This is a genomic window from Pseudomonas sp. SMSB3 (genome assembly GCF_052041965.1).
Lineage (GTDB): Bacteria > Pseudomonadota > Gammaproteobacteria > Pseudomonadales > Pseudomonadaceae > Aquipseudomonas.
In genome coordinates, this window is record NZ_JBKGGV010000001.1 from 564472 (window position 1) to 620431 (window position 55960).

At 62.1% G+C, this 55960-nt stretch carries 54 protein-coding genes, 5 tRNA genes and 1 pseudogene (2 of these 60 running past the window's edge); 35 read left to right on the plus strand and 25 right to left on the minus strand.

Annotation, left to right across the window (positions count from 1 at the left end):
• The 4 genes from tsaA to rimO form a co-directional block, all read right to left on the minus strand.
• On the minus strand, positions 1-477 hold the 5' portion of the coding sequence (gene tsaA / locus ACLEJW_RS02600) for a tRNA (N6-threonylcarbamoyladenosine(37)-N6)-methyltransferase TrmO (protein WP_145185882.1). It extends 219 nt beyond the left edge of the window; only the first 477 of its 696 coding nucleotides appear in the window; it begins with the start codon at positions 475-477; its stop codon lies off the left edge, out of view.
• Positions 478-483: 6 nt separating this feature from the next.
• On the minus strand, positions 484-945 hold the full coding sequence (locus ACLEJW_RS02605; RefSeq protein ID WP_145185885.1) for a DUF1456 family protein: 462 nt from the start codon (positions 943-945) through the stop codon (positions 484-486).
• Positions 946-993: 48 nt separating this feature from the next.
• Positions 994-1704 carry an rRNA pseudouridine synthase gene (locus tag ACLEJW_RS02610; protein ID WP_313301003.1) on the minus strand — a complete coding sequence of 237 codons (711 nt, stop codon included), beginning with the start codon at positions 1702-1704 and terminating at the stop codon, positions 994-996.
• Between the two features lie 214 nt (positions 1705-1918).
• Positions 1919-3250: a 30S ribosomal protein S12 methylthiotransferase RimO gene (gene rimO, locus ACLEJW_RS02615; RefSeq protein WP_145185892.1), complete on the minus strand. Its 1332-nt coding sequence runs from the start codon at positions 3248-3250 to the stop codon at positions 1919-1921.
• A 234-nt stretch (positions 3251-3484) separates the two neighbouring features.
• Here rimO and ACLEJW_RS02620 point away from each other — a divergent pair, with 234 nt between their 5' ends.
• On the plus strand, positions 3485-5395 hold the full coding sequence (locus ACLEJW_RS02620) for a potassium transporter Kup (RefSeq protein ID WP_313301001.1): 1911 nt from the start codon (positions 3485-3487) through the stop codon (positions 5393-5395).
• 42 nt (positions 5396-5437) lie between these two features.
• On the opposite strand, the gene ACLEJW_RS02625 is transcribed toward ACLEJW_RS02620, so the two are convergent.
• The 5 genes from ACLEJW_RS02625 to ACLEJW_RS02645 form a co-directional block, all read right to left on the minus strand.
• A complete protein-coding gene (locus ACLEJW_RS02625; protein WP_313300999.1) occupies positions 5438-6730 on the minus strand; it encodes a virulence factor family protein in 1293 nt (430 codons plus the stop codon).
• Complete coding sequence (gene mprF, locus ACLEJW_RS02630) at positions 6730-9372, minus strand: bifunctional lysylphosphatidylglycerol flippase/synthetase MprF (RefSeq protein WP_440776944.1); 2643 nt, start codon at positions 9370-9372, stop codon at positions 6730-6732. Before mprF ends, ACLEJW_RS02625 begins: the two co-directional genes overlap by 1 nt.
• 236 nt (positions 9373-9608) lie before the next feature.
• Positions 9609-9685, minus strand: a tRNA-Met gene (locus ACLEJW_RS02635).
• Positions 9686-9830: 145 nt separating this feature from the next.
• Positions 9831-9907, minus strand: a tRNA-Met gene (locus tag ACLEJW_RS02640).
• Between the two features lie 137 nt (positions 9908-10044).
• Positions 10045-10121, minus strand: a tRNA-Met gene (locus tag ACLEJW_RS02645).
• Between the two features lie 210 nt (positions 10122-10331).
• On the opposite strand from ACLEJW_RS02645, the gene dinB reads away from it, so the two are divergent.
• Positions 10332-11390, plus strand: coding sequence for a DNA polymerase IV (dinB, locus tag ACLEJW_RS02650; protein ID WP_178108311.1), 1059 nt, complete (start codon positions 10332-10334; stop codon positions 11388-11390).
• A 45-nt stretch (positions 11391-11435) separates the two neighbouring features.
• Here the strand turns inward: dinB and ACLEJW_RS02655 are convergent, their stop codons facing one another.
• The 3 genes from ACLEJW_RS02655 to ACLEJW_RS02665 form a co-directional block, all read right to left on the minus strand.
• Complete coding sequence (locus ACLEJW_RS02655) at positions 11436-12389, minus strand: hypothetical protein (protein ID WP_440776945.1); 954 nt, start codon at positions 12387-12389, stop codon at positions 11436-11438.
• Between the two features lie 20 nt (positions 12390-12409).
• Positions 12410-14125: a proline--tRNA ligase gene (locus ACLEJW_RS02660; protein WP_145185910.1), complete on the minus strand. Its 1716-nt coding sequence runs from the start codon at positions 14123-14125 to the stop codon at positions 12410-12412.
• A gap of 160 nt (positions 14126-14285) precedes the next feature.
• Positions 14286-15569, minus strand: a complete 1284-nt coding sequence (locus ACLEJW_RS02665) for an OprD family porin (RefSeq protein WP_145185913.1) — start codon at positions 15567-15569, stop codon at positions 14286-14288.
• A 738-nt stretch (positions 15570-16307) separates the two neighbouring features.
• Here ACLEJW_RS02665 and ACLEJW_RS02670 point away from each other — a divergent pair.
• On the plus strand, positions 16308-16727 hold the full coding sequence (locus ACLEJW_RS02670; protein WP_145185916.1) for an HIT domain-containing protein: 420 nt from the start codon (positions 16308-16310) through the stop codon (positions 16725-16727).
• 1 nt (position 16728) lies between these two features.
• Positions 16729-16935 (plus strand): SlyX family protein, encoded by a 207-nt coding sequence (locus ACLEJW_RS02675; RefSeq protein ID WP_313301858.1) that lies wholly within the window; start codon positions 16729-16731, stop codon positions 16933-16935.
• Between the two features lie 38 nt (positions 16936-16973).
• On the opposite strand, the gene ACLEJW_RS02680 is transcribed toward ACLEJW_RS02675, so the two are convergent.
• On the minus strand, positions 16974-17567 hold the full coding sequence (locus ACLEJW_RS02680) for a cold-shock protein (protein WP_145185921.1): 594 nt from the start codon (positions 17565-17567) through the stop codon (positions 16974-16976).
• A gap of 279 nt (positions 17568-17846) precedes the next feature.
• Between ACLEJW_RS02680 and ACLEJW_RS02685 the strand changes: the two genes are divergently transcribed.
• The 18 genes from ACLEJW_RS02685 (at position 17847) to ACLEJW_RS02770 (ending at position 31290) form a co-directional block, all read left to right on the plus strand.
• Positions 17847-18320: a Dps family protein gene (locus ACLEJW_RS02685; protein ID WP_145185924.1), complete on the plus strand. Its 474-nt coding sequence runs from the start codon at positions 17847-17849 to the stop codon at positions 18318-18320.
• 146 nt (positions 18321-18466) lie between these two features.
• Positions 18467-18793: a ribbon-helix-helix domain-containing protein gene (locus ACLEJW_RS02690; protein ID WP_145185927.1), complete on the plus strand. Its 327-nt coding sequence runs from the start codon at positions 18467-18469 to the stop codon at positions 18791-18793.
• A gap of 92 nt (positions 18794-18885) precedes the next feature.
• Entirely contained in the window at positions 18886-19107 is a 222-nt protein-coding gene (locus ACLEJW_RS02695; RefSeq protein ID WP_145185930.1) for an FmdB family zinc ribbon protein, read from the plus strand.
• 94 nt (positions 19108-19201) lie between these two features.
• Positions 19202-20977, plus strand: a complete 1776-nt coding sequence (aspS, locus tag ACLEJW_RS02700; RefSeq protein WP_440776946.1) for an aspartate--tRNA ligase — start codon at positions 19202-19204, stop codon at positions 20975-20977.
• Between the two features lie 108 nt (positions 20978-21085).
• A complete protein-coding gene (locus ACLEJW_RS02705) occupies positions 21086-21832 on the plus strand; it encodes a YebC/PmpR family DNA-binding transcriptional regulator (RefSeq protein WP_145185936.1) in 747 nt (248 codons plus the stop codon).
• Positions 21833-21871: 39 nt separating this feature from the next.
• Complete coding sequence (ruvC, locus tag ACLEJW_RS02710) at positions 21872-22396, plus strand: crossover junction endodeoxyribonuclease RuvC (protein WP_145185939.1); 525 nt, start codon at positions 21872-21874, stop codon at positions 22394-22396.
• Positions 22397-22505: 109 nt separating this feature from the next.
• The gene (ruvA, locus tag ACLEJW_RS02715; RefSeq protein WP_145185942.1) at positions 22506-23123 is read left to right on the plus strand and encodes a Holliday junction branch migration protein RuvA; all 618 of its coding nucleotides are present in this window, start codon (positions 22506-22508) and stop codon (positions 23121-23123) included.
• Positions 23120-24166, plus strand: coding sequence for a Holliday junction branch migration DNA helicase RuvB (gene ruvB / locus ACLEJW_RS02720; RefSeq protein WP_145185945.1), 1047 nt, complete (start codon positions 23120-23122; stop codon positions 24164-24166). Before ruvA ends, ruvB begins: the two co-directional genes overlap by 4 nt.
• Positions 24167-24291: 125 nt before the next feature.
• Complete coding sequence (gene ybgC / locus ACLEJW_RS02725) at positions 24292-24744, plus strand: tol-pal system-associated acyl-CoA thioesterase (RefSeq protein WP_145185948.1); 453 nt, start codon at positions 24292-24294, stop codon at positions 24742-24744.
• A 2-nt stretch (positions 24745-24746) separates the two neighbouring features.
• Positions 24747-25442, plus strand: a complete 696-nt coding sequence (tolQ, locus tag ACLEJW_RS02730) for a protein TolQ (RefSeq protein WP_010952367.1) — start codon at positions 24747-24749, stop codon at positions 25440-25442.
• Between the two features lie 14 nt (positions 25443-25456).
• A complete protein-coding gene (gene tolR / locus ACLEJW_RS02735) occupies positions 25457-25909 on the plus strand; it encodes a protein TolR (protein WP_008090221.1) in 453 nt (150 codons plus the stop codon).
• Positions 25909-26985, plus strand: coding sequence for a cell envelope integrity protein TolA (gene tolA / locus ACLEJW_RS02740; protein WP_313301839.1), 1077 nt, complete (start codon positions 25909-25911; stop codon positions 26983-26985). The genes tolR and tolA overlap by 1 nt, the downstream gene beginning before the upstream one ends.
• A 26-nt stretch (positions 26986-27011) precedes the next feature.
• On the plus strand, positions 27012-28283 hold the full coding sequence (gene tolB / locus ACLEJW_RS02745) for a Tol-Pal system beta propeller repeat protein TolB (RefSeq protein ID WP_371921239.1): 1272 nt from the start codon (positions 27012-27014) through the stop codon (positions 28281-28283).
• Between the two features lie 54 nt (positions 28284-28337).
• Positions 28338-28841 (plus strand): peptidoglycan-associated lipoprotein Pal, encoded by a 504-nt coding sequence (gene pal / locus ACLEJW_RS02750; protein WP_145185957.1) that lies wholly within the window; start codon positions 28338-28340, stop codon positions 28839-28841.
• A 6-nt stretch (positions 28842-28847) separates the two neighbouring features.
• A complete protein-coding gene (gene ybgF, locus ACLEJW_RS02755; protein ID WP_313455846.1) occupies positions 28848-29663 on the plus strand; it encodes a tol-pal system protein YbgF in 816 nt (271 codons plus the stop codon).
• Positions 29664-29819: 156 nt separating this feature from the next.
• Positions 29820-30467, plus strand: coding sequence for a 7-carboxy-7-deazaguanine synthase QueE (gene queE, locus ACLEJW_RS02760; protein WP_440776947.1), 648 nt, complete (start codon positions 29820-29822; stop codon positions 30465-30467).
• Positions 30468-30479: 12 nt separating this feature from the next.
• Positions 30480-31154, plus strand: a complete 675-nt coding sequence (gene queC, locus ACLEJW_RS02765; RefSeq protein ID WP_313301830.1) for a 7-cyano-7-deazaguanine synthase QueC — start codon at positions 30480-30482, stop codon at positions 31152-31154.
• 60 nt (positions 31155-31214) lie between these two features.
• A tRNA-Lys gene (locus ACLEJW_RS02770) sits at positions 31215-31290 on the plus strand.
• 97 nt (positions 31291-31387) lie between these two features.
• Here ACLEJW_RS02770 and ACLEJW_RS02775 read toward each other — a convergent pair.
• The 5 genes and pseudogenes from ACLEJW_RS02775 to ACLEJW_RS02795 form a co-directional block, all read right to left on the minus strand.
• The gene (locus ACLEJW_RS02775) at positions 31388-32104 is read right to left on the minus strand and encodes a CatB-related O-acetyltransferase (protein ID WP_313455842.1); all 717 of its coding nucleotides are present in this window, start codon (positions 32102-32104) and stop codon (positions 31388-31390) included.
• A gap of 53 nt (positions 32105-32157) precedes the next feature.
• Positions 32158-33117 carry a cation diffusion facilitator family transporter gene (locus ACLEJW_RS02780; RefSeq protein ID WP_145185969.1) on the minus strand — a complete coding sequence of 320 codons (960 nt, stop codon included), beginning with the start codon at positions 33115-33117 and terminating at the stop codon, positions 32158-32160.
• Positions 33118-33164: 47 nt separating this feature from the next.
• The gene (locus tag ACLEJW_RS02785) at positions 33165-33920 is read right to left on the minus strand and encodes a methyl-accepting chemotaxis protein (RefSeq protein ID WP_409520648.1); all 756 of its coding nucleotides are present in this window, start codon (positions 33918-33920) and stop codon (positions 33165-33167) included.
• A 102-nt stretch (positions 33921-34022) separates the two neighbouring features.
• A pseudogene (locus tag ACLEJW_RS02790) lies at positions 34023-35231 on the minus strand (PDC sensor domain-containing protein); the annotation flags it as partial.
• Between the two features lie 64 nt (positions 35232-35295).
• The gene (locus ACLEJW_RS02795; protein WP_440776948.1) at positions 35296-36648 is read right to left on the minus strand and encodes an APC family permease; all 1353 of its coding nucleotides are present in this window, start codon (positions 36646-36648) and stop codon (positions 35296-35298) included.
• A gap of 484 nt (positions 36649-37132) precedes the next feature.
• Between ACLEJW_RS02795 and ACLEJW_RS02800 the strand changes: the two genes are divergently transcribed.
• Together ACLEJW_RS02800 and nadA are read left to right on the plus strand one after the other, a co-directional pair.
• A complete protein-coding gene (locus tag ACLEJW_RS02800; RefSeq protein WP_440776949.1) occupies positions 37133-38641 on the plus strand; it encodes a YdgA family protein in 1509 nt (502 codons plus the stop codon).
• A 232-nt stretch (positions 38642-38873) separates the two neighbouring features.
• The gene (nadA, locus tag ACLEJW_RS02805; RefSeq protein WP_313296782.1) at positions 38874-39932 is read left to right on the plus strand and encodes a quinolinate synthase NadA; all 1059 of its coding nucleotides are present in this window, start codon (positions 38874-38876) and stop codon (positions 39930-39932) included.
• Between the two features lie 34 nt (positions 39933-39966).
• On the opposite strand, the gene ACLEJW_RS02810 is transcribed toward nadA, so the two are convergent.
• On the minus strand, positions 39967-41403 hold the full coding sequence (locus ACLEJW_RS02810; RefSeq protein ID WP_145185987.1) for a M48 family metalloprotease: 1437 nt from the start codon (positions 41401-41403) through the stop codon (positions 39967-39969).
• Between the two features lie 116 nt (positions 41404-41519).
• Between ACLEJW_RS02810 and ACLEJW_RS02815 the strand changes: the two genes are divergently transcribed.
• Both ACLEJW_RS02815 and ACLEJW_RS02820 read left to right on the plus strand, forming a co-directional pair.
• On the plus strand, positions 41520-41759 hold the full coding sequence (locus tag ACLEJW_RS02815; protein WP_145185990.1) for a sulfurtransferase TusA family protein: 240 nt from the start codon (positions 41520-41522) through the stop codon (positions 41757-41759).
• Between the two features lie 19 nt (positions 41760-41778).
• Positions 41779-42849, plus strand: coding sequence for an AI-2E family transporter (locus tag ACLEJW_RS02820; RefSeq protein WP_145185993.1), 1071 nt, complete (start codon positions 41779-41781; stop codon positions 42847-42849).
• A gap of 28 nt (positions 42850-42877) precedes the next feature.
• Here the strand turns inward: ACLEJW_RS02820 and ACLEJW_RS02825 are convergent, their stop codons facing one another.
• Both ACLEJW_RS02825 and ACLEJW_RS02830 read right to left on the minus strand, forming a co-directional pair.
• On the minus strand, positions 42878-43351 hold the full coding sequence (locus ACLEJW_RS02825; protein ID WP_145185996.1) for a peroxiredoxin: 474 nt from the start codon (positions 43349-43351) through the stop codon (positions 42878-42880).
• A gap of 10 nt (positions 43352-43361) precedes the next feature.
• Complete coding sequence (locus ACLEJW_RS02830) at positions 43362-43922, minus strand: glycine cleavage system protein R (protein WP_145185999.1); 561 nt, start codon at positions 43920-43922, stop codon at positions 43362-43364.
• Positions 43923-44182: 260 nt separating this feature from the next.
• Between ACLEJW_RS02830 and dapA the strand changes: the two genes are divergently transcribed.
• The 6 genes from dapA to mqo all read left to right on the plus strand — a co-directional run bounded on the left by dapA (position 44183) and on the right by mqo (position 49890).
• Complete coding sequence (gene dapA / locus ACLEJW_RS02835; protein ID WP_145186002.1) at positions 44183-45070, plus strand: 4-hydroxy-tetrahydrodipicolinate synthase; 888 nt, start codon at positions 44183-44185, stop codon at positions 45068-45070.
• 15 nt (positions 45071-45085) lie between these two features.
• Positions 45086-46204: an outer membrane protein assembly factor BamC gene (bamC, locus tag ACLEJW_RS02840; RefSeq protein WP_145186005.1), complete on the plus strand. Its 1119-nt coding sequence runs from the start codon at positions 45086-45088 to the stop codon at positions 46202-46204.
• Positions 46205-46963, plus strand: a complete 759-nt coding sequence (locus ACLEJW_RS02845) for an MBL fold metallo-hydrolase (protein ID WP_145186008.1) — start codon at positions 46205-46207, stop codon at positions 46961-46963.
• Positions 46964-46993: 30 nt separating this feature from the next.
• Entirely contained in the window at positions 46994-47704 is a 711-nt protein-coding gene (gene purC, locus ACLEJW_RS02850; RefSeq protein WP_016392503.1) for a phosphoribosylaminoimidazolesuccinocarboxamide synthase, read from the plus strand.
• A gap of 91 nt (positions 47705-47795) precedes the next feature.
• Positions 47796-47885 (plus strand) — tRNA-Ser (locus ACLEJW_RS02855).
• 367 nt (positions 47886-48252) lie between these two features.
• Entirely contained in the window at positions 48253-49890 is a 1638-nt protein-coding gene (gene mqo / locus ACLEJW_RS02860; RefSeq protein WP_440776950.1) for a malate dehydrogenase (quinone), read from the plus strand.
• Positions 49891-49971: 81 nt separating this feature from the next.
• Here mqo and ACLEJW_RS02865 read toward each other — a convergent pair whose 3' ends face one another.
• The gene (locus ACLEJW_RS02865) at positions 49972-50307 is read right to left on the minus strand and encodes an ArsR/SmtB family transcription factor (protein WP_145186175.1); all 336 of its coding nucleotides are present in this window, start codon (positions 50305-50307) and stop codon (positions 49972-49974) included.
• Positions 50308-50356: 49 nt separating this feature from the next.
• Between ACLEJW_RS02865 and xenA the strand changes: the two genes are divergently transcribed.
• Positions 50357-51448: a xenobiotic reductase XenA gene (gene xenA / locus ACLEJW_RS02870; protein ID WP_313296843.1), complete on the plus strand. Its 1092-nt coding sequence runs from the start codon at positions 50357-50359 to the stop codon at positions 51446-51448.
• A 21-nt stretch (positions 51449-51469) separates the two neighbouring features.
• Here the strand turns inward: xenA and ACLEJW_RS02875 are convergent, their stop codons facing one another.
• A complete protein-coding gene (locus tag ACLEJW_RS02875; RefSeq protein ID WP_440776951.1) occupies positions 51470-52357 on the minus strand; it encodes a LysR family transcriptional regulator in 888 nt (295 codons plus the stop codon).
• A 141-nt stretch (positions 52358-52498) separates the two neighbouring features.
• Here ACLEJW_RS02875 and moaB point away from each other — a divergent pair, with 141 nt between their 5' ends.
• Positions 52499-53038 (plus strand): molybdenum cofactor biosynthesis protein B, encoded by a 540-nt coding sequence (moaB, locus tag ACLEJW_RS02880; RefSeq protein ID WP_313296848.1) that lies wholly within the window; start codon positions 52499-52501, stop codon positions 53036-53038.
• A 15-nt stretch (positions 53039-53053) separates the two neighbouring features.
• Here the strand turns inward: moaB and ACLEJW_RS02885 are convergent, their stop codons facing one another.
• On the minus strand, positions 53054-53953 hold the full coding sequence (locus ACLEJW_RS02885) for a bestrophin family protein (RefSeq protein ID WP_145186186.1): 900 nt from the start codon (positions 53951-53953) through the stop codon (positions 53054-53056).
• Positions 53954-53974: 21 nt separating this feature from the next.
• Entirely contained in the window at positions 53975-54979 is a 1005-nt protein-coding gene (gene moaA, locus ACLEJW_RS02890) for a GTP 3',8-cyclase MoaA (RefSeq protein WP_440776952.1), read from the minus strand.
• Between the two features lie 259 nt (positions 54980-55238).
• On the opposite strand from moaA, the gene ACLEJW_RS02895 reads away from it, so the two are divergent.
• Positions 55239-55960: the 5' portion of an FdhF/YdeP family oxidoreductase gene (locus ACLEJW_RS02895; protein ID WP_313455799.1), read on the plus strand. Its footprint extends 1609 nt past the window's final position; the window shows 722 of its 2331 coding nt (coding positions 1-722); its start codon is at positions 55239-55241; the stop codon falls past the right edge of the window.

Genomic DNA, 55960 nt, shown 5'->3' on the forward strand with positions numbered 1-55960 from the left:
CCAGTGCACGGCGATCGCTGGCGGCGCAGCGCTGGCCATGGTGTTGGTCGCTTCGCTGAGGCTATCGGCGTAGGGCACGTAGGGCTTGATATCCAGCACTGGCGTACCGTCGAGCAGATCCACCCCTGACAGCAGCAAACGCCCCGCTTCAACGCCCTCCAGCCGCACGACCGACTGACCGATCCCGTTCGGACGATGGGTGGCGCGGGTGGCGAATACACCCATGCTCTTGTTACCGCCCAGGCGCGGCGGGCGGACCTTCAAGCGTGGCTTGTCCTCAAGGGCCTGATGGAACAGAAACAGCAGCCAGACGTGGCTGACCTGCTCCAGGCCCGCTACGGCATCGCCTTGATCGAACGGCGGCAGCAGCTCCAGCACGGCCCGCGCTGCCGGCGCCAGCTGAGGCTGGCGCGGAATGGCGAACTTTTCCTTGAAGCAGGAGCGGACGATGCCGACCGGTGTCACCGTATGCTGCATGCTGGCTCAGCCACGCACGCGCAGGGTCAAGCCCTTGAGGAAATTGCGCAGCAACTGGTCGCCGCAGGGCCGGTAGTTGTCGTGCCCGACTTTGCGAAACAACGCGCTGAGCTCCGGCTTGGACACCGGGAAGTTGACCGACTTGAGAATGGCATGCAGGTCTTCTTCCTTGAGTTCGAAGGCTACCCGCAGCTTTTTCAGGATGGTGTTGTTGGTCACCGGCAGCTCGACCGGCTGTGCGGGGCGGCTGTCATCCTTGCCGCGGCGCAGCGTCACCAGGCCATCGAGAAAATGCGCCATGACCCGCTCGGGGCAGCGCACGAAGCCTGCCTCGTCTTCTTTCTTCAGGTACGTGGCAAGCACGATGGGGTTAACCTCGAGGCCGGACAGCGCAATGATCTCGGCCATCTTGGCGTCGTTCACCTTGAGCATGTAGCGCAGGCTGCGCAGGACATCGTTGTGGTTCATTGCTGCAAAAATCCTGTTTGTGAGCCACGCCAGGGCGTGGCGCATTGCTTAGAAACGTTCTGTGGCGGCGACGTAGCGCCAGTGCCCGACCGGCAGCTTGCCCATCGACACGCCTCCCAGGCGAATACGGCGCATACCCAGCACCTCCAGGCGCAGGTAGGCGCACAGCTCGCTGAGCTGGCCAGGCTGGGGGTTTTTCACGACCATGCGCAGGTGGGTTTCGTTCTGCCAACTGGCCTTGGCCTTGGGCAGCTCGCGGTCGTTGCGGGTGGCACCACGGGCCAGGCGTTCAAGGGCTTGCGGGGTGGTTTCGCCGCGCACTTCGATGATGTATTCCTGCTCCATGCGGCGCAGGTCGGCGTCGATCTTGCGGGTCACCCGCCAGTCCTGGGTGAACACCTGCAAGCCGCTGGCGCCGCGCTCCAGCGGTGCCAGGCAGGTCAGCCGGGCAAAGTGCCCGTGCAGCGGCCGTACGCCTTCGCGATGGGCATCACTGAGATTGCCCATGTTGAGACTGGCACGTGCGCTTTCACTGTCGCTGCCAGCTGGCTGATGCATCAGCAAGGTGACCGGCTCCAGCGCTTCGGCACGGGCGCCGGGCAGCAATTCGACGCGCTGCTGCTCGACTTTGAACTGCGGTTGCTCGACCACCACGCCATCGACCGTGACCCAACCCCCCTCGATGTACAGCTCGGCATCACGGCGGGAACAGCCAAGCTGTTCGATGAGGCGTTTGGACAGGCGGACGGGTTCGGACATGGGGCACTTCGCGGGGCAGGTAAAGAGGTGCATTGTACCTGCCTGGGCAGGGTTGATGAGCGCAATCTGTGGCAAACGCGTCATTTTCGCTGCCGGTCGTTACCGATCAGTGATGGGGCGGGGTGTCGTGTCGCGCGCGCTCAACGGCGCAACTACCGCTCAGAGCAATAAAAAAAGCCCTGCAAGTGAGCAGGGCTTATCGTCGTTCGAGCGCTTAGAGCGGCTCGGCCCACATGTCGTATTCGTCGGCATCCACGATACGGCAGCGCACCTTGTCGCCTGGCTTGAAGCCATGATTGCCGTCGATGAACACGCTACCGTCGATTTCCGGGGCATCGAAGAAGCTGCGGCCCACCGAACCCTGCTCTTCGACTTCGTCGATCAGTACTTCGATTTCCTTGCCGATACGCTGTTGCAGACGCGCGGCGCTGATCGCCTGCTGGTGCGCCATGAAGCGGTCCCAGCGCGCCTGCTTGACGTCGTCTGGCACCTCATCGAGGCCCAGCTCGTTGGCGGGGGCGCCTTCGACCGGCGAGTACTGGAAGCAGCCAACGCGGTCGAGCTGGGCTTCGGTGAGCCAGTCGAGCAGGTACTGGAAGTCTTCCTCGGTTTCGCCGGGGAAACCGACGATGAACGTCGAGCGGATCACCAGCTCAGGGCACTGCTCGCGCCACTGCTTGATGCGCGCCAGGGTACGGTCTTCGAACGCCGGGCGTTTCATCGACTTGAGCACCTTGGGGCTGGCGTGCTGGAACGGAATGTCCAGGTATGGCAGGAGCTTGCCGGCCGCCATCAGTGGGATCACGTCGTCGACGTTAGGGTAGGGGTATACATAATGCAGGCGCACCCATGCGCCCAGGCTGCTCAAGGCTTCGCACAACTCGAGCATGCGCGTCTTGACCGGCCGCCCGTTCCAGAAGTCGGTCTTGTACTTGACGTCGACGCCATAGGCGCTGGTGTCCTGGGATATCACCAGAATCTCCTTGACGCCCGCCTTGACCAGGCGCTCGGCCTCGCTCAGCACCTCGCCGACCGGACGGCTGACCAGCTTGCCGCGCATCGATGGGATGATGCAGAAGCTGCAGCTGTGATTGCAGCCCTCGGAAATTTTCAGGTAGGCGTAGTGGCGCGGCGTCAGCTTGACGCCCTGGGGCGGTACCAGGTCGATGAGCGGGTTGTGGTCCTGACGCGGTGGCACTACTTCGTGCACGGCGTTGACCACCTGCTCGTACTGCTGCGGGCCGGTGACCGACAGCACGCTTGGGTGCACATCGCGGATGCTGCCTTCTTCGACACCCATGCAGCCGGTGACGATGACCTTGCCGTTTTCCTTGATCGCTTCACCGATCACTTCCAACGATTCGGCCTTGGCGCTGTCGATGAAACCGCAGGTGTTGACCACCACGACATCGGCATCCTCGTAGGTGGGCACGACTTCATAGCCTTCCATGCGCAGCTGGGTCAGGATGCGCTCGGAATCGACCAGGGCCTTGGGGCAGCCCAGGCTGACGAAACCAACCTTGGGGATGGCGGGAGTGGTGGACATGACTAACCTCGGTATTGAATGCCGTTCGCCCGGCCGCTGACGGGGGCGATCTGACGGGCGCTTGGCGCGCCTCTGATCAAAAAGTGCGCAATTCTAGCGAGCGCAAGGTCGATTGACCAGCACAAAAGCGACGAACGCTGCGCTATGCTTCGCGCCATTGTGCCTGGGCTGCTGGAGGGCCCTGGCGCAGGCGTGAATTCTATTGGCCCCAGGGGCCGTTTGCAGGAGTGTTCGATGGTTCAGGCAAGCAGTCACGCCGAGGGCGGGCACACGAGCAAGCAGGGCGCATCGCGCTCGCTGGGCGTGCTGGTGGCGGCGGTCGGCGTGGTTTATGGCGATATCGGGACCAGCCCGCTGTATACCCTCAAGGAAGTCTTTTCCGGCGGCTATGGTGTGCCGGTCAACCATGATGGGGTGCTGGGCATCCTGTCGCTGATCCTCTGGTCGCTGTTGTGGGTCGTGTCGTTCAAGTACGTCATGTTCATCCTGCGCGCCGACAACCAGGGCGAGGGTGGCACCATGGCGTTGACCGCACTGGCGCGGCGGGCTACGGCGGCGCACCCGAGGTTACGTACACTGATGGTGATCTGCGGGCTGATCGGCGCCTCGTTGTTCTACGGCGACAGCATGATCACCCCGGCAGTGTCGGTGCTCTCGGCGGTGGAAGGCATGGGTCTGGCGTTCGATGGCATCGACCACTGGGTGGTGCCGATTTCCCTAGTAGTCTTGGTGGCCTTGTTCCTGGTGCAGAAACACGGCACCGACAAGATCGGCAAGCTGTTCGGCCCGATCATGGTGTTGTGGTTCATCGCCCTGGCCGCGCTGGGGGTACACGGGATCGTGCAGAGCCCGGAAGTGCTCAGGGCGTTCAATCCAGGCTGGGCGGTGAATTTCTTCGTCGTCCATCCCGGCATGGGCGTTGCCATTCTCGGCGCTGTGGTGCTGGCGTTGACCGGTGCCGAGGCGCTGTACGCCGACATGGGCCACTTTGGCCGCAAACCGATTGCCCGCGCCTGGTTCGCCCTGGTGCTGCCAGCCTTGGTGCTCAACTATTTTGGTCAGGGCGCGTTGCTGCTGCAGAACCCCGAAGCGGCACGCAACCCGTTCTATCTGCTCGCACCAGCCTGGGCACTGTTGCCGATGGTGGGCCTGGCGACCATGGCCACGGTGATCGCCTCCCAGGCGGTGATCTCCGGCGCTTTCTCGCTGACACGGCAGGCCATCCAGCTCGGCTACATTCCGCGCATGCACATCCAGCACACCTCCAGTGACGAGCAGGGGCAGATCTACATCGGTGCGGTGAACTGGACGCTGATGATCGGTGTGGTGCTGCTGGTGATCGGTTTCGAATCCTCCGGCGCCCTGGCAGCGGCCTACGGCGTAGCGGTGACCGGGACCATGTTGATGACGACCATTCTGGTGGCGTCGGTGATGTTGCTGTTGTGGAAATGGCCACCGCTGCTGGCGGTGCCGATTCTGCTCGGGTTCCTGCTGGTCGACGGCCTGTTCTTCGCCGCCAACGTGCCCAAGATCGTCGAGGGCGGCGCCTTCCCGGTGCTGGCCGGTGGCGTGTTGTTCCTGCTGATGAGCACCTGGAAGCGTGGCAAGCAGATCCTGGTCGAGCGTATCGACGAGGGGGCGTTGCCGCTGCCGGTGTTCATCGCCAGCATCCGCGTGCAGCCGCCGCATCGCGTCGAGGGTACCGCGGTGTTTCTCACCGCGCGGGCTGACGCCGTGCCCCATGCGCTGCTGCACAACCTGTTGCACAACCAGGTCCTGCACAGCCAGGTGGTGTTGCTGACCGTGGTCAGCGAAGACCGTCCGCGGGTGCCGGAGCATGAACGCTTCGAGGTCGAGGCCTATGGCGATGGCTTCTTCCGCGTGCTGCTGCATTTCGGCTTCATGGATGAGCCGGACGTGCCGGCGGCGTTGCGCCTGTGCCATCTGGACCAGCTGGACTTCAGCCCGATGCGCACCACGTACTTCCTCAGCCGGGAAACGGTGATCGCCTCGCGCCTGGAAGGCATGTCACGCTGGCGCGGCAACCTGTTCGCGTTCCTGCTGAAGAATGCCAACGGTAACCTGCGCTTTTTCAATCTGCCGCTGAACAGGGTGATCGAATTGGGCACGCAGGTGGAAATCTAGCGATCGATGCCGGGGCTGCCTGACAGCCCCGGCAATCTGCACTTATTGCTGGGCCGCCACGCTGGACTTGCCTTGACGCGTCTCGATCTCATCGATCAGACGCTTGGCCAATGCCGGATAGTTTTCATCGAAGTGATGCCCGCCGGGCAACTTCATGCGCTCGCCCACCGCAGTTTGTGCGGTGCAGCCGCTCTCGTCGGCTTCCTCGACGCCATAGATGCACACCACTTTGGCTGCTGGCAGCTTGGCCATCTCAGGCCCGGTCGGCGCCTCCTGGCCCTCTTTGCCCAGCCAGCCTTCGACCTCGATCTCGAAGCTGCCGCTGCGGGCGAACGCCAGCAACATCACGGCATCGATGCGCTGCTGGTCTTCAGCCGGCAGGCGGTTGTAGATCGCCGGCAAAACGTCGGCGCCGAACGAATAGCCGGTCAGCACGAAACGTTTGGTGCCCCATTTCTGCCGGTAGTGCTGCATCAGTTCCGACAGGTCTGCTGCGCTTTGCTCGGCTGACTTGTGCTGCCAGTAATAACGCAGGGTATCGATGCCCACCACGGGGTAGCCGAGCTTGGCCATCTCGCCGGCCACGTCACGGTCCAGGTCACGCCAGCCGCCGTCACCGGAGAGAAACAGGGTAACGGTGTCGGTAGTCTGCCCGGCGGGCACCTCCACCACGGGAATGGCCAGGGCATTGCCGTCATGGCCAACCAGGGCCTGGGTCAGTTGCGCCTTGAGCACCTGCGGCAGGTGAATGTCATAGTCGCTGATGCTGGTTTCGGCGTTGCCCTGATCGCGTACGAACGCCGCGCTGGCATCGTCAGGGTTGTCGTTCCAGGCGACGTTCCAGTGGCCATGGGCGGCGGACTTGGGCAGGGCATCGCCGCAGCCGGGCTGTTCCACGCTGAAGCCCACCGAGATTGCGCGTGCCTTGTCATTGCTTTGGCCCGCCAGCCAGCGCCAAGCCTGGGCGGCACCTGGCCCGATGCCTGCGACCACAGTGGGCGTGTCTGAGAGCTGGCTCAGGGCTTGGCTCATGGCCTGTCGCTGCTTGCCGCAGTCGCCAGGCGGTAGGATGACCTGCACCAATTGCGCCTCGCCGGCCTGGCTCAGGTCCAGCAGTTGTTTGGCGGTCAGCGCCTGATCTTCAGGGACGCCGATCGCCACCCGCGCCTTGGCATGGACGCCTGGGGTGACGCGGGTCAGGTGGGTGGACTCAAGCGTCAGCTGCTCAAGGCGCGCCTGCGGCGCCGGGCGGGTCCACAGCCAGAAGGCACCAGCGCCGGCCAAGGCGACGAAAAGCAGGGGAATCAACACATACAGCCAATAGCGTCGGATCATCAACGTTTCACCAATCCAGTCAAGCCGCCTGCAATCAGGGCGGCGGTATCAGCCAGTGCCACCAGCGGGTCGAGCCCGGCCGGCACGGCCATGTAGCGAGGTTCCCAGTCTGGCTGGAACTTGTCCTTGAAACGGCGCAGACCCTGGAAGTTGTAGAGCTGCTCACCGCGGCGGAACACCATCGAGCCCAGGCGCTGGGTCAAGGGCGCGCCGCGCCGTGGCTGCAGGCCGGAAAGCGGCACCATGCCCAGGCTGAAGCGCCCGTAGTCATGGCTTTTGTAGTGCAGGATCAAACCCACCATCAGGTACTCCATGGTCAGTTTCGGTGCCTCTGGGTGCGCGCGCATCAGGTCGAGGCTGGCCAATTCGTTGCCATGGGTTTCCAGCAGGTTGGCAAAGGCCACCGGCCGGCCCTGAAAGCGGATCAGGGCAATGCGAAAATGCTGCAGGTACTCAGGGCTGAAGCGGCCCAGCGAGAAGCCTTTTTCGCGCACGTTCTTGCCGCCGAGCCAGGCATCGGAAATGCCCTTGAGCTCGGCCAGTGGCGCTTGGCCGGGTTCGTGGATCTCCAGGCTCAGGCCGTCGCGACCGCCGCGGTTCCAGGTGTAACGCAGGTCCTTCATCTCTTTGCCTTTGGCCTCGATGTCGAAGCGCCGCAGGTCGACCCGCGCTTCCTCGCCAAGCTTGAGCGCGGTCAGGCCGATGTCCATGTAGAACGGCAGGTTCTCCGCACGCACCTGGTAAAAAACCGGGCGCGCGTGATGCAAGTCGCACAGGTCGCGGAACTGCCAGATCATCTCGGCGCGTTCCTGGGCCGGGCCGATCGGATCGTACAAGGCCACCAGGCTGCGACCACGGCGGGCGTACATCAGGAAGGCATTGCCGTTGGGGTGGAACAGCAGCGCCTTGTCCCCGGTCAGTGCCAGGCCGCCGTCGGGTTGGTCGGACGCCAGCAGGATACGGTGAGCCTGTTGCAGCTCCTGTTCATCCGGCAGGTGAATGACCGGGCGTGCGGTACGCAGCAGCCAGGTCAGCGCTACGATCACCAGCAGCACCGCGCTGCCCATGGCGGCGCGCAAGCCGCGTGGTGCGTCAGCGTCGAGGGTGAACTGCCACCACAGTTGGTGGCTGTACGGAACGTCCTGGTAGGCGAACAGCAGCAGCCACACCGAGGCGCCAAGCACGCAGGCGCTGGCCACCAGGTACACCGGGGAGAACGGCAGTTCGAGCAGCCGGCTCGGTCGGTAGAACGAGCGGCGGAACACGGCCAGCAGCGCGGCGGTGAAGGTCAACAGGCAGGCCTCTTCCCAGTCGAAGCCTTTGAGCAGCGACAGCAGCGCGCCGACCAGCAGCAGCACCGTGGTCAGGAGCCACGCCGCCGACAGGCGCCGGCGCAGGCCCTGGGCCAACAGCAGGCACAGTACGCCGATCAGGCTGGCGCCAAAGTGCGAGGCATCGATCAGTCGGTGTGGAACCAGAAAGCCCATGTGTTCCAGGCGCGTGTCGATCTCCGGGGTGGCTCCGGAAAACAGCAGCACCACACCAGAGAGAAACACCAGGATGGCCAGGATCGGTGCAGCCAGCCCCGAAGCGGCCCTGATGGCGTGTTGCGCGAACAGCAGTCGCTTGGCTTCATTGGCCAGCAGCAGCACACAGGCTACCAACAAAGGCAGCACGACGTAGATCAATCGATACAGCAGCAGGGCCGCAGCCAGCGGAGCGGCGCCCAGCTGATCGGCGAACGCGGCCAGCAAGATCGCTTCGAACACGCCAACGCCGCCGGGCACGTGGCTCAGTACCCCGGCAGCCAGGGCCAGCAGGTAGACCAGCACGAAGGCGCCGAAGGGCGGGGCTTGCGGCAGCAGCAGGTAAAGCACGGTGGCGGCTGCGGCAACGTCCAGCGCCGTGATGAGCAGTTGCAGGGCCGCGAGGCGACCATTAGGCAGGCGCAGGGTGCGTCGCCCCAGTTGCACCAGCAAGCTGTCGGCCAACGGTTGTTCGGCCAGGCGCCGGCGATACAGCCCGATCACCAGCATCGCGGTCACCAGCAGGACACCGGCGGCGATCGCGGCCAGCAACGAGGGGGGCAGGCGCAGTGCAGTGGCCGCTGCCGGCAGGTTGCTCAAGGTGGCCACAGCCGCCAGCGGTGGCAACGCGCAGCCCAGGGACAGGCTGGCGAACACGGTCATGCGCGCGACTTCGCTGGCCCCTATCCCCTGGCGGGCGTATAGACGATAACGCACCGAGCCCCCGGACAGCATCGACAAGCCGATCGCATTGCCAATGGCAAAGGCACTGAAGCCGCCCATGATCAAGGTGCGGCCCGGCAGTTTGACGGAGGCGTAACGGCTGGCAGACCACTCGTAGCCCAGCAGGATGACGAACCCGAGTACCGTGGCCATTACTGCACCAAGCAGTGACTGCGCCGGGACTTCCAGCATGGCATCGTGCAGGGCGTAGATGTCCAGTTCGCTCAGCAAGTGCCGGCAGGCGATCAGCGCCAGGGTAAACAACAACAGCGTCACGGCCAGCCCGATGGGCTGACGGTAACGGCTGATGCGTTCCAGCCAAGGCAGGCGTTGGGCAGCAGCGGGCAGCGCCGAAGCTAGCGGCGCTTGGGGTTCTGGAGTCTGGGAAGTCATGAGTTACCTCGTGCCAGGTGCGCGAGGAAGGGGAGAGCGGCGGCCAAGTGGAAATCCCTTTGATAAACGTATCCAGATATTACTCCGGGCAACATGACTTGCAGTCGTCCGAGAGGGTTAAAGATAGTTCATCCTTGAGGCGGCGGCTCAAGCAGGGAAGGTTGCAGGTTTTCAGATGCTTGAATGCAACAAACCCCGCGCTGCTGTTACACAGGCGGGGTTCGTTCTGACGAATATGGTTGCGGGAGCCGGATTTGAACCGACGACCTTCGGGTTATGAGCCCGACGAGCTACCAGGCTGCTCCATCCCGCGTCAGTGGGGCGCATTCTACAGCCATGCGGCGCGTTGTCAATCATTAACCGTTGATTTGCAAAGTTTTACGACAGCGGCGTATAGGCACGTAAAAACAACAAACCCCGCGCTGCTGTTACACAGGCGGGGTTCATTCTGACGAATATGGTTGCGGGAGCCGGATTTGAACCGACGACCTTCGGGTTATGAGCCCGACGAGCTACCAGGCTGCTCCATCCCGCGTCAGTGGGGCGAATTCTACAGCTATATGACGATGTGTCAAACGCTAATCCTTGATTTAGCGAAAGTTTTTACGATTAGCTGTTTTTGAACGCGCAAAGAAAAAGGCCACTGCGCGAACAGTGGCCTTTTCTCGAATCTGGTTGCGGGAGCCGGATTTGAACCGACGACCTTCGGGTTATGAGCCCGACGAGCTACCAGGCTGCTCCATCCCGCGCCTGTGAGATCGAATTCTACGGATTTCTGTACAGGTGTCAAGTACTTATCTACAAAAAGCCCTGACGGTTCAACCGCTTAGCACGGGCGATGGAGCTGTGGGCCAGGCGCGGCGTGGGTTACAGGCCGATTATCAGCGCGGGCTGTAATCCGCGAAGCCGTATGCGCTAATATCTGTATGAATTTACAGTACTGACGGTCGTTCATGTCCTTGCGCAAAATCATCCACATTGACTGTGACTGCTTTTACGCCGCCATCGAGATGCGCGATGATCCGCGCCTGGCTGGGCGCCCCATGGCTGTCGGTGGGTCAGCGGACCGTCGTGGGGTCATCGCTACCTGTAATTATGAAGCGCGCGCTTACGGGGTGCGCTCGGCCATGTCGTCACGCCACGCGCTGAAGCTGTGCCCCGACCTTGAGATCGTCAAGCCGCGCTTCGAAGCCTACCGCGAAGCCTCACGCGACATTCACGCGATTTTTCGCGACTACACCGAATTGATCGAGCCGCTGTCGCTGGATGAGGCTTATCTGGATGTCAGCGACAGCCAATGGCACGGCGGCAGTGCGACCCGCATCGCTGAAGATATTCGTCGACGGGTCGCGCGCACTCTGCATATCACCGTCTCGGCCGGCGTGGCGCCGAACAAGTTCCTAGCCAAGATCGCCAGCGACTGGCGCAAGCCCAACGGCATCTTCGTGATCACCCCTGATCAGGTCGAGGCCTTCGTGGCGGCGCTGCCCGTGGCCAAGCTGCATGGTGTCGGCAAGGTCACTGCCGAGAAGCTCAACCGCCTGGGTATCGACACCTGCCTGGACCTGCGCGAATGGTCGCGGCTAGCCCTGGCGCGCGAGTTCGGCACTTTTGGCGAGCGCCTCTGGGGGTTGGCGCGCGGCATCGACGACCGTGCGGTGCACAACGATAGCCGCAGGCAGTCGGTCAGTGTCGAAAATACCTACGACAACGACTTGCCGGATCTGGCCAGCTGCCTTGAGCGCTTGCCCGAGCTGCTGCAGAGCCTTAACACCCGCATCGAACGAATGGACAGCAGCTACAGGCCAGACAAACCGTTCGTCAAGGTCAAGTTCCATGATTTCAGCCAGACCACCCTGGAACAGGCCGGGGCAGGCCGCGACCTGGAAAGCTACCGACAGTTGCTGCGCCAGGCCTTTGCCCGGGGTGGCAAACCGGTGCGTCTGCTGGGCGTCGGGGTAAGGCTGCGCGACCTGCGCGGCGCCCATGAACAGCTGGAGTTGTTTCCCGGCCCATGAAAAAAGGGCCGTGAACGGCCCTTGCATGACGGCATTGCGCGATCGCTATTGCGCGCCTGGATCGGCGACCAGTCGGCCGGTGGCCTTGGTCAATGCGCGCAGGAAGTCCTCTTGCAGCTCTGGATCGTTGCGGGTCAGTTCGATCAAGCTCTGCTCCATCTCACTGGCTTCCTCTTCCAGGCCCAGCTCGGACAAGCGCTTGACCCGGTGCACCCACTGACCGACGTCGTCATCTTCGAGGTCATCGAAGATCAGCTCATGGGCCTCGCGCAACTTGTTGCGCAAGGTTGCACTGACCAGCAGGCTGGCATCGCCGCGCACACCATAGTCTTCATCGACCACCTGCAAGTGCAGGGTGCCGACGTTGTTCAAGTGCTGCTCAGAGAACGGGCTGTCCAGCAGGTTCAGGCGCAATACACCGTTCCTGTCGGTAGTCAGTTCATGGGTTTTCTTGCCCGCTTTGACTTCGACCAGGCGCTCGCTCCAGGGCATGCTGGTGAAGTCCTCGCGCTGGTCTTTCTGGACCTCGCTGATACTTGCCAGGTTCTGCTGGGCACGGCCGTTCGACGCCGCATTCATGAACGGGTTGAGGCCATCAATGCCATAGCTGAGCCAGTCGTGGGTCACGCTCGGGGGCAGATTGCCCAGGGCGAAGACGTTGACCACGTTGGCGCCGATGCCGGCCACCACGGCGATCGCACCCAGCGGTATCTCGTAGATTTCCCGCCAGGGCTGGTAGGGCGTATAGCGGTCGTAGCTGCGGGTGACCTCGTACTCGGTGACTTCGAAGCGCTTCTGCTCATGGATGCGCACACGCCGTTGCGGAAGCTCCATCACCTTCGGCTCGCCGACATCGATCTGCAGGGTATGCTCGAGCAGTTTGCGCTCGACGCGCTCTTCATGGTCGCTGCGCTGGGACATCTGGTTGGCGCAACCGCTGACGAGCAGGGCGCCGCTCAACGCGGCGCCCCCCAGGGTAAAGGTACTTCGCTTGGACATGATCACTCGTGCATTGTTTATCAGCGGCGAACGCGCGCCTGCAGGAAGGTCAGCACCTCGTTGAGCGGCAGCGGCTGGGCGTCCTGCTCGGTGCGATGCTTGTACTCCAGGTTGCCATCGGCCAGGCCGCGGTCGCTGACGACGATGCGGTGCGGAATGCCGATCAGCTCCATGTCGGCAAATTTGATGCCGGGGCTGGTCTTCTTGTCGCGGTCATCGAGCAGCACCTCGAAGCCGGCTGCGGTCAATTCGGCGTACAGCTTGTCGGTCGCCTCGCGAACCACCTCGGTTTCGTAGCGCAGCGGTACCAGGGCGATCTGGAAGGGTGCCAGGGCATCGTTCCAGATGATGCCCTTGTCGTCGTAGCTCTGCTCGATGGCGGCAGCCACCACGCGTGACACGCCAATCCCGTAGCAGCCCATCGACAACACCACTGGCTTGCCGTTTTCGCCCAGTACCTGGCACTTGAGCGCTTCGCTGTACTTGGTGCCGAGCTGGAAGATGTGACCTACCTCGATACCGCGCTTGATGACCAGGGTGCCCTGGCCGTCCGGGCTTGGATCGCCCTCGACGACATTGCGCAGGTCGGCCACCTGTGGCACGGGCAGGTCACGCTCCCAGTTGACGCCAAAGTAGTGCTTGTCGTCGATGTTGGCGCCGATGCCGAAGTCGCTCATCAGGGCGACCGAGCGGTCGATGACGATTTCTAAAGGCAGGTTCAGTGGGCCAAGAGAGCCGGCGCCAGCGCCGATGGCGTCGCGCAGTTCGGCATCGGTGGCCATGACCAGCGGGTCAGCCACCTGTTCCAGCTTGGCAGCCTTGATTTCGTTGAGCTCGTGGTCGCCGCGCACGATCAGGGCGATCAGCTTGCCCTCTTCGGCACCGCGCACGATCAGGGTCTTGACAGTCTTTTCGATCGGCAGGCCGTGGTTTTCGACGAGCTGGGCGATGGTCTTGGCCTGCGGGGTATCGACCAGGCGCAGCTCTTCGGTCGGGGCAGGGCGCACGGTTTCACGCGGTACGGCTTCGGCTTTCTCGATATTGGCGGCGTAATCGGAGCTGTCGCTGAAGATGACGTCGTCTTCGCCCGACTCGGCCAAGACGTGGAATTCGTGGGAATAGCTGCCACCGATGGAGCCGGTGTCGGCTTGCACAGGGCGGAAGTCCAGGCCCAGGCGGGTGAAGATGTTGGTGTATGCCTGGTGCATGCGGTCGTAGGTTTCCTGCAGCGAACCCTGGTCGGCATGGAACGAGTAGGCGTCCTTCATGATGAATTCGCGGCCGCGCATCAAGCCGAAGCGTGGACGGATCTCGTCACGGAATTTGGTCTGGATCTGGTACATGTTGAGCGGCAGCTGTTTATAGCTGGACAGCTCGTTGCGCGCCAGGTCGGTGATGACCTCTTCGTGGGTCGGGCCGACGCAGAAGTCGCGCTGGTGGCGGTCCTTGAGGCGCAGCAGCTCCGGACCGTATTGCTCCCAACGGCCAGATTCCTGCCACAGCTCGGCCGGCTGGATGCTTGGCATCAGCACTTCCAGGGCGCCGGCAGCGTTCATTTCCTCGCGCACAACGTTTTCGACCTTGCGCATCACTCGCAGGCCCATCGGCAGCCAGGTGTACAAGCCGGAGGCCAGCTTGCGGATCATGCCGGCCCGCAGCATGAGCTGATGGCTGATGACCACTGCATCGGCAGGGGTTTCTTTCTGAGTGGCGAGCAAATATTGACTGGTGCGCATGGTTAGCCGTGTCGATTGCCTAAGACATTGAAATAGCCCCGCATTGTACGGGGGCGAAACGAAGGCGTACAGAATGCCCCAGGGCGTGGCTGTTGTCAGCCAAGAAAAAGCCCGGCGTGCATGCCGGGCTGTTTCAGGTGCTTTGCACGGTAAGCCAGGCTTACAGGATGCTCAGCGGGTACTCGACGATCAGGCGCAGCTCGTCCAGCGAGGGCGAACCATAGTAGACACCATCGGAAGAGCGGTAGGTGGCTTGACGCACGCGGAAGCTGAGGTCCTTGGCCGGGCCTTCTTGCAGCACGTACTTGATGTCGATGTCGCGTTCCCATTCCTTGCCGTTGCTGGTGCCAGCGACGTTGGCGTCGGTACCACGCACGTAACGGGTCATGAAGGTCAGGCCGGGGATGCCGAATTCGGCGAAGTTCAGGTCGTAGCGAGCCTGCCAGGATTTCTCGTCTTCGGCGTTGAAGTCCGAACGGGCCACGGAGTTGCCGAGGAATACGGTGCCGCCGCCGTCTACGCCATAGCCATAGTCGCCATCACCGTGTACGCGCTGGTGCACGAGGGTGAAGGTGTGGGCGCCGATGTTCCAGGCAGCCGACAGGCTGAAGGCGGTGTTGTCCAGCTTGTCGCCGTCATACGCTCGGTATTTGGCGCTGCCCTCGCTCTTGGTGTCATAGATGTTGAAGTCGAACACCAGACCTTGTTTCTCGGAAAGCGGTACGGCCCAGTTCACGTTGCCGTAGTACTTGCGCCAGTAGTCTTCTACCTTGGAGTAGTAGAGGCTGGTGCTGAGGCTTTCATTGAAAAGGTAAGTACCACCGACCACGTTGGCTTCGGTCAGACGCAAGCTGTCGCGGAACGTTTGTGCCTGCGCGTTCATCCCGGTGAAGTGACCGGCGTGCAGCGTCAGGTTTTCAATTTCATTGCTGGTGATCAGCGCGCCTTCGGCAACTTCAGGCAGCAAGCGGCTGTCATCGGTGGCGAACACTGGCAGGGCCGTGAACTGGTTGCCGTATTTGAGCACAGTGTTGGAGATGCGCAGTTTAACGGCGCCACCGGCTTCGGAGTAGTCATCCTGCGAGCGACCATCGGAGCCAGTTGGGAACAGGCCGGTGCCAGCGCGGCCTTTACCACTGTCAAGTTTCAGCCCGAGCATGCCGATGGCATCGACGCCGAAGCCTACGGTGCCTTGGGTGAAGCCGGACTCGAAGGTGCCCAGGAAGCCCAGGCCAGTTTCTTCCGAACGGCTTTTGCGATCGCCGGTGATCGGGTCGCGATCGTTGTTCCGAGCATCACGGCTGAAGTACAGCATGCGAGTCTTGACATTCAGCTTGCTGTCTTCGATGAAACCTTTGGATTCGTCCTGGGCCGAGGCGAAGGCCAGTTGCGAGGTCCCTGCCGAAACGGCCAGGGCGATCATGCTCCACTTCATCACGCGCATCGTGATTTGCTCCTTTGGTTTTAGGAAGAGTACCGCTGCGCCCAAGTTATTTAGTTATATGGGTACAGCTCTTTCTTGTTATGTCGGCGGAAGGTATAGCACGCTGACTGTTGTTGGCGATATGGCAAAAATGATCCTTTCGGGAACTTTATGCGCATGCCGCTTACAGGTATTTCCATGTCGCAAATCACGTCCCGGGTTGGCGGGCCGTACAACGCCAGCGCTGTGCTGTTGCCGTCACAATTGTGTAATTACAGTTGCAGGCTAAGCGGACTCCCTGGTGTATCCCATCTCGCTGTTGTTATTTGTCGCGTCATCCTGCCAATGCAGGTGTCGTGCCGACTTCCCGCAAGGAGAATGCAACAAGCGTGCTCAAATCTGTCGGCCATTCATGAAATTTTCACAAATGCTGGCGCAATGCCCGTGAAAACGCCGGAAATAAAGGCTGGGCGTTGTCTGATGGTGTGCCAGGACTCTGCCTATATCGAGCTTATGAAGCTGTCATAAAAGTCAATGTGTTACCGCCGACAGTTGATCCTGAATCGTTACCGTGGGTAGAAGCGTAGTGCGGCCCCTTGGGTAGGCGTCATTTTGGTGCGAAAAGTAGCGCGGTGTTACCGCTGCGGTGCAAATGCCGGCATTGAATGAACTTAAAGCGTGCAGGGCGGCGTTGCCGCATGCCGGCCGGCCTTGGTCGCGGTATCCTAGGCGCATATGTCGAGTGACGGGAGACTCACCGTGTTTGAAATGGATTCGCGTTTGCAACAGGACGCCCTGCTGCTGGGTGACTTTGCGCTGTGTCGGTTGCTGCTTAGCAAAGACGCCAATTTTCCGTGGTTCATCCTGGTGCCAAGGCGCGCAGGCGTCAGCGAGCTGTTCGACCTCAGCGAGCAGGATCAGGCGCAGCTATGGAAAGAAACCACCTACCTGGCTGAGGCACTGAGTATCGAGTTTGCCGCGGACAAGATGAACGTCGCCACGCTGGGCAACATGGTCAGCCAGCTGCATATGCATGTCATCGTCCGGCACCAGGGCGATGCTGCCTGGCCTGCGCCGGTGTGGGGCAGGGTGCCGGCGACAGCCTATACGGCCGAGCAGGTGCAAGGCATTCGCCAGCGGCTGCGCACGCGGTTGACCCACGACTTTCAGGAGGCCTGAGATGTCGGCAGATAGGCGTATCATCGAGTTGGAAACTCGCCAGGCCTTCCAGGACGACACCATTCAGGCACTGAACGATGTGGTTGTCGAGCAGGGGCGGGTGATCGAGCGTCTGCAGTTGCAGATGGCCGAGCTGATCAAACGTTACGAAGAAATGGTCGGGCAGTACGGCAATGAAGGCGAAGAGGCGCCGCCGCCGCATTATTGAGACAAGATTCGCCCCGCCGTTGCAGCGGGGCGACCCGTTCAGCGGCGGTTGACGGCAACCACATCCTCGGCCTGCAGGCCTTTGTCCCGGTGCATCACCGAGAACTCCACGCGCTGGCCCTCGACCAGTATGCGGTGGCCTTCGCCTCGAATCGCGCGAAAGTGCACGAAGATATCATCGCCCGAGTCGCGGGAAATGAAGCCGAAGCCTTTGGAGGTGTTGAACCACTTCACGGTACCGGTATCGCGTTTGCCTGCTTCCCCGGGGATGCCCTGACTGGCGCGCGCTTTCTTGCCACTGCGGGCGAAGCTGGCCAGCAGGTGCAGGGCCACGGCCAGCGCGGCGCAGACCAGTGCCGCCAGGTTGCCCATTTCCGGGCGTGCCAGCAGTGTCAGGGTTTGCAGCACGACGGCGACGACCAGCAAAGCGCAGGCCAGGTACTGCAGCTGTTGCCGCGCGCCGCGGTAATACAGCGGCACGACCGGGGCCAGCAGCAGGTTGAGCAGGCCGAGCAAGGCCAGGTAGACCGCGTCAGGTTGCTGCAGGAAGGGTGAAGCATCGGTTTTCAGGCTGGGCATGAACGACAGCAGCAAAGCCGCAACGCCCGTCACCAGGTGGACGATCTTGAACATGGGTTGGCTCACAGTTGATAAGGCCGATCACAGGAAGAGCTGGCGGCACGGTGCGCATGAGGTGTAGAGCGCGAACACGGCAAAGCCAGCCTATGCACCCGGCAATAGCAGTCCGCACGGGTGGCACGGTGCCTATTTAACCGCAAACCCCGGGGCTTCTCAAACCGCAGGCGCTCGATGCCGATGACCTGCGTCAGGCGATGGGCATACCGCAGCAACTGTTGATACAGTGTGCAAGACCTGTTTGATCATCAGTCCTTCAGCCAAAAGGAGCACTTCATGGCAATCGATATCGGTATCAGTGAAGAAGATCGCAAGTCCATCGTCGATGGGCTGTCCCGCCTGTTGTCAGACACCTACGTGCTGTACCTGAAAACCCATAACTTCCATTGGAATGTCACCGGGCCGTCGTTCCGAACCCTGCACTTGATGTTCGAGGAGCAGTACAACGAGCTGGCGCTGGCGGTCGACTCGATTGCCGAACGCATTCGGGCGCTGGGCTTCCCGGCACCGGGTTCCTATGCCTTCTATGCCCGTCATTCCTCGATCGAGGAGGAAGAGGGCGTGCCAGCGGCCGACGAGATGATCCGCCAGCTGGTCCAGGGCCAAGAGGCTGTGGTCCGCACCGCCCGGAGTATTTTCCCGGTGGTGGACAAGGTCAGCGACGAGCCGACGGCCGACTTGCTGACCCAGCGTATGCAGGTGCACGAAAAGACCGCGTGGATGCTGCGGGTTCTGCTCGACGGTAAATGATCGGCAATGCCCAGTGGCCCACCCGGACGCCCGGCTGAAGCTTTCAGCCGGGCGTTTTCATTTGTGCAGGAAGGCTTTGCCGCTGCTTCCAATGCGTCGGTCAGCGCTTCATGAACGCTCGGTTTATTGAGCTGATGAGGTGCGTGATGCAAGCAGTCAAGCGTGCGACGGCGCTGGGGCGCTGGCCTGGCAAGCAATGCATCGACCCGTTTCGGGCCGATTTCGATATGCAGCAGATTCAACCGGTGTCGCGCTCGGTTCGGTTGAACGGTTTTTCCACTTGCCTGCGGCTTGAGGCGGTGTATTGGGGTATCCTCGAGCAAATCGCAGCCGCCAATCGCTGTTCGGTGAGTGCGGTATTGTCCTACGTCGATCGCGAAGTGCACCTGCGCCAGGGCGGGGTGCGCAACTTCAGCGGGCTGATCCGGGTGATCTGTGTCGCCTGGCTGCTCGATCCGCCCGCAGCACGCTGATCGCCCCGTGTGCTGCGCAGTGCTGGTTAACCATATATAATCGCGCTTTTTGCTGCCCAGGCAGCCTGCGTTGTGGTTGACGAGAGACGTTCATGCCCCTTTATGACTACCAATGTGCTTCCTGCGATCACCGGCTGGAGGCATTGCAGAAGATCAGCGCCGCGCCGCTGATCGATTGCCCGGCTTGCCAAGCGCCGGCATTGAAGAAACTGTTGTCGGTCCCAGGCTTTCGCCTCAGCGGCACGGGCTGGTACGAAACCGACTTCAAGACCGGGGCAAAAAAGAACCTGGCAGGCGGCGACAAGGCCGACTGAGTTGAATTGCAGTAGCCGGGTCTTGCAGTATTAGCCCTCTGGGCGGTCAAGGCCTCCATCGAATACACGAATCACGAGAAGCGAAACCACCATCATGATGCGCAGCCATTATTGCGGCCAACTGAACGAGAGCCTGGACGGCCAGGAAGTCACCCTATGCGGCTGGGTCCATCGTCGCCGCGACCACGGCGGGGTGATCTTCCTCGACATCCGTGACCGCGAAGGCATGGCCCAGGTCGTGTTCGATCCCGATCGCGCTGAAACCTTCGCTGCCGCCGACCGCGTGCGCAGCGAGTACGTCGTGCAGATCACCGGCAAGGTTCGCAGGCGTCCGGACGGCGCGGTGAACGCCAACATGGCGTCCGGTGCCATCGAGATCCTCGGCTATCAGCTCAATGTGCTCAACGAAGCGGAAACGCCACCGTTCCCGCTCAACGAATACTCCGACGTCGGCGAGGAAACCCGCCTGCGCTACCGTTTCATCGATCTGCGTCGCCCGGAAATGGCCGACAAGCTGCGCCTGCGCTCGCGCATCACCAGCAGCATCCGCCGCTTCCTCGACGAAAACGGCTTCCTCGACGTGGAAACGCCGATCCTTACCCGTGCCACGCCTGAAGGCGCGCGTGACTACCTAGTGCCAAGCCGCACCCACGCCGGCAGCTTCTTCGCCTTGCCGCAGTCGCCACAGCTGTTCAAGCAGCTGCTGATGGTCGCCGGTTTCGACCGCTACTACCAGATCGCCAAGTGCTTCCGCGACGAAGACCTGCGTGCTGACCGCCAGCCCGAATTCACCCAGATCGACATCGAGACCAGCTTCCTCGACGAAGCCGAGATCATGGGCCTGACCGAAGGCATGATCCGCAAGCTGTTCAAGGAAGTGCTGGACCTGGAATTCGGCGAATTCCCGCACATGACCTTCGAAGAAGCCATGCGCCGTTACGGCTCCGACAAGCCTGACCTGCGCAACCCGCTGGAACTGGTCGACGTTGCCGACCAGCTCAAGGACGTCGACTTCAAGGTCTTTGCCGGCCCGGCCAACGATCCCAAGTGCCGCGTCACCGCGCTGCGCCTGCCAGGCGGCGCCAGCATGCCGCGCAGCAAGATCGACGAGTACACCAAATTCGTCGGTATCTATGGCGCCCGTGGCCTGGCCTACATCAAGGTCAACGAGCGTGCCAAGGGCGTCGAGGGTCTGCAGTCGCCGATCGTCAAGAACATCCCTGAAGCCAACCTCAACACCATCCTTGACCGCGTGGGCGCCGTGGACGGTGACATCGTGTTCTTCGGTGCCGACAAGTTCAAGGTCGTCAGCGAGGCGCTGGGCGCTCTGCGTATCCGCCTGGGTCACGACTTCGAGCTGCTGACCTGCGAGTGGGCACCGATGTGGGTCGTCGACTTCCCGATGTTCGAAGAAAGCGAAGACGGCAGTTTCAGCGCGCTGCACCACCCGTTCACCGCACCCAAGTGCACGCCGCAGGAGCTTGAGGCCAGCCCGGCCACTGCCCTGTCGCGCGCTTACGACATGGTGCTCAACGGTACCGAACTCGGTGGTGGCTCGATCCGTATCCACCGCAAAGAGATGCAGCAAGCAGTATTCCGTCTGCTGGGCATCGAGGCAGAGGAACAGGAAGAGAAATTCGGCTTCCTGCTCGACGCCCTGAAGTTCGGTGCGCCACCGCACGGTGGTCTGGCCTTCGGCCTGGACCGTCTGGTCATGTTGATGACCGGCGCCCAGTCGATCCGCGAAGTGATCGCCTTCCCGAAAACCCAGAGCGCTGCCGACGTGATGACCCAGGCCCCAGGTCAGGTCGACGCCAAGGCCCTGCGCGAGCTGCACATCCGACTGCGCGAGCAGACCAAGGTCGAGTAATCGGCTGCGGGCGCATCCGCCGGGTGCGTCTCGGCGCTACGGCGCAGTCTTCCCACGTTCCGCCCTTCGGGGCGGAACCTGTTTCTGTTGCAAGAATTTGGAGTCGTTATGGCTGGTCATTCCAAGTGGGCGAACATCAAGCACCGCAAAGAGCGCCAGGATGCCAAGAGAGGCAAGATCTTCACCAAGTGGATCCGTGAACTGACCGTCGCCGCCAAGCAGGGCGGCGCCGATCCTGCCTCCAACCCGCGGCTGCGCCTGGCGCTGGACAAGGCCCTGGGCGCCAACATGAGCCGCGACATCATCGACCGCGCCGTGGCCCGGGGCGCGGGGACCAACGAGAGCGACAACGTCGAGGAGCTCAGCTACGAAGGCTACGGTCCGGGGGGCGTAGCGATCATGGTCGAAGCCATGACCGATAACCGCAACCGTACTGCCGCCGCCGTGCGTCATGCCTTCTCCAAATGCGGTGGTAATCTGGGTACCGATGGCTCGGTTGCCTACCTGTTCGAGCGCAAGGGTCAGATCAGTTTTGCCCCAGGCGTCGACGAAGATGCGCTGATGGAAGCTGCGATGGAGGCCGATGCCGACGACGTGGTGGGCAACGACGATGGCTCGTTCGAGGTGTTCACCTCGTTCAACAGCTTTTATGCCGTGCGCAATGCGCTGGAGGAGGCAGGTTTCAAGGCCGCCGACGCAGAGATCGTCATGCAGCCGACCACCAGTGCCGAGCTTGATCAGGACGGTGCTGAAAAGGTGCTCAAGCTGATCGACATGCTGGAAGACCTGGACGATGTGCAAAACGTCTACTCCAATGCTCAGATCAGCGACGAAATCATGGAACAACTCGGCTAAGGTCGCTCCAGGCCAGTGCTTATTGAATAAACAGGCCTTATGACTCTGATTCTTGGTATCGACCCCGGCTCGCGCATCACCGGCTACGGCGTTGTTCGCCAATCCGCCCGCGGCTGCGAGTACGTGGCGTCGGGTTGCATCCGCACCGGCAGCGGCGAGCTGCACGAACGCCTGCAGATCGTCTTTCGCGGGGTTGCAGAAATAATCGCCCAGCATGGCCCGGTCACCATGGGTATCGAGCGGGTGTTCATGGCGCGCAACGCCGATTCTGCGCTCAAGCTTGGCCAGGCGCGCGGGGCGGCCATCGTCGCCGCTGCCGAGGCGGGGCTCGAGATCGCCGAATACAGTGCCAGCCAGGTCAAGCAGGCCGTTGCAGGCAGTGGTGGAGCCAATAAGGAACAGGTCATGCTGATGGTCATGCACTTGCTCAAGTTGACCCAGAAGCCCCAGATCGATGCTTCCGATGCCCTGGCCATCGCCCTGTGCCATGCCCATACCCGCTCCAGTCTGGTGCCCCATGGCTTGTCCACGGCGCGGCGGCGCGGCGGGCGCTTGCGTCTTTGAGCGCTTCATGCGCTGATACATATTTTGTCCGGGGGAACCGTTCACCGGGCGCATTTGCTGATAGGGTTGAGCGGTCTTCGACCGGCTCCCCGAGAGGAAGGAACGGAACGTGATTGGACGTTTGCGCGGCACCCTGGCGGAAAAACAGCCGCCGCACCTGATTATCGATGTCAACGGCGTCGGCTATGAGCTGGAAGTGCCGATGACCACGCTGTATCGGCTGCCGAAAGTCGGTGAGCCGGTGACGGTGCATACCCATCTGGTGGTGCGCGAAGATGCCCATCTGCTGTACGGCTTCGCCGAAAAACGCGAGCGTGAGCTGTTTCGCGAGCTGATCCGGCTCAATGGCGTGGGGCCGAAACTGGCGCTGGCGCTGATGTCGGGCCTTGAGGTCGACGAACTGGTGCGTTGCGTACAGGCCCAGGACACTTCTGCGCTGGTGCGAGTGCCAGGCGTGGGCAAGAAGACTGCCGAGCGTCTGCTGGTCGAGCTCAAAGACCGCTTCAAGGCCTGGGAAACGTCTCCTGCGATGTTCACGCTCGTGTCCGACGGCCCGCTGCCGGCGGCCAGCGAATCCACGGCCGAGGCCGACGCGGTCAGCGCCCTGGTCTCGCTAGGCTACAAGCCGCAAGAGGCCAGCAAGGCCATCGCCGCGATCAAGGACAAGGCCGGCCTGAGCAGCGAAGAGCTGATTCGCCGCAGCCTTAAAGGGATGATTTCCAAGTGATCGAAGCCGACCGCCTGATCGCCGCCAGCGGCCGCGACCGCGAAGAAGTGCAAGACCGCGCGATCCGCCCGCTGCGCCTTGACGAATACATTGGTCAGCCGGTGGTGCGCGAACAGATGGCGCTGTTCATCCAGGCTGCGCGAGGGCGTGGCGAGTCGCTCGACCATACGCTGATCTTCGGGCCGCCGGGCCTGGGCAAGACCACCTTGGCCAACATCATCGCCCAGGAAATGGGCGTGTCGGTCAAGAGTACCTCAGGGCCGATCCTCGAGCGTCCGGGCGATCTGGCCGCGATGCTGACCAACCTCGAGCCGCACGACGTGCTGTTCATCGATGAGATCCATCGCCTGTCACCGGTCGTCGAAGAGGTACTCTACCCGGCGATGGAAGACTTCCAGCTCGACATCATGATCGGCGAAGGCCCCGCTGCGCGCTCGATCAAGCTCGATCTGCCGCCATTCACCCTGGTCGGTGCCACCACGCGTGCCGGCATGCTTACCAATCCACTGCGCGACCGCTTCGGTATCGTGCAGCGCCTGGAGTTCTACAGCGACAAGGACCTGGCCACCATCGTCAGCCGCTCGGCCAACATCCTCGGCCTTGCCATCGAGGACCAGGGTGCCTACGAAATCGCCCGCCGCGCCCGCGGCACGCCACGCATCGCCAACCGGCTGCTGCGCCGCGTACGCGACTACGCCGAGGTGCGCGGCAAGGGCCAGATCACCAAGGCCGTGGCGGACATGGCGCTGAACCTGCTGGACGTCGACGAGCGCGGCTTCGATCACTCCGACCGGCGCCTGCTGCTGACCATGATCGAGAAGTTCGACGGTGGTCCGGTCGGTGTCGACAACCTGGCCGCAGCCATCAGCGAAGAGCGTCACACCATCGAGGACGTCCTCGAGCCGTACCTGATTCAACAGGGCTACATCATGCGTACGCCTCGCGGGCGTGTGGTCACCCGTCACGCCTACCTGCATTTCGGCCTCAACGTGCCGGGGAGCCTGGGCGGCGCTAGCGAATTTTCCGATCCAGGCGATGAATGACAGATCGAAATGGGCTTTTCGTGGTCCTACCGCTGGCATGCAGACAGTGCGCTGGCATAACGGCATTAATGTAGCAAAAACAGTTGCCGAGGCGGATTGGCAAGCTGAGGAGTAAGCACTAGAGTATGCGCGCGCAAAATGCCCTGGAACCGTTTGCACACCGTTGTCGCGTCTATTACGAAGATACCGATGCTGGCGGCGTGGTGTACTACGTCAATTACTTGAAATTCATGGAGCGCGCGCGTACCGAACGCTTGCGGCACCTGGGCTTTTCCCAGTCGCAACTGGCCGAGGACAACCTGCTGTTCGTGGTCCATTCCAGCGAGGCGCGCTACCACGCGCCGGCCCGCCTGGACGACGCGCTGCGGGTCACCGCGCACGTAATTGAACTCAATCGCGCCAGCCTGCGCTTCGTGCAGCAGGTCTGGCGAGAACAGGATGACACGCTGCTCTGCGAAGGGCAGTTTCTGGTGGCTGCCGTGCGCGCCGATACTTTCAAACCCCGAGCCATACCTCCCCAGCTGCGCGACGCCTTTGCGGCAGACGGCTCGGGTACTCAATCGATTGCAGGAGAATAAGCGTGGAAGCTAACGTCGTCGACCATACCTCCATGTGGAGTCTGGTCAGCAATGCCAGCGTGGTGGTGCAGCTGGTTATGCTGACCCTGGTGGCCGCCTCGGTCACTTCATGGATCATGATTTTTCAGCGCAGCACCATGCTGCGCGCCGGTCGTCGTGCGCTGGATGCCTTCGAGGAACGCTTCTGGTCGGGTATCGACCTGTCCAAGCTGTACCGTCAGGCAGGCAGCAACCCAGACCCGGACTCCGGGGTAGAGCAGGTATTCCGCGCAGGTTTCAAGGAATTCTCGCGTCTGCGTCAGCAGCCGGGCGTGGATCCCGATGCGGTAATGGAAGGCGTAGGTCGGGCCATGCGCGTGGCCATCTCGCGTGAAGAAGAAAAACTCGAGCAGAGCCTGCCGTTCCTGGCTACCGTGGGTTCGACCAGCCCCTACATCGGCCTGTTCGGTACCGTGTGGGGCATCATGAACTCCTTCCGTGGCCTGGCCAGCGCCCAGCAAGCGACCCTGGCCACCGTGGCCCCCGGCATCGCCGAGGCGCTGATCGCCACCGCGATCGGCCTGTTCGCGGCCATCCCCGCAGTCATCGCCTACAACCGGTTCGCCGCGCGCAGCGAAGTACTGATCGGTCGTTACTACACCTTCGCCGACGAGTTCCAGGCGATCCTGCACCGCAAAGTGCACACCAGCGAAGAGTAATCAGGTACAAGCCCATGGCCCGAGTTCGCCACAAACGCAAGCCCGTCGCCGAGATGAACGTGGTGCCCTACATCGACGTGATGCTGGTGCTGCTGGTCATCTTCATGGTGACCGCGCCGATGCTCAACCAGGGCGTCAAGGTCGACCTGCCCAAGGTTTCCAGCGAAGCCCTGCCGCAGGACAACAACGTCCAGATCCTCACCATTTCGATCAAGGCCGACAAGACCTACTACTGGAACCTTGGCAGTGAAGTCGACACCGACAAGCAGATGGACAAGGCCATGACCTTGCCCGACATGACCAGCGCGGTGACCAAGATCATTGCTGCCGGTCGTGACCAGGGCAAACAGACCCAGGTCTTCATTCGTGGCGACAAGGCTGTCGACTACGGCGCCGTGATGGGCGCCATGGGCGGGTTGCAGAAGGCCGGTGTCGGTAACGTTGGCCTGATCACCGAGGCGCCCTGATGCAACAGCGAGAGCCATCTGCCTCGGAAAGCTACTTCTGGCCCAGTGTCTGGGCCATTGGCCTGCATGTGCTGGTCTTTGCCATGCTGTTCGTCAGCTTTGCCATGACGCCTGAACTGCCGCCTTCCAAGCCGATCGTTCAGGCTACGTTGTATCAGCTGAAGTCCAAGAGTCAGGCGACGACCCAGACCAACCAGAAGATTGCCGGGGAAGCGAAGAAAACCGCCGCGCGCCAGACCGAAGTCGAACAGCTGGAACAGAAGAAAGTCGAACAGGAGGCCATCAAGGCCGCGGAACAAAAGAAAGCCGACGCCGCTCAAAAGGCCGAACAGGCACGCGAAGCTGCCGAGGCGAAAAAGGCCGAGGAAGCTGCCAAGGCTGCTGAAGCGAAGAAGGCCGCCGAGTCCAAGAAGGCCGAGGAGGCGAAGAAGGCTGCCGAGAAACAGCAGGCCGACATCGCCAAGAAGAAGGCCGAGGAAGAGGCCAAGAAGCAGGCCGAGGAAGAAGCCAAGAAACAGGCAGCCGAAGAGGCCAAGAAAAAGGCCGCTGAAGACGCCAAGAAAAAAGCAGCCGAGGACGCCAAGAAGAAAGCGGCGGCCGAGGAGGCGAAGAAGAAGGCAGCTGAAGAGGCGAAGAAAAAGGCCGCTGCAGATGCCCAGAAGAAAAAGGCGCAGGAAGCTGCACGCAAGTCGGCCGAAGACAAGAAAGCCCAGGCCTTGGCCGAGCTCTTGTCTGACTCCACCGAGCGCCAGCAGGCGCTGGCTGACGAGCAGGGCGACCAGGTGGCCGGCGATTTCGACGACCTGATCCGTATGCGCGCAGCCGAAGGTTGGGCCCGTCCGCCGTCTGCACGTAAAGGCATGACAGTGACGTTGCAGGTGAACATGTTGCCCGACGGCACTATCACCGGTGTTACCGTCACCCGCTCCAGCGGCGACGGTCCGTTTGACAATTCGGCCGTTGCGGCGGTGAAGAACATCGGTCGTCTGACCGAGATGCAGGGTATGAAGCCGAGCGATTTCAACCGATATCGTTCGTTCAAGATGACATTTACACCTGAGGATCTAGCGTTGTGATTAAACTCCTTCGAGGAATGCTGGTCATGCTCTGCTGCGTGGCTGGCATGGCCATGGCAGAGGAAAAGAACATCCTGGTCACCAGCGGCAGCGATCGGGCCACGCCCATCGCCGTAGTGCCGTTCGGTCTGCAGGGTGGCAGCGTGCTGCCGGAAGACATGGCCGACATCATCGGCAACGATCTGCGCAACTCGGGCTACTACTCGCCGATTCCGCGGCAGAACATGATCAGCCAGCCCAGCCAGGGCAGCGAAGTCATCTTCCGCGACTGGAAAGCTTTGGGTGCGCAGTACGTCATGGTCGGCAGCATCGTGCCGTCCGGTGGACGTCTTCAGGTGCAGTACGCCCTGTTCAACGTCGCCACCGAGCAGCAAGTACTGACCGGCAGCGTCGCGGGCAGCGTCGATCAACTGCGCGACATGTCGCACTACATCGCCGACCAGTCGTTCGAAAAGCTCACCGGGATCAAAGGCGCGTTCTCCACGCGCATGCTGTACGTGACCGCCGAACGCTTCTCGACCAACAATACCCGTTACACGCTGCAGCGTTCGGATTATGACGGCGCGCGTGCGGTGACCCTGTTGCAGTCGCGCGAGCCGATCCTGTCGCCCCGCTTCGCACCCGACGGCAAGCGCATCGCCTATGTGTCGTTCGAGCAGAAGCGTCCACGTATCTTCATCCAGCACATCGATACCGGTCGCCGTGAGCAGGTGACCAACTTCGAAGGCCTGAACGGTGCACCAGCCTGGTCGCCGGATGGCTCGCGTCTGGCATTCGTGCTGTCCAAGGATGGCAATCCGGACATCTATGTCATGAACGTCGCCTCGCGCCAGATCAGCCGGGTTACCGCAGGCCCTGGCATCAACACCGAGCCGTTCTGGGGCAAGGATGGCAACACCCTGTACTTCACCTCCGACCGTGGCGGCAAGCCGCAAATCTACAAGCAGTCGGTCAGCGGTGGCAGCGCCGAGCGTGTGACATTCGTGGGTAACTACAATGCCAACCCGAAACTTTCGGCGGACGAAAAGACCCTGGTAATGATTCATCGTCAGCAGGGCTTCACCAACTTCAAAGTGGCGGCGCAAGACTTGCAGCGCGGAAGTGTAAAGATTCTCTCGGAAACAAGTCTTGATGAGTCGCCCACTGTTGCGCCCAACGGCACCATGCTAATCTACGCCACCCGCCAGCAGGGCCGGGGAGTCTTGATGCTCGTGTCGCTTAACGGCCGTGTGAGGCTCCCACTTCCTACCGCTCAAGGCGAAGTCAGAGAACCGTCCTGGTCCCCTTACCTGAACTGATTGCGGCGTAACACGTTTTGCTTAACACACTGGGGTTTCATTAGGAGTTTCACGATGGAAATGCTGAAGTTTGGTAAATTTGCTGCGCTGGCTCTGGCCATGGCCGTAGCTGTAGGTTGCTCCTCCAAAGGCGGTGACAACGCTGGTGAAGGCGCTGTCGATCCTAACGCTGGCTACGGTGCCAACGCTAACACTGGCGCTGTCGACGGCTCCCTGAGCGAAGAAGCCGCCCTGCGCGCAATCACCACCTTCTACTTCGAATACGACAGCTCGGACCTGAAGCCAGAAGCCATGCGCGCTCTGGACGTTCACGCCAAGGACCTGAAAGCCAACGGCAACCGTGTTGTTCTGGAAGGTAACACCGACGAGCGCGGCACCCGCGAGTACAACATGGCTCTGGGTGAGCGTCGTGCGAAAGCCGTTCAGCGCTACCTGGTTCTGCAGGGCGTTTCCCCTGCTCAGCTGGAACTGGTCTCCTACGGCGAAGAGCGTCCAGTTGCCACCGGCAACGACGAGCAGTCCTGGGCTCAGAACCGTCGCGTAGAACTGCGTAAGTAAGTTCCTATGCGTATGTGCCGTCGTGCTGTAACCGTCCTCGCACTCAGCCTGCCGCTTTCGGCGTGGGCTGCGGTTCCTGTAGTTGATGACAACGGGGGTGCCTATGCACCTTCCGGTTATGGCACGAGCGGCGCCTATGCCGGCGCAGGGGCATCGACCCCTGCCTCGGCACAGGGCCAGCTGTTCATGCAACTGCAACAGATGCAGGATCAAATCTCCCGCCAGCAAGGCATCATCGAAGAGCTGCAAAACGATGTGTCGCGCATGAAGCAGGAAAACCTGGAGCGTTACCAGGACCTTGATCGCCGCATCAACAGTGCCGCCGCGCCTGGCGCGTCGCCTGACAATTCCTCAGCCGGTGGTGCAGCCAATGCCACTGCCGGTGCCGCAGCAGGTGCCGCTGGCGCTGCTGCACAACAACCGGCCGCCAGTAGCGAGCCGGGTGATCCGGCGAAAGAAAAGCTCTACTACGATGCCGCTTTCGACCTGATCAAGCAGAAAGACTTCGATAAGGCCAGCCAGGCATTCACTGCCTTCCTGCGCAAGTACCCTAATAGCCAGTATGCCGGTAATGCTCAATACTGGTTGGGTGAGGTGAACTTGGCCAAGGGTGACTTGCCCGCTGCCAGCCAGGCTTTTGCCCAGGTCAGCCAGAAATATCCGAAGCACAGCAAGGTGCCGGATTCGCTCTACAAGCTGGCTGATGTCGAGCGCCGCATGGGCCATACCGACAAGGTCAAGGGCATTTTGCAGCAAGTCATCACCCAGTATCCTGGCACCTCCGCAGCGCAACTCGCGCAGCGTGATCTGCAGAAGCTTTAAGCTGCACGCGTACGAAAAACCCGCGCCAGTCGCGGGTTTTTTCGTTACAATCGCTGCCCTTTTACAAATACGCTGTAGCGGATAACGCCATGTCGAGTCCGCGACAGTGCCTGACGGAGGCGGACAGCCTGTTTAGCTGTCACGCCCGTGGCGAGCATGCAAGACACATTACGCATCACCGAAGTCTTTTACTCTTTGCAGGGTGAAACACGAACGGCTGGGCTGCCCACGGTTTTCGTGCGCCTGACCGGTTGTCCCCTGCGCTGCCAATACTGCGACAGTGCCTACGCCTTTACCGGCGGCACCCTGCGTACCCTGGATTCACTGCTTGAGCAGGTAGCCGGCTTCAAGCCGCGTTATGTCTGCGTGACGGGCGGCGAGCCGTTGGCCCAGCCCAACGCGGTGCCGCTGTTGCAGCGCCTGTGCGATGCCGGCTACGAAGTGTCGCTGGAAACCAGCGGAGCGCTCGACATTTCCACCACCGACCCGCGCGTCAGTCGCGTGCTGGACCTCAAAACCCCAGGCTCGGAAGAATCGCACCGTAACCGCTATGAGAACATCGAGCTGCTGACCCGTAACGATCAGGTCAAGTTCGTCATTTGTTCCCGTGAAGACTACGACTGGGCGGTGTCCAAGTTGATCCAGTACAACCTGGCCGAGCGGGCTGGCGAAGTTCTTTTTTCGCCCAGCCATCACCAGGTGAGTGCCAGCGACCTGGCCGACTGGATCGTTGCCGACAACCTGCCCGTACGCTTTCAGATGCAGCTGCACAAGCTGCTGTGGAACGACGAACCTGGACGCTGAGGAGCACACAACATGACTGATAAACGTGCGGTAATTCTGCTTTCTGGCGGGCTCGACTCCGCGACCGTGGTGGCGATGGCCAAGGCCGAAGGCTACAGCTGCTACACCATGAGTTTCGACTACGGCCAGCGCCACCGCGCCGAGCTGAACGCAGCGGCACGCGTTGCCCGCGATCTGGGCGTGGTCGAGCACAAGGTCATTGGCCTGAACCTCGACGGTATTGGCGGCTCGGCGTTGACCGACACCAGCATCGATGTACCGGAAACCCCCGGTGAGGGCATTCCCGTCACCTACGTGCCGGCCCGTAACACGGTATTCCTGGCGCTGGCCCTGGGCTGGGCCGAGGTGATCGAGGCCCGTGACATTTTCATTGGCGTCAATGCCGTGGATTACTCCGGTTACCCGGATTGCCGCCCCGAGTTCGTCGAAGCGTTCGAGCGCATGGCCAATCTCGCGACCAAGGCGGGCGTAGAAGGACAGGGCTTTCGCATTCAGGCGCCATTGCAGAACATGAGCAAGGCGCAGATCGTTCAAGCGGGCATGTCCCGGGGCGTTGACTACAGCCTGACCGTTTCGTGCTACCAGGCCGACGATGACGGTCGCGCCTGCGGTAAATGCGACAGCTGCCGCCTGCGTGCTGACGGTTTCAACGCGGCTGGCGTTGCCGACCCGACCCGTTACGCTTGAAAAAAACCTGATGGAGTGTTGATTTCTCGTTAGAAATCAGTATTATACGCGCCATCCAGCGGGTCGTTAGCTCAGTTGGTAGAGCAGTTGGCTTTTAACCAATTGGTCGTAGGTTCGAATCCTACACGACCCACCATACCTTCAAGCGGTTGCCAGCTCAGCGCAGGCAGCCGCTCAACGAAAAAGCCCGCCTATCAGCGGGCTTTTTCGTATCTGCTCGAACAGCTGCCCGGCTAAAGCGCTTGGCGCGTCTCGCGCATCCAGCTGGCTGCACGCTTGTGCACTTTGAGCTGCGGATACACCGCTTGAGGTGTGTGCTGATGGCTTTCGATGAGTTGCACAAAGGCTTCAGGCTCGTTGAGCGGTAGGCTTCTCAGGAAATCGCAGTCAAGGTTCCACCATTGGCTGTCCAGCAGGCGCTGGATGATCTCGGCGCTGTGGCGGTACCTGATGATCTTCGCCGGGTTTCCGCCGACGATCGCATAAGGCGGTACATCCCGCGTCACCAGCGCCCGCGTGGCGATAATGGCGCCTGTGCCCACGGTCACGCCTTCGAGCACGGTCGCCCCATGACCCATCCACACATCGTGGCCGACGCTGGCCCAGCTGACCGGTGGTGTGTAGGACAAAGGTCCATTTTCGTACTGAAAGGGGTGCGTGCTGACCCAGCTGGTGGGATGCGTATGTTTTTCCTGGCCCACCGTGCAGTCCGAGCCAATCGAGCAGAAGCGCCCAATCTTGGCGACCACCGAGAGTGTCGCCCCGCTTCTGATGTAGGTATGTGCACCAATGGAAAGAGAGGGCGACTCGATCCGAATGTGCCCAAGGCTGACGCCCTGTTCGACCGTGACGCTGGCTCGGGAGCTGAAGGTTTCACGCCCGCCCGCTGCCTTGCCGCCCAATTGGCGAAAAGCGTTCTTGAACTGCCTTTCCTTGAATACTGTGAACATGTGGTTGTCCGTCTCCCGAATACCGGCGCTATGTTAGCAGGCCTGCTGGCTGGCTATTCGGCCCATTCGGGGTCGCCAGTGAATACGACGGTGATCCAGCGGTCCGGCCCTTCGCCGCCGACGGCCTCACCAATTTCATTGCGCCACGCGTCCCATTGTTCGATGGTTTTGGCCGGCATGTGCTTGGGCACGATGAAGTACAGCTCGATCTCGCGGGAGCGCCCGACCTTGGCCACATACGCCCGGTATGACTGCAGGCCGTGCTTGGTCACGAAGGCCTGGGCGACGGCATCTACGTGCAGCTTCAAATCGCCAGGTGTCACCAGGAAGATCTCGCCTAGCGCTTGGCGTACGACCGATAGCGGCAGGGGGATGATGACCAGGCATACCAGTGCGAGCACAGTCGGGTCGATGTACGGCGACAGCCATTGCCATTGTGTGCCCTGCACGGCGAAGCCGAAGCCGAAGGCGATGAGCAATGCGGCGGTGATGCTGGCCGACATCACCCAGCCTTTGACATCCATGCGCACGAAATCCGAATTCAACGTGCGATTGGCCCGCGCCTCGACTACCGCAATGGTGGCGCAGGCGATCACCGTGAGCACGGCGTAGACCATGGCGATACCGAACTCCAGGTGCCGACCGCCCTCCAGTACGCTGCTCACCGCATTGATCAGCGCATAGACCGCCACGCCGCTCAGTAGAATCCCGTTCAGGGCCAGTACCATCGGTTCCAGATGCCAGAAACCCATGGTGAAGCGCTCTCGCAGCTTGCGCGAGAGCTGCAGGCTGGTGGCATGCGATGTTATCAGCTTGACCACCACCAGCGACAGGCCACTCATGCTGGCGTCAACCAGCGAGTACACGCCATCGAATACGATGGAGAACGAGCCTGAGGCCAAGCCGAACGCGATGCCGATGACGGCGATGAACAAGGTGACGGCGATCGAAGTGCGCAACAGGCCCTGTTCGCTGGTGAGGTCGAAGAACGATGGGGTGTGCTGGGATTTCATGGAATGAACTCAGTCGAAGCAAGATAACTGTCTGCAGGCTTGCGCGGCTACACGCGAAATTGCGCCATCAACGCCTGCTGCTGGTTGGCCAGGTTGTTCAGCGCCTGGCTGATGCGCGCCGACTCCTCGGCTTGGCCGGAAAGCGATTCGGTGACATCGCGTATGCCCGCCACGTTACGGTTGACCTCTTCGGCGACGGCACTTTGCTCCTCGGCGGCCGAGGCGATCTGCAGGTTCATGTCGCTGATCACGGCAACCGCTTGGCCGATCCGCTCCAGCGCCGGCAATGCCTGCTCCATGCGCGTCGCGCTGGACTGCGCCTGGCGCTGACCTTCATGCATGGCGCCGACCACATCCTGGGTACCTTGTTGCAAACCCTCGATGACCTGGCGGATCTCTTCCACCGAGACCTGGGTCCGCTGCGCCAGGCTGCGTACTTCGTCGGCAACCACGGCGAAGCCACGCCCGGCTTCGCCAGCACGCGCCGCTTCGATCGCGGCATTGAGGGCCAGCAGGTTGGTCTGCTCGGCGATCGCGCGGATCACCTCCAGTACCGAGCCGATCTGCTCGCTGCGTTGTTCCAGGGCACGGGCCTCGTCCATCGCCGTGTCCATGCCGGCGGCCAACTGGTCGATGCTCTGGCGCGTAGTGGCGATCAGTTGCAGGCCTTCCTGGCTGGCCTGATCGGCGCCGCGCGCCGCTTGCGCGGCCTGGGCAGCATTGTGGGCGACATCCTGGGCGGTTGCGCTCATTTCGTTGGCAGCGGTGGCGACCTGCTCGATTTCGCGCTGCTGCTGTTGCATGCCGGCGCTGGTCTGGCTGGCGATCAACGCCGATTGGTCGGCTGTGCCACGCGCATCGAGCACGCAGTCCTTGACCTGGGCGATCACCGGTTGCAGCTTGTCGAGGAAGCGATTGAACCAGCCAGTCAGTTGGCCGAGTTCATCTTCGCGGGCGTAATCCAGGCGGCGAGTCAGGTCGCCTTCGCCGCTGGCGATGTCCTTCAGGCGAGCCGCCACGGCGAGGATCGGGCGAGTGACGCCACGCGCGGTCAGCCACACCAGCAACAGGCCAAGCACGGCCGCCGCAATACCGATCAGCAAGCCGGTGAGGTTGGCGCGCTGGCTGTGGGCGTCGAGGCGTTGATTGAGGGCCAGTGCAGGAGCTTGCAGCACGGCCTCTGGCAGCTCCAGCTGCACCTGCCAGGGCGCGGCATCGGGGATGGGGCTGAAGGGGCGTGAGACCCTGAGCATGCCTTCGGCGACCTGTGCGTCCAGCGGCTGACCCAGCTTGCTCGGGTCGCGGCTGTGCCCGGCGAGTAGGCCGGTGGTGCTGACGATGCTGACCTGGCCCTGGCCGTCAAACAGCTCCTGGCGGCTGTCGAGGCTCAGCTGCTGCAGGTTGTCGAGCCCGATATCCAACCCGATCACGCCGATCACCTTGCCGTCTTGCAACAGCGGCAAGGCAATGCTGGTCATCAACACCTGATGCCCGTTGACGTCATCCAGGTAAGGCTCCAGCACACAGGCCTTGGCGGTTTGCTGCGGGCAGGTGAGCCAGCGGTTCTTGGCCAGGCCGTTGCTGCCGGGGGTCGCGTCGCCGAGCATCGACTCGGGCATCGCCTCCAACTCCAGGGTGCCGGGAGTCGATTGCGACCAGTACAGCGAAAACCGCCCACTGTCGTTGCTCGCCTTGGCTTGCTGGCCAATGAACTGCTGATCCTGCTGGTCCAGGGCATCAGGCTCGAACACCAGGTACAAGCCGATCACGTTCGGGTTGCCAGCCAGGCTCGCGCGTGCCTGACGAGTCAGTTCGTCGCGCACATCGCTGCCGCCCCTGGCCTTGAGCACCTGCACCAGGCGAGCGAAGCCGTTGCCGTATTGGTAGGCATCCATGAAATAGCGCTGGATGCGCAAGGTCTGGGTTTCGGCCTGGGCTTGCAGGCGTAGGCGGGCGCTGTGGTCGAGCATCTCGCTGCTGGCCTGGCTGACCAGCACGGCGCTGCGACGCGCCTGGGTCAATGAGGTGACGACCAACAACGCGACAATGGCCAGCAGGCACAGTCCGGCAAGCAGGGTGATCTTCCATTGGATGGAAAGGCGGCGCAGCGGCATCTGGAATTTCCTTTCAAGCAAGACAACGCCCGCGTTCAAGCGCGGGCGTTATCGATGGCCAGTGTCATTCAGCAATATAGTTCGGTGGCGCGACGCGGAACGCCTTGGTCAGCCAGACCAGGTGCAGCAACCCCAGCAATGCCCAGATGCCGCCGAAGATCAGCGAGTGTTCATTGAGGTCGAGCCAGAGCTTGGCGATGATGCAGAAGCCGATGGTCGGCAATACCAGGTACTTGACCTTGTTCGCCAGCCCCTGGCGCTTGCCTTCGCGCATGTAGCAGTGGCTGATCACCGACAGGTTGACGAAGCTGAACGCCACCAAGGCACCGAAGTTGATGATCGAGGTGGCGGTGACCAGGTCGAAGAAGATCGCCGATAGGGCGATCACGCCGACCACGGCGATGTTCACCACCGGCGTCTTGTAGCGTGCGTGCAGGCGGGCGAACACGCCACCGGGGATGACATTGTCGCGGCCCATCACATACAGCAGACGCGACACGCTGGTTTGCGACGCCAGGCCCGAAGCGATGGTGTTGATTACCGTACAGGCGATGAAGATCGACTGGAACAACTTGCCGCCGACATACAGCGCGATTTCCGGCAGCGCCGCTTCCGGATCATGAAAGCGTGCATTGCTGGGGAAGTACGCCTGCATGAAGTACGACACCAGGATGAACACCACGCCGCCAATCAGCGCGGTGAGGAAGATCGCTCGCGGAATGGTCTTGCCAGGGTCCTTGGTTTCTTCCGACAGGCAAGTGACCGCGTCGAACCCCAGGAACGAGAAGCACAGAATCGTCGCGCCGGCAGCCAGCGCGCCAAGCTGCGTGTGCTCATCGCCGAATGGCGTCAGGCTCCACGTGGTGCCCAGCCCCTCGCCATGGCCCAGGCCGCGCACGCACAGGTAGATGAATACCGACATGATCGCCAATTGCACCAGCACGAACAGCAGGTTGAAGTGGGCGACCAAGTTGATGCTGCGCATGTTGATCAGGCTGATCAGGCCAACGAAGCTGGCCACCCAGACCCATGCCGGCACCTCAGGGAACATTGCCGACAGGTACAGCTTGGCCAGCAAGGCGTTGACCATCGGCAGCAACAAGTAGTCGAGCAGTGACGACCAGCCCACCAGAAAGCCGACATGCGGGTTGATGGCCCGTTGCGTGTAGGTATAGGCCGAGCCGGACTGCGGGAAGCGGCGCACCAGGGTGCCGTAGCTCACCGCCGTGAACAGCACGCCGGCCAGGGCCAGCAGGTAGGCGCTGGGCACATGCCCGGAGGTGATGCCAGAGACGATGCCGAAGGTGTCGAACACGGTCATGGGCGTGAGATACGCCAGGCCGATGATCACCACATGCCAGAGGCGCAGGGATTTGCGGAATTGGCCGCTGCCGGGGGCGTTCGAGTCAGGCTGCATGCAAGTGTGGCTCCATGTTGTTCACCGTTGTTGTTAGGAGCGATAGAAGGCGCGTATCAGGCGCCGGCTTCAGGCTGGCAGTGCCTTGGTGAGGAGAGTGAAGCGTGCAGGCAGGGGCATCCGAGCATCATGACGGCGCGACTTTTCTTCTTCGTGGATCGGGCGCTGAGCGAGGTGATGAAAATAAAAAACGATGCATAGGAAGGTGTCAAGTTAAACATGACAAGATGTGTCTGATTCGAAACATTTATCGATTCCGCAAGGCACTTACTCGACCGGGACAGGGGCTTTAGCTGTATTGAGTCGACCTAAATGTCCGTAAAAATTAACGACAGAAATGCAGAGGGATTGTGTAGGACGGTTCCCAAATCTCTGTGCTCGCCTGCGGCGGCCATCACCTCGCCAGGCGTGGGGTGATATTCTTCCCAGCCACGCGCGGCGCCTGCCGCCACCCCGCCCATATGGACATCGTTCGGTTCTATTCATGAAGAAATCAGTAAGCATCCTCGGCGGCTTGGCCGTCGCCATCGCCGTTGCCACCACCGCTGGCGCCTGGTACATCGGCGAACAACTGCCTGCCCAGCTGGACGACGCCATCGGTGCCAGCAATCAGCAGCTGAAAAAAGCGGTCGACAGCTACGGCGGCAGCATGACAGTGGAGCTGGTATCGCTCGACCGGCACTTCTTCAGCAGCACAGCGCGTTATCGGCTCAAGGCCCGGGACATCAACCTTGGATCCGACGAGCTGCTGAGCTTCGCCCTTGGCGTGACCGATCATATCGAGCATGGTCCGTTTCCCTGGTCGCGGGTCAAGGCCTTGAAATTGATGCCGGTGCTGGCCGCCAGTAACAGCGCGCTGGACAAGGATTCGGTCACGGCGCCGTGGTTCGCCGCAGCCGCAGAGCAAGCGCCGATTCGTGCGCACACCAGCCTGGGCTTGACCGGCAACGTCGACAGCTTGATCAGTGTCGCGCCGCTTAAGTACATCCAGGACGACGGCAGCCGCTTCGATTTTTCCGGTATGACCCTGGAGGTCAGTGGTGACGAAGGCGGCAAGCATTCGACATTCCATGGCAGCGCCGATCGCTTCGCGATGAAGCTGGTCGAGACCGATCAGCCTCCTTTGGGCCTCGAGCTGTCTGGCCTGAAGATTGGCGGCAACCTTGCCCAGAGCAAGCATGAGGCTGTTTACGTCGGCAATGTCGATCTGCTCCTGGCCGAAGTCAAGGCGACCCTGGGGCCGCGTCAGCAAGTGCTGCTACTCAAAGGGGTCGAGCAGAGCACCTTGCAGACCCTCGACGGAGCCGACACGGTCGGTGCCCGTGCAGACTACCGGGTCGCCGATATCACTTGGGATGGGCGGGCAGTGGGCAGCGCGCAGATGGGTGTCAGCGTGAAATCCCTCGACGCGCCGGCGCTGCAGTGGCTGTCGCAGTGGTACCAGGCGCATCTGCCTGAGTTCGAGGCGGCCCAGGCTGAAGGCCAGCCGGTGCCGCAGATTCAGATGGACGCGGCGGAGAAAGCCAGATTCCAGCAGGCGCTGCAGCAGTTGCTGGCGGCCAAGCCCAAGCTTGCCATCGAGAACCTGGCATTGCGTACCGCCAACGGCGAGAGCCGCTTCGACCTGTCGATGGATTTCACTGCCCCGACTTCCTTTGACCTGCCGGCCGATCAACTGAGCCAGCAGGTGATCAGCCAGGTGAAGAGCAAGCTGTCGCTGTCCAAGCCGATGATTGGCGATCTGGCGACGCTGCAAGCCTTGCTCGAAGGACAGACCGATGCCCAGGCGATTGCCTCGCAATCGGGCCAGGCTGGTGAGATGGTCGGCCTGATGGCCGTGCAAAGCGGCTTGGCCACCGTGCAAGGCAACGACGTGGTGTCGAGCTTGCACTATGCCAATGGCATGGTCGATTTCAACGGCAAACAAATGACTGTGGAGCAGTTTGCGCTGTTTTTGGGCATGCAGTTCGCCGCGTTGCAGCCGCAGGGTTGAGCGGCTGATAGGCATGCGCCTGTTCGCCACTCAAGCTGATGGCGAACAGGCCGCTCAGCCAGCGCAAAAAGCGCTTTTGAATTGCCGGGATTGTCTGTAGCCTTCGCCATCCGATAATAATCCGCGCCCGCAGAGGCCGTGGCGGCTTGCCGTCCGGCACCCTTAGCCGATCTGTCAGGGCCGGGTGATACACTCGATTCGATGCGCGTGCGCGCCTGCAGGTCCAGCGATCATGACCCAGATTTCCGAACGCCTGTTGGTTCAGGCCCACCTCGATGCCATTCAGCCCAACCCGCTGTCCGCCGAGCAGGAGGCTGAATACCGTGCGGCCATCGCTGCCGAGCTCAACGCCCAGAATGCGGTGCTGGTGGCGCATTATTACTGCGACCCGGTGATCCAGGCGCTGGCTGAAGAAACCGGCGGGTGCGTGTCTGATTCGCTGGAAATGGCGCGCTTCGGCAAGAACCACCCAGCCGAGACGGTGATCGTCGCCGGTGTGCGCTTCATGGGCGAAACCGCGAAGATTCTCACCCCACACAAGCGCGTGCTGATGCCGACCCTCGAGGCAACCTGCTCGCTCGACCTGGGCTGCCCGGTCGAAGCGTTCTCGGCGTTCTGCGACCAGCATCCGGAACGCACCGTGGTGGTGTACGCCAACACCTCGGCGGCGGTGAAGGCGCGCGCCGACTGGGTAGTGACCTCAAGCTGCGCACTGGAAATCGTCGAAAGCCTGATGGACAACGGCGAGACGATCATCTGGGGGCCGGATCAGCACCTGGGTCGCTACATCCAGAAGCAGACCGGCGCCGACATGCTGCTGTGGGATGGTGCCTGCATCGTCCATGAGGAGTTCAAGTCGCGCCAATTGGCCGACATGAAGGCCCTGTACCCGGACGCTGCGATCCTGGTGCACCCTGAATCGCCTGAAGCGGTGATCGCGCTGGCCGACGCGGTGGGCTCCACCAGTCAGCTGATCAAGGCTGCGCAAACCTTGCCGAACAAGACCTTCATCGTCGCCACCGACCGCGGCATCTTCTACAAGATGCAGCAGTTGTGCCCTGACAAGGAATTCGTCGAAGCACCCACGGCCGGTAATGGCGCTGCCTGCCGCAGTTGCGCCCACTGCCCGTGGATGGCGATGAACACCCTGGAGCGGGTGCTCGATTGCCTGCGCAGCGGTAGCAACGAGATCTTCGTCGACCCGGCGCTGGTGCCCAAGGCGCTCAAGCCGTTGAACCGCATGTTGGACTTCACCCAGGCTGCGCGCCTGAAGCTGTCCGGTAACGCTTGAACTGAGCGGGGCCGCAACAGCGGCCCCAGCAGCATCAGCGCCCCATCATGTCCTGCACCATGCGCTTCTGCTCCATGATCTCGCGCTGGCGTTGGTCGATCTGCGAGGCCAGCGGGAAGTTGCTGCCGGCTCGGCGCTTGGCGTAGTCGAGCTGCTGGATCGCCTGATCGAAATCCCCCACCAAGGTGAAGTACTCTGCCCGTGCCCGGTGCAGGCCGATGGTATTGCCTGAGAGGCCACGCACTTCAGCCATGTCATACCAGACGTCCGGATCATCGGGACGGCTCTTGAGCAAGTCGTTGAGGACCTTTTCCGCTTCGGCCGGCTTGTTCTGCTTGACCAGCAGATCGGCGCGCACCTGTTTCAGCGGGTAGTTGCCCGGATACAGCCCCTGCATGCGCTCGGCGCGCTGTTGCGCATCGGCCAGGCGGTTGTTGGTGATGTCCAGGTCGATCTGCGCGAGGTTGTAGGTGATGTCGTTCGGCGCCTTGGCCAGCAGCGGCTTGAGGTTTTCCCGTGCGTCGTTGAGCTGCCCGCCCTTGATCTGCGCCAGGGCCAGGCCGTAGCGTGCGGCATCGAGCTTGGGGTCTTCGTCAAGCTGGGCGCGAAAGCGCTTGGCGGCAAGGCCCGGCGTGCCTTCGTAGGTGAGGGCGACACGGGCGCGGATCAGCTGATAACGCTGGCTGTCCTCGACCCCGCCCTTGGGTGCTTGCTCGGCACGGTTGCGGGTATCGGCGATACGCGATTCGGTCACCGGGTGCGTCAGCAGAAATTCCGGTGGCTTGGCGTCGAAGCGGTACTGGCGCGCCAGCCGCTCGAACATGGTCGGCATGTTGCGCGGGTCGTATCCAGCCTTTTCCAGGTTCTGGATGCCCACACGGTCGGCTTCCTGTTCGTTCTGCCGGGAAAAGCGGCGCTGTTCCTGGATCGCTGCCGCCTGGGTGCCGGCGATCATGCCGATGCCCGCATCGCCAGCTCCGCCTGCGGCCAGCACGATACCGGCCAGCAGCGCCGCCATCATCGGCAGTTGCATGCGTTGCTGGGCTTCGATCCCGCGGGCGAAGTGGCGTTGCGACAAGTGCGCCAGTTCGTGCGCCAGTACCGAGGCATACTCGCCTTCGGTCTGGGCATTGAGGAACAGTCCGCCGTTGACCCCGACGATGCCGCCGGGTGCGGCGAAGGCATTGAGTTCACGGCTGTCGATGAGGATGAATTCAAGACGCCGGTCCTGCAGCTGGCTGGTTTCGGCCAGGCGGTACACCGTGGTCTCGACGTAATCCTTGAGTTGCGGGTCGTTGAGCTGATTGACCTGGCCACGCAGCAGGCTCAGCCAGGCGCGGCCAAGCTGGTGTTCCTGCTGGGGCGAGACGATCGCGGAGCTGGCATCGCCCAGTGACGGCAGGTCGTCGGCGTGGCTGGGCAGGGCCATCAGGCAGGCCAGCGTCAGCAGAGTAGGGCGCAGTAGATTCATGCACAGGCTCACGTCGGTCAAAAAGGCTTACTGTAGCCGGGTCGCGCGATGCCGACCAGTGGCGGTATGCTAGCGGGCTTTTCCCAGACTTTTCGCCTCGCCCGGAGATGCGCCTGATGAGTGACACCCTGACCTGCGACGCCGAACTCGATGCCAAAGGGCTGAACTGCCCGCTGCCGCTGCTCAAGGCCAAGATGGAACTCAACCGCCTGGCCAGCGGCGCGGTCCTGAAGATCGTCGCCACCGACGCAGGTTCGCAACGCGACTTCCGCACGTTCGCCCAGCTGGCAGGTCACACGCTGCTGCACGAGACGGCCGAGGCCGGCACCTATACCTACTGGCTGCGCAAAGCCTGAGTCTGTCCAAGGATCGTCAATGTTCAAAGTGCTTCGCGACTGGATGCAACGCTACTTCTCCGATGAGCAGGCGGTGGTGCTGGCGGTCTTGCTGTTCCTGGCCTTCACGGTCGTGCTTACCCTCGGTGGTATGCTTGCACCGGTGCTCGCGGGCATGGTCCTGGCGTTCCTGATGCAAGGGCTGGTCAATGCGTTGGAGCGCCTGCGGGTACCGACCCGCTTGGCAGTGTTCGTGGTGTTCGCCTTGTTCATGGGGGCACTGGCAGTGTTTCTGCTGGTGCTGGTGCCGCTGCTGTGGCACCAGCTCATCACCCTGTTCAACGAGCTGCCAGGCATGCTCGGCAAGTGGCAGTCGCTGTTGCTGCTGTTGCCCGAGCGCTACCCACACCTGGTGTCGGACGAGCAGGTGCTGCATGCGATCGAATCGGTGCGGGGCGAGATCGGCAAGTTCGGCCAATGGGCGCTGACGTTCTCGCTGTCGAGCCTGCCGCTGCTGGTCAACGCCATGATCTACCTGGTGCTGGTGCCGATCCTGGTGTTCTTCTTTCTCAAGGACCGCGAGTTGATCGGGCGCTGGGTTAGCGGCTACTTGCCGCGCCAACGTACCTTGCTCAATCGGGTGGGCAACGAGATGAACCGGCAGATCGCCAATTACATACGCGGCAAGGGCATCGAGATTCTGATCTGCGGCATCGCGACCTACATCGCCTTCATCACCTTGGGCCTCAACTACGCTGCGTTGCTGGCATTGCTGGTCGGCTTGTCGGTGGTGGTGCCTTATGTCGGCGCTGTGGTGGTGACCGTACCGGTGACACTGATCGCGCTGTTCCAGTGGGGCTGGGGCGATCAGTTCATTTACCTGATGACCGTGTATGCAATCATTCAGGCGCTGGACGGCAACGTGCTGGTCCCGCTGCTGTTCTCCGAAGCGGTGAGCCTGCACCCGGTGGCGATCATCTGCGCGGTTCTGCTATTCGGCGGCCTGTGGGGCTTTTGGGGCATCTTTTTCGCCATTCCGCTGGCGACCCTGATCAAGGCCGTACTGGACGCCTGGCCGCGCCAGGAGCCCAGCGTCTCGCCGCTGCTTTAGCGTGATCAAGGCCGCTCTGGGGGCAAGCTCAAGCCTTGTTGAGGCTTTGCGCAGCCGCCAGCACGGCATCCACATGCCCCGGCACCTTCACTCCACGCCATTCCTGACGCAGTACACCGTCCTTGTCGATCAGGAAGGTGCTGCGGTCAACGCCCAGGTACTCCTTGCCGTACAGCTTCTTCAACTTGATTACATCGAACAGTTGGCACAAGGCTTCGTCCTTGTCGCTGATCAACTCGAAGGTGAAGCCCTGCTTGGCCTTGAAGTTCTCGTGCGACTTGATGCCGTCGCGCGAAATGCCGAAGACCACGGTATTGGCAGCGGCGAAAGCTGGCTGCTGGTCGCGAAAGCCCTGGCCTTGGGTGGTGCAACCCGGGGTGCTGTCCTTGGGGTAGAAGTACAGTACCACCTGCTGGCCCTTGAGCGCGCTCAGGCTGACGGTCTGGCCGTTGGTGGCCTGGGCCTGGAAGTCGGCGACCGGTTGGTCGATTGCTACAGCCATGGTCGGCTCCTTATACGGGATTCTGCGGGCGCCACGGTTCGATCAGGGCGTCGAGGTTCAACGCGTCGGCGAAGTCCAGGAACTGGTCACGCAACCAGCTGATCTGGGTGCCGGCCGGCAGGATGACGGTGAATTGAGCATTGAGCATGCTGCTGCCGGTTTGCGGCGCCAGGTAGGTGTCGCAGGTCATGGCGTCGAGTTCGACGCGGTGGTCGAGGAAGAACTGGCACAGCTCGCTGATGATGTCCGGGCGGTAGGCGGCGCTGACGTAGGCCACGTAGGGCAGGGCCTGGGGGCGGACTTCCTGGTCGGCGCTGCGCACCACATCGAGGGTCAGGCCATGCTTCTTGCCCAGGCCAGGCAGGGTGGCTTCGAGGCGCGCCAGGGCGTCCCAGCTGCCACCGACCTGCAGCACCAGGGCGCTGGTCTCGCCGTGGCGGCTCAGGCGCGAGGTGACCACGGCGCAGCGGTTTTCGAAAGCAGCGCGGCTGAGCACGTTGGCCAGCTCCATCGGGTTTGGACCCAGGGCGCTGATGACAAGGAATTGTTCGCGGACGGTGGGGGTGGACATGCAGCATTCCTAAAGCGATGAGCGGTCGGTGCAGGACAGGCGAAAGCCTCCTGTCGGCAGGGCCCTGGGCTCGCATGCGAGGACGTGGACGCTGGCCGTGGAGCAGGGTCGGCGGCCCGGCGGGCCGTGCTGCACCGATCAAAGGATCAAGGGTAGCGAAATAAGCCGCCGAGGGGAATGCTCCGCCCGCCTGCTTCGCTTGTGCAAGGTCGATGCCCCCAGTACCATTACCGCTCTCTTTTTCCGGCAGGAGCAGTTACATGATTGCGGGCAGTATGGTGGCGTTGGTCACACCCATGGATGCACAAGGGCGTCTTGATTGGGCAAGCCTCGACAAACTTGTAGACTTCCACCTGGAAAACGGCACCCACGCGATCGTCGCTGTTGGCACCACCGGTGAGTCGGCCACGCTGGATGTCGAAGAACACATCCTGGTCATCAAGCACGTGGTCGAGCGTGTCAAGCACAGCAAGAAGCCGATCCCGGTCATCGCCGGCACCGGCGCCAACTCCACTGCCGAAGCCGTGCACCTGACGCAAAACGCCAAGAACGCCGGTGCCGATGCCTGCCTGCTGGTCGTCCCGTACTACAACAAGCCGACCCAGGAAGGCCTGTACCAGCACTTCAAGCACATTGCCGAAGCCGTCGACATTCCGCAGATCCTCTATAACGTGCCGGGCCGCACCTCGTGCGACATGCAGGCCGAGACCGTGATCCGTCTGTCGACCGTGAAGAACATCATCGGTATCAAGGAAGCCACCGGCGACCTGGTCCGTGCCAAGGCCATCCTGGACGGCGTCGACCCAGACTTCATCGTCATGTCCGGCGACGACCCGACCGCCGTCGAGCTGATCCTCATGGGCGGCAAGGGCAATATTTCCGTCACCGCCAACGTCGCCCCGCGCGAAATGGCCGATCTGTGCGAGGCCGCCCTTGCGGGCAATGCCGAGAAGGCCCGCGCGATCAACGACAAACTCATGCCGCTGCACAAAGACCTGTTCTGCGAAGCCAACCCGATCCCTGTGAAATGGGCGTTGGTGGAAATGGGCCTGATGCACAGAGGGATTCGCCTGCCGCTCACCTGGTTGAGCGAAGGGTGCCACGATAAAGTCCGTACTGCCTTGCGCCAGTCCGGCGTACTGGTTTAAGAGGAAGTACACCGCATGAAGCGACTGGCTGGTCTTTCCGCACTCGCCCTGATTATCTCCAGCACCAGTGGGTGTGGCTGGCTGTGGGGCGAAGATGGCTATTTCCGTGACCGCGGCAGCGATTACCTGCAAGCTCACCCGACTGCGCCCATGCAACTGCCGGCCGATGCCAGCAGCGCCAAGCGCCTTGACCCATTGCTGCCGATTCCACGCAACGTCGCCGACGACAGCGCCACTGGCGAGTTCGAAGTGCCGCGCCCGCAGCCGCTGGCGGCCGGCGTCCAGGCCAGCGACTACAGCCTGCAGCGCAGCGGCAACAGCCGCTGGGTCATGGCTCAGCACGCACCGGCCGAAGTCTGGCCGGTAGCGCGTCAGTTCTTCGAGGACAACGGCTTCCGGATCGCCGAAGAGCGTCCGCAGACCGGCGAATTCAACACCACCTGGCAGCGTTTCGATGAGCTCTCGGCCTCGCTGGGCCAGCGCCTGGCGAGCACCGCCAGCAGCGGCGATAGCGAAGTGCGCGTGCGTGTACGCATCGAGCCAGGCGTGCAGCGCAACACCTCCGAGGTGTACATCGTCAGCGTCGAGCGCCCGGCCGGCAGCAGCGCCGACACGGCGTTCCCGGCATCGTCGGTGAACAGCGGTGCCGATGCCCTGCTGGTCGACGAAATGCTCGCCAGCATGAACCGCAGCGCCGAGAAAGGCGGTTCGGTATCGCTGCTGGCCGCGCGCGACTTCGATGCGCCAAGCCGCGTCAGCCTGAGCGAAGACGGCAGCGGTAACCCGGTGCTGTTCCTTGGCGCCGACCTGGACCGCGCCTGGTCTGGCGTAGGCCGTGCCCTGGAGCAGGGTGGCGAGTGGCGCGTCGAGGACATCAACCGCAGCCTTGGCCTTTACTACATCAACCTGTCGGAAAAGCCTGAAGACAAGCACAACGAGCCCGGCTTCTTCGGCCGCATGTTCGGCAGCGAACCGACCAAGGAAGAACGCGAAGCGCGTGCCGAGCGTTACCAGGTGCGCCTGAGCAAGGTCGGCGAGAGCGTGCAGGTCACCGTCGAGAAGAACATCAACACCGTGGCCCCGGCCGATGTCGCCCGCCGCGTGCTGAGCGCCATTCAGGACAACCTGGGTTAAGTGCGTTTCGCAGTACTCGGAAGCGGGAGCCAGGGAAATGGCACGCTGATCGCCAGTGGTGACACTTTCATCCTGGTCGACTGCGGCTTTTCCCTGCGTGAAACCGAACGGCGCCTGGCGCTGCTCGGGGTTTCAGCAGCACAGCTGAGCGCGGTGCTGGTCACCCATGAACATGCCGATCACGTGCATGGGGTGGGGTTGCTGTCACGGCGCTACAATGTACCGGTCTACCTCAGCCAAGGGACCTTGCGCGGCATGCGCAAGCCGGTTGAGGCGGCCGGTTTTCTCGCTTGTGGCGAGCGTTTGCAGCTCGGCAATCTGCAAGTATGCGCCGCGCGTGTCGAGCACGATGCCTTCGAGCCGCTGCAGTACGTGTTCAGCGACGGCCAGCGGCGCTTCGGCATGCTCACCGACCTGGGCTCGTACGATGCGTTGCTGCTGGAGCGCTACCAGGGCCTGGACGCACTGCTGATCGAGGCCAATCACTGCCGTGACCTGCTGGCCCGCGGTCACTACCCGGCCTTCTTGAAACAGCGCGTGGGCGGCATGCGCGGGCATTTGAACAACCACCAGGCCGCGCGCCTGGTACAAGAGCTGGGCTGGAACAACCTGCAGCACCTGGTGCTGGCCCACCTCAGCAGCAAGAACAACCTGCCACACGTGGCCCGCCAGTGCTTCGTCGACACCCTTGGGTGCGACCCGGACTGGCTCCAGGTGGCGAATCAGGAACACGGGCTCGACTGGCGCGAAATCGCCTAGCCCAACACCTCAAGCAAGCGGAGCCCAATCATGGAAAAACGCGACGAACTCTACCGCGGCAAGGCCAAATCGGTTTACCAGACCGACGACGCCGACCGCTTGATCCTGCTGTTCCGTAACGACACTTCGGCGTTCGACGGCAAGCGCATCGAACAGCTCGACCGCAAAGGCATGGTCAACAACAAGTTCAACGCCTTCATCATGCAGAAGCTCGAGGAAGCCGGCGTGCCGACCCAGTTCGACAAGCTGCTGGGCGACAACGAGTGCCTGGTCAAGAAGCTCGACATGATCCCGGTCGAGTGCGTCGTGCGCAACTACGCCGCTGGCAGCCTGGTCAAGCGTTTGGGCGTGGAGGAGGGCATCAAACTGGAGCCGTCCACCTTCGAGCTGTTCCTGAAGAACGACGAGAAGGGCGACCCCTTCATCAACGAATCCCACGTTGTTGCGTTCGGCTGGGGCACCGCCGAGCAGCTGGTCGAGATGAAGAAGCTGTCGCTGAAAGTCAACGAAGTGCTGAGCAAGCTGTTCGACGACGCCGGCCTGCTGCTGGTCGACTTCAAGCTGGAATTCGGCGTGTTCCACGGCCAGATCGTCCTGGGCGATGAATTCAGCCCGGACGGCTGCCGCCTGTGGGACAAGGAAACCCGCAAGAAGATGGACAAGGACCGCTTCCGTCAGGGTCTGGGCGACGTGATCGAAGCCTACGAAGAAGTTGCCAAGCGCCTAGGCGTGCCGCTGTAAGCTGCACGCGCACGCAAGCGCCTGATACCACGCGAGTTTTTTTGAAAAAAGATTTGCCTTTCAGGAAAACGCTGGTATGATGCGCGGCATTGGAGAGATGCCGGAGTGGTCGAACGGGACGGATTCGAAATCCGTTGTACTGGCAACAGTACCTAGGGTTCAAATCCCTATCTCTCCGCCATACATGTAATGCAAAAACCCCTGATTCTTCACAGAGTCAGGGGTTTTTTGTTTGCGCCGACCTCAACGCCTCCCAACTCTGCAGCCGAGCACATTGACTTGCGCTGAGCACTCCAGCGCGATCAACCCTTCGTCGGCGCCCTGAGACAACCCACCACGTTGACCGGTTCCGGGCAATTTGTTTGTGCTGGCATTTCGGTTACAATCAGCGAAACGATTCAGCCTTGTCGGTCAATTCGACAAAAGCCTGAGTCGTTTTCTGGTTCTCTGGCCGCTGAACAATGATCACAACAAGCCCGCGCGCAAGAACACGATACACCTGGGCCAGCCACAGGCCCCACCTCCGTTCTACACACTGGAATTGATCAATGTTCAAGAAAGCTGGCAAGACCTTGCTGGGTCTGGCTGTCGCTGCGAGCTTCATGCAAGCGCACGCCGCAGAAACCAAGAAAGTCGATGTGCTGCTGGTCGGCGGCGGCATCATGAGCTCGACCCTGGCCGTGTGGCTGCATGAGCTGGAGCCAAGCTGGTCGATGGAAATGGTCGAGCGCCTGGACGGCGTCGCCGAGGAAAGCTCCAACGGCTGGAACAACGCCGGTACCGGCCACTCTGCGCTGGCTGAGCTGAACTACACCCCGGAAGACAAAGACGGCAACATCAACATCTCCAAGGCCATCGAAATCAACGAAGCCTTCCAGATCTCCCGTCAGTTCTGGTCGTGGCAGGTTCGTCAGGGCGTGCTGAAGAACCCGCACTCGTTCATCAACACCACCCCGCACATGAGCTTCGTCTGGGGCGATGACAACATCAAGTTCCTCAAGAAGCGCTACGAGGCACTGCAGGCAAGCCCGCTGTTCCGTCCTATGCAGTACTCCGAGGACCACGCGCAGATCGCCAAGTGGGTCCCGCTGATGATGGAAGGCCGTGATCCGAGCCAGAAGCTTGCGGTCACTTGGACGCCGATCGGCACCGACGTCAACTTCGGCGAAATCACCCGTCAGTTCGTTGGCCACCTGCAGACCCAGCAAGGCTTCGACCTGAAGCTGTCGAGCGAAGTCCAGGACATCAGCCGCAACGAAGACGGCTCCTGGCACGTCGAGTACAAGAACCTCAAGGACGGCAGCACGTCGGCGACCGACGCCAAGTTCCTGTTCATCGGTGCAGGTGGTGGTGCGCTGAAGCTGCTGCAGAAGTCCGGCATTCCGGAAGCCAAGGAATACGCAGGCTTCCCGGTGGGTGGCTCGTTCCTGGTGACCGAGAACCCGACCGTTGCCATGCAGCACATGGCCAAAGCCTACGGCATTGCCTCCACGGGTGCACCGCCCATGTCTGTTCCGCACCTGGATACCCGCGTGCTGGACGGCAAGCGCGTGATCCTGTTTGGCCCATTCGCCACCTTCTCGACCAAGTTCCTGAAGAACGGCTCGTACCTGGACCTGCTGAGCAGCACCACGACCCACAACGTGTGGCCGATGACCAAGGTTGGTATCGATCAGTACCCACTGGTCGAGTACCTCGCCGGCCAGCTGATGCTGTCGGATGACGATCGCTTCGAAGCCCTGCGTACCTACTTCCCGAACGCCAAGAAGGAAGACTGGAAACTGTGGCAGGCCGGTCAGCGCGTGCAGATCATCAAGCGCGACGAAGACAAGGGCGGCGTACTGAAGCTGGGTACCGAAGTGGTTGCATCGCAGGACCGCACCATCGCCGGTCTGCTGGGCGCCTCGCCGGGTGCTTCGACTGCGGCGCCGATCATGCTCAACGTGCTGGAAACGGTATTCAAGGAGAAGGTCGCTACCCCTGAGTGGCAGGCCAAGATCAAGGAAATCGTGCCTAGCTACGGCACCAAGCTCAATGACTCGGCAGCGGCCACCCAGAAAGAGTGGAACTACACCGCCGAGGTGCTGCAGCTGGCCAAGCCGCCGGTGATCGATGAAAGCGTCGAAAGCACCGTGGCGCCGAGCCAGGCAGTGGAAAGCAAGCCAGAGAACGACATGGCGCTGTAAGCGGCCAGGGTTGTCACAAAAAAACCACGGGCTGCCCCGTGGTTTTTTTTGGCCGATCGAACGCTGCTACGCCAGGCGCGGTCAATCTTGACTGAGGATGCAGTCCAGCAGGCCAGGAAAACGCTCGGCGAGCATCTGGCTGCGCAGCGAATTCATGTGCGTGGTGCCGACATTGCGGGTGTACACCAGGCCGGCGTCGCGCAACACGCGAAAGTGATGGGACATGCTCGACTTGGGGCGGCCGCCGTCAAGCTCGCCGCAACTGGCCTCGGTCACGCCGGCCAGGTGGCGGACGATACCCAGGCGCACGGGGTCGCTCAGCGCATAGAGCAGGCGTTCAAGGATCAGGTCTTCAGCGTTGGGGTGTGAGTAGGCTCGCATAACGCACATGATAACGAGGGTTTCACTAATTGCCATAGTTCGATTATGATCGAACAATCGTATTCCAACTGATCTGGAGTGACCCATGGCTGCCTTGTTCCAACCGTATACGCTCAAAGACATTACCTTGCGTAACCGCATCGCCATTCCGCCAATGTGCCAGTACTCGGCCGAAGACGGCATGATCAACGACTGGCATCACGTGCACCTGGCCAGCATGGCACGCGGCGGTGCCGGGTTGCTGGTGGTCGAGGCCACTGCCGTGGCACCGGAAGGCCGCATCACCCCCGGCTGCGCGGGGATCTGGAGCGACGCCCATGCCCAGGCTTTCGTGCCCGTGGTGCAGGCGATCAAGGCGGCCGGCTCCGTGCCAGGCATCCAGATCGCCCATGCCGGGCGCAAGGCCAGCGCCAATCGCCCGTGGGAAGGGGATGACCATATCGCCAGCGACGATGCCCGCGGCTGGGAAACCATCGCACCGTCGGCCATCGCCTTTGGTGAGCACCTGCCCAAGGTGCCACGTGCCATGACCCTGGACGACATCGCCCGGGTCAAGCAGGACTTCGTCGATGCGGCGCGTCGCGCACGTGATGCCGGTTTCGAATGGATCGAGCTGCACTTCGCCCACGGTTACCTGGGCCAGAGCTTCTTCTCCGAGCATTCCAACAAGCGCACCGATGCCTATGGTGGCAGCTTCGACAACCGTAGCCGCTTCCTGCTCGAAACCCTGGCGGCGGTGCGCGAGGTCTGGCCGGAAAATCTGCCACTGACCGCGCGTTTCGGCGTGATCGAGTATGACGGCCGTGATGAGCAGACGTTGGAAGAGTCGATCGAGCTGGCGCGTCGTTTCAAGGCCGGCGGCCTGGACCTGCTGAGCGTCAGCGTCGGCTTTACTATCCCGCAAACCAACATCCCATGGGGCCCGGCCTTCATGGGGCCGGTCGCCGAGCGCGTGCGCCGCGAGGCGGGCTTGCCGGTAACCTCGGCCTGGGGCTTTGGTACGCCGCAGCTGGCCGAGCAAGCGCTGCAAGCCAATCAGCTCGATCTGGTCTCGGTAGGTCGCGCGCACCTGGCCGATCCACACTGGGCGTACTTCGCCGCCAAGGAACTGGGCGTGGACAAGGCTTCGTGGACCCTGCCGGCGCCGTATGCCCACTGGCTCGAGCGTTACCGCTGATCCAGCCCGACCCGCAGCCGGTCAGTCTCTGCCGAACAGGGCGCGCGCTTCGTCGAAGCACTGTTCGGCGATGGCCGAGCGGGGCTCGCTGCGTCGCAGCAGCAGACCCACCGGGCTGAGGATGCTGGCTTCGGCAATGGGGATGATGCGCATGTGCTCGCTGAGGCCTTCCAGGCCGCATCCCAGCGGCATGATCGCGCAGCACACGCCGGCGTTGATGGCCTGGATCAGCTGGAATGTCGAGTCGCTTTCCAGCACCGCGTTCGGCGCCAGGCCACGGCTGCGCAAGCTCAGATCCAACGACTGGCGGTAGTGCATGCCCTTGCTCAACAAGCCCAGGGGAATATCGCCCAGCGCATCCCAGCGCAGGCTGTCGACGTCGAACTGAAAATGTTGCGTGTCGAACAACAGGCCCATGGTGGTAGTCCCCAGCTCGATCACTTCGAAGAAATTGGCGTTGACCTGGTCCAGGTAGCAGATGCCCAGGTCCAGCTGATTGCGGCTCAGGCCGTCCATGATCTGCTCGGTGCTGTGCGAGCTGAGCTGAAAGTGCAGCTCGGGGTATTTCTCGCGCAGTGGCAACAGCAGGTGCATGGGGTTGAAGCTGGCCAGCGGCACCGTGCCCAGGCGCAGGCTACCGACCACCTGGCCCCGGCAGCTGGCGGCCTCGGCCTGTAGGCCATCGTGAGCGGCCAACAGGGTGCGCGCCCAGGCCAGGATGCGCTCACCGGCTTCGGTGAAACCCTCGAAGCGCTGCCCGCGCTTGACCAGCACCAGGTCCAGTTCATCTTCGAGGTTGCGCAGGCGCATCGACAGGGTCGGTTGGGTGATATGGCACAGCGCTGCGGCCTGGCCGAAGTGGCGGGTTTGGTCGAGGGCGATGAGGAACTTGAGCTGCTTGATGTCCATGGGGGTGCCTGGCGTTCGGTTGTGCAGACCTTAACCCACGTCGGCGATAGATGTCATTGATCGACCGAATCGGCATTTCGATTGGACGCCTGCCAGGCTTGGCTCTAGCGTGACGCGCAGGTCATTCAAGGAGCCCTTGCCGTGCGCGTGCAACCCGACGCAGTCTTCGTACCGCTCAATATTGCTGTACTGACGGTCAGCGATACCCGCAGTTTCGATACCGATACCTCCGGGGCCTTGCTGGCCAGCCGTGCGGTGGACGTCGGCCATCGCCTGGTAGCGCGTGCCCTGCTGAAGGACGATCTGTACAAGATCCGCGCCCAGGTGGCGACCTGGATCGCCGATGACGCCGTACAGGTGGTGCTGATCACCGGCGGCACCGGCTTCACTGCGCGCGATAACACGCCCGAGGCAGTGCAGTGTCTGCTCGAGCGTAGCGTCGATGGCTTCGGTGAGCTGTTTCGCGCGTTGTCGATTCTCGATGTGGGCAGTTCGACCCTGCAAAGCCGGGCACTGGCCGGGATATCCAACGGCACCTTGGTGTGTTGCATGCCCGGTTCCACAGGCGCTTGCCGCACTGCCTGGGAAGGCATCCTGGTCGAGCAACTCGATGCGCGGCACCGGCCGTGTAATTTCGTCAAGCATCTGAAACCGATCCAGGCCTGCCCCAGCCGCGGCTAGTGTTCGCCACGCCGTTCAGCTCAACACGTAATCGACCGGGAGCAAGGCCGGCGGCAGTGGCTCGACCCCCAGCGCCGCCAGCACATCGCGCTCGACGGTGCGCACCAGGGCATCCATTGGCAGGTCATTCTCATCGCGCCCGAACGGATCTTCCAGCTCGTTGCCGATCGCATCGAGCCCGAAGAACGTATAGCTGACCAAGGTCGTGAACAGCGGCGCCAGCCAGCCCAGCGGCTCGGCAAGGGCGAACGGCAGCAGCAGGCAGAAGATATAGATGGTGCGGTGCAGCAGCAGGGTGTAGGGAAACGGCAGCGGCGACCCCTTGATCCGTTCGCAGGTCGCCTGCACTTGCGTCAAGCCGGCCAGGCGCTGCTCCAGCAAGGTATAGCGCCACTCACTGATCTGCCCCTGCTGCGCCAGTTGCGAACACTGGCTACCGATGCTGTCCAGGATGCCATTGCAGACATTGTGCGCGGCCACGGGTGCGGCCTGGCTCAGCCATGCCCGGGTGGCATTCGACTCGCACTCGTTGCGCAGCCGCGCATTCAGGCCATGGGCGAAGGCGCAGAGGCTGCGCAGCAGTTCGGCACGCAACGGCGCATCGGCAATCGCCACGCTTTGGCGAATGAACGAGCGGGTTTCGATGATCAACGTGCCCCATGCCTTGCGACCCTCCCACCAGCGGTCGTAGCAGGCGTTGTTGCGAAAGCTCATGAAGATCGACAGCGACAGCCCCAGCAGGGTGAACGGGGTGGCGCTGACGGGATAGAAGAACGCCGGGAAATGCCGCTCGACCAGCACGATCAACGCGGCCAGCACCGTCACCATCAGGCAGCGCAAGGCGATGCGCTTGATGATCGAGCCCTTGAGGGTGAACAGCACGCGCAACACGTCAGGGCGGGGGTGGACGATCATGGCAATCTCGAAACGGCGCGGTCAGCCGCCGGTCATGTTCATGAAGCGCAGGATCTGCACCTCGCCACCGACCTCGAAGTGATGACGGTAGGGCTTCAAGTGCAGCGAATCGCGGATCGCCTGCTCCAGCCGGGCGCTGTCGCCAGGGTGGGCGCGCAATACCTGCTTGAGGTCCACCGAGTGCTCGTTGCCCAGGCACAGCAACAGCCGGCCCTCGACCGTGAGCCGCACGCGGTTGCAAGTGGCGCAGAAGTTGTGGCTGTGCGGCGAGATGAAGCCTACCCGAGTGCCAGCGGCTTCGGCCAGGCGCCAGTAGCGTGCCGGCCCTTGGGACGACTCGGTCGATTCGACCAGGGTGAAATGCTCGGCCAGGCGCTCACGCACCTCTTCGCTGGAGCAGAACGACTCGCCGCGCTCGTGTTCGTCGATCACCCCCAGCGGCATCTCTTCGATGAAGGTGATATCCAGCTCACGGTCGACGGCAAAACGCACCAGGTCGACCAGCTCATGGTCGTTGCGGCCCTTGAGCACCACGCAGTTGAGCTTGGTGCGCTTGAACCCGGCCTGGCGCGCGGCGTCGATGCCGGCGATCACCTGGGCCAGATCGCCGGTGCGGGTCAGTTGCTTGAAACGCTCGGCATCGAGGCTGTCGAGGCTGATGTTCAGGCGGGTGAGCCCGGCATCGAACAGCGGCTGGGCCAGGCGCCCGAGCTGTGAGCCATTGCTGGTCATGCACAGCTCGCGCAACCCGGGCAGGGCGGCGATGCGCCCGCACAGATCGACGATGCCCTGGCGCACCAGTGGTTCGCCGCCGGTCAGGCGAATCTTGCGCGTGCCCAGGGCCACGAAGCGTTCGGCCACCTGGAACAGTTCTTCGAGGCTGAGGATCTGCTGACGCGGCAGGAATTGCATGTCTTCAGCCATGCAGTAGACGCAGCGGAAGTCGCAGCGGTCGGTGACCGACATCCGCAGGTAGTCGATTTTCCGGTTGTAGCCGTCGATCAGGGCCCGACTGTTCTGTTCCACGTAGGCACTCGAAGAAAGGGGGACGATCGGATCAAGCTATAGGGTGTGGCCTACGCCGTCAAATCGCTTTACCTGACTGCCCGATCAATCCCCTCTATCACGGCCTCGCGCCGCCGGTACAAGGGTTTGACCGTATCCAGGCGCCTGTGGTCCAACGCTCATCGAAGGCGCTTATCAAGGTGTAGGGCGTATCGATTGGACGGCTCTACCCGAGGCTCCATAGGCTTTAAAAAAGCACTGCAGTGTGAGGAGTGACCGCATGAGCCAGGACGAACATATCAGGGACTACAAAGGCCCGGCCGCCGGCTGGGGTGCGCTCAAGAGCGTGACCAAGAGCTGGCTGGGCAGCGACAACGCCTTCAAGAACCTGCGCGCCATGCTCAAGACCAATCAGAACGGCGGCTTCGACTGCCCCGGCTGCGCATGGGGCGAGTCGTCGGAAAGCGACATGGTCAAGTTCTGCGAGAACGGCGCCAAGGCGGTCAATTGGGAGGCCACCGGGCGCTCGGTGGATCCGGCATTCTTCGCCAGGTACAGCGTCAGCGCGCTGCGCGAACAGACCGATTACTGGCTTGAGTACCAAGGTCGGCTAACCCATCCGATGCGTTATGACGCAGCGAGCGATCACTACGTCGAAACCACCTGGCAGCAAGCGTTCGAGTTGATCGCCCAGCACCTGCGTGCGCTCGACTCACCTGATCAGGCCGAATTCTACACCTCGGGGCGGGCCAGCAATGAAGCGGCGTTCCTCTATCAGTTGTTCGTGCGCGCCTATGGCACCAACAATTTCCCCGATTGCTCGAACATGTGCCACGAAGCCAGCGGAGTGGCCATGGCGCAGACCCTGGGGGTGGGCAAGGGCACCGTGGTGTATGACGACCTGGCGCTGGCCGATGCCATCTTCGTGATCGGCCAGAACCCTGGCACCAACCACCCGCGCATGCTCGAACCACTTCGCGAAGCGGTCAAGCGCGGCGCCCA

Bases quoted from the DNA above. Each gene is read 5' to 3' on its own strand.
- ACLEJW_RS02605 (WP_145185885.1), bottom strand. From the start codon at position 945: ATGAACCACAACGATGTCCTGCGCAGCCTGCGCTACATGCTCAAGGTG.
- ACLEJW_RS02610 (WP_313301003.1), bottom strand. From the start codon at position 1,704: ATGTCCGAACCCGTCCGCCTGTCCAAACGCCTCATCGAACAGCTTGGC.
- rimO (WP_145185892.1), bottom strand. From the start codon at position 3,250: ATGTCCACCACTCCCGCCATCCCCAAGGTTGGTTTCGTCAGCCTGGGC.
- ACLEJW_RS02620 (WP_313301001.1), top strand. From the start codon at position 3,485: ATGGTTCAGGCAAGCAGTCACGCCGAGGGCGGGCACACGAGCAAGCAG.
- ACLEJW_RS02625 (WP_313300999.1), bottom strand. From the start codon at position 6,730: ATGATCCGACGCTATTGGCTGTATGTGTTGATTCCCCTGCTTTTCGTC.
- mprF (WP_440776944.1), bottom strand. From the start codon at position 9,372: ATGACTTCCCAGACTCCAGAACCCCAAGCGCCGCTAGCTTCGGCGCTG.
- ACLEJW_RS02655 (WP_440776945.1), bottom strand. From the start codon at position 12,389: ATGTCCAAGCGAAGTACCTTTACCCTGGGGGGCGCCGCGTTGAGCGGC.
- ACLEJW_RS02660 (WP_145185910.1), bottom strand. From the start codon at position 14,125: ATGCGCACCAGTCAATATTTGCTCGCCACTCAGAAAGAAACCCCTGCC.
- ACLEJW_RS02665 (WP_145185913.1), bottom strand. From the start codon at position 15,569: ATGCGCGTGATGAAGTGGAGCATGATCGCCCTGGCCGTTTCGGCAGGG.
- ACLEJW_RS02675 (WP_313301858.1), top strand. From the start codon at position 16,729: ATGTCGGCAGATAGGCGTATCATCGAGTTGGAAACTCGCCAGGCCTTC.
- ACLEJW_RS02680 (WP_145185921.1), bottom strand. From the start codon at position 17,567: ATGTTCAAGATCGTCCACCTGGTGACGGGCGTTGCGGCTTTGCTGCTG.
- ACLEJW_RS02685 (WP_145185924.1), top strand. From the start codon at position 17,847: ATGGCAATCGATATCGGTATCAGTGAAGAAGATCGCAAGTCCATCGTC.
- ACLEJW_RS02690 (WP_145185927.1), top strand. From the start codon at position 18,467: ATGCAAGCAGTCAAGCGTGCGACGGCGCTGGGGCGCTGGCCTGGCAAG.
- ACLEJW_RS02695 (WP_145185930.1), top strand. From the start codon at position 18,886: ATGCCCCTTTATGACTACCAATGTGCTTCCTGCGATCACCGGCTGGAG.
- aspS (WP_440776946.1), top strand. From the start codon at position 19,202: ATGATGCGCAGCCATTATTGCGGCCAACTGAACGAGAGCCTGGACGGC.
- ACLEJW_RS02705 (WP_145185936.1), top strand. From the start codon at position 21,086: ATGGCTGGTCATTCCAAGTGGGCGAACATCAAGCACCGCAAAGAGCGC.
- ruvC (WP_145185939.1), top strand. From the start codon at position 21,872: ATGACTCTGATTCTTGGTATCGACCCCGGCTCGCGCATCACCGGCTAC.
- ybgC (WP_145185948.1), top strand. From the start codon at position 24,292: ATGCGCGCGCAAAATGCCCTGGAACCGTTTGCACACCGTTGTCGCGTC.
- tolR (WP_008090221.1), top strand. From the start codon at position 25,457: ATGGCCCGAGTTCGCCACAAACGCAAGCCCGTCGCCGAGATGAACGTG.
- tolA (WP_313301839.1), top strand. From the start codon at position 25,909: ATGCAACAGCGAGAGCCATCTGCCTCGGAAAGCTACTTCTGGCCCAGT.
- tolB (WP_371921239.1), top strand. From the start codon at position 27,012: ATGCTCTGCTGCGTGGCTGGCATGGCCATGGCAGAGGAAAAGAACATC.
- pal (WP_145185957.1), top strand. From the start codon at position 28,338: ATGGAAATGCTGAAGTTTGGTAAATTTGCTGCGCTGGCTCTGGCCATG.
- ybgF (WP_313455846.1), top strand. From the start codon at position 28,848: ATGCGTATGTGCCGTCGTGCTGTAACCGTCCTCGCACTCAGCCTGCCG.
- queE (WP_440776947.1), top strand. From the start codon at position 29,820: ATGCAAGACACATTACGCATCACCGAAGTCTTTTACTCTTTGCAGGGT.
- queC (WP_313301830.1), top strand. From the start codon at position 30,480: ATGACTGATAAACGTGCGGTAATTCTGCTTTCTGGCGGGCTCGACTCC.
- ACLEJW_RS02775 (WP_313455842.1), bottom strand. From the start codon at position 32,104: ATGTTCACAGTATTCAAGGAAAGGCAGTTCAAGAACGCTTTTCGCCAA.
- ACLEJW_RS02780 (WP_145185969.1), bottom strand. From the start codon at position 33,117: ATGAAATCCCAGCACACCCCATCGTTCTTCGACCTCACCAGCGAACAG.
- ACLEJW_RS02785 (WP_409520648.1), bottom strand. From the start codon at position 33,920: ATGCAACAGCAGCAGCGCGAAATCGAGCAGGTCGCCACCGCTGCCAAC.
- ACLEJW_RS02795 (WP_440776948.1), bottom strand. From the start codon at position 36,648: ATGCAGCCTGACTCGAACGCCCCCGGCAGCGGCCAATTCCGCAAATCC.
- ACLEJW_RS02800 (WP_440776949.1), top strand. From the start codon at position 37,133: ATGAAGAAATCAGTAAGCATCCTCGGCGGCTTGGCCGTCGCCATCGCC.
- nadA (WP_313296782.1), top strand. From the start codon at position 38,874: ATGACCCAGATTTCCGAACGCCTGTTGGTTCAGGCCCACCTCGATGCC.
- ACLEJW_RS02810 (WP_145185987.1), bottom strand. From the start codon at position 41,403: ATGAATCTACTGCGCCCTACTCTGCTGACGCTGGCCTGCCTGATGGCC.
- ACLEJW_RS02815 (WP_145185990.1), top strand. From the start codon at position 41,520: ATGAGTGACACCCTGACCTGCGACGCCGAACTCGATGCCAAAGGGCTG.
- ACLEJW_RS02820 (WP_145185993.1), top strand. From the start codon at position 41,779: ATGTTCAAAGTGCTTCGCGACTGGATGCAACGCTACTTCTCCGATGAG.
- ACLEJW_RS02825 (WP_145185996.1), bottom strand. From the start codon at position 43,351: ATGGCTGTAGCAATCGACCAACCGGTCGCCGACTTCCAGGCCCAGGCC.
- ACLEJW_RS02830 (WP_145185999.1), bottom strand. From the start codon at position 43,922: ATGTCCACCCCCACCGTCCGCGAACAATTCCTTGTCATCAGCGCCCTG.
- dapA (WP_145186002.1), top strand. From the start codon at position 44,183: ATGATTGCGGGCAGTATGGTGGCGTTGGTCACACCCATGGATGCACAA.
- bamC (WP_145186005.1), top strand. From the start codon at position 45,086: ATGAAGCGACTGGCTGGTCTTTCCGCACTCGCCCTGATTATCTCCAGC.
- purC (WP_016392503.1), top strand. From the start codon at position 46,994: ATGGAAAAACGCGACGAACTCTACCGCGGCAAGGCCAAATCGGTTTAC.
- mqo (WP_440776950.1), top strand. From the start codon at position 48,253: ATGTTCAAGAAAGCTGGCAAGACCTTGCTGGGTCTGGCTGTCGCTGCG.
- ACLEJW_RS02865 (WP_145186175.1), bottom strand. From the start codon at position 50,307: ATGGCAATTAGTGAAACCCTCGTTATCATGTGCGTTATGCGAGCCTAC.
- xenA (WP_313296843.1), top strand. From the start codon at position 50,357: ATGGCTGCCTTGTTCCAACCGTATACGCTCAAAGACATTACCTTGCGT.
- ACLEJW_RS02875 (WP_440776951.1), bottom strand. From the start codon at position 52,357: ATGGACATCAAGCAGCTCAAGTTCCTCATCGCCCTCGACCAAACCCGC.
- ACLEJW_RS02885 (WP_145186186.1), bottom strand. From the start codon at position 53,953: ATGATCGTCCACCCCCGCCCTGACGTGTTGCGCGTGCTGTTCACCCTC.